At 72.2% G+C, this 56,194-nt stretch carries 52 protein-coding genes (2 of these 52 cut by a window edge); 21 read left to right on the top strand and 31 right to left on the bottom strand.

Features of this window, described 5'->3' with window-relative positions:
• A protein-coding gene (locus Sm713_RS19050; protein WP_212910790.1) for a chitinase crosses the window boundary here: on the top strand, positions 1-1,203 show its 3' portion. The gene continues 327 nt to the left of window position 1, outside the view; the window shows 1,203 of its 1,530 coding nt (coding positions 328-1,530); the start codon falls outside the window, past its left edge; its stop codon occupies positions 1,201-1,203.
• Between the two features lie 331 nt (positions 1,204-1,534).
• Here Sm713_RS19050 and Sm713_RS19045 read toward each other — a convergent pair whose 3' ends face one another.
• The 9 genes from Sm713_RS19045 to uvrC all read right to left on the bottom strand — a co-directional run bounded on the left by Sm713_RS19045 (position 1,535) and on the right by uvrC (position 11,425).
• Positions 1,535-1,870, bottom strand: a complete 336-nt coding sequence (locus tag Sm713_RS19045) for an RNA polymerase-binding protein RbpA (RefSeq protein ID WP_078066843.1) — start codon at positions 1,868-1,870, stop codon at positions 1,535-1,537.
• A gap of 215 nt (positions 1,871-2,085) precedes the next feature.
• A complete protein-coding gene (secG, locus tag Sm713_RS19040; protein WP_212910789.1) occupies positions 2,086-2,310 on the bottom strand; it encodes a preprotein translocase subunit SecG in 225 nt (74 codons plus the stop codon).
• Between the two features lie 163 nt (positions 2,311-2,473).
• Entirely contained in the window at positions 2,474-3,256 is a 783-nt protein-coding gene (gene tpiA / locus Sm713_RS19035; RefSeq protein ID WP_212910788.1) for a triose-phosphate isomerase, read from the bottom strand.
• Positions 3,257-3,264: 8 nt separating this feature from the next.
• On the bottom strand, positions 3,265-4,476 hold the full coding sequence (gene pgk, locus Sm713_RS19030) for a phosphoglycerate kinase (protein ID WP_212910787.1): 1,212 nt from the start codon (positions 4,474-4,476) through the stop codon (positions 3,265-3,267).
• 152 nt (positions 4,477-4,628) lie between these two features.
• Positions 4,629-5,633: a type I glyceraldehyde-3-phosphate dehydrogenase gene (gap, locus tag Sm713_RS19025; RefSeq protein WP_212910786.1), complete on the bottom strand. Its 1,005-nt coding sequence runs from the start codon at positions 5,631-5,633 to the stop codon at positions 4,629-4,631.
• A 539-nt stretch (positions 5,634-6,172) separates the two neighbouring features.
• Positions 6,173-7,162, bottom strand: coding sequence for a DNA-binding protein WhiA (gene whiA / locus Sm713_RS19020; protein ID WP_212910785.1), 990 nt, complete (start codon positions 7,160-7,162; stop codon positions 6,173-6,175).
• A complete protein-coding gene (gene yvcK / locus Sm713_RS19015) occupies positions 7,153-8,229 on the bottom strand; it encodes a uridine diphosphate-N-acetylglucosamine-binding protein YvcK (RefSeq protein WP_212910784.1) in 1,077 nt (358 codons plus the stop codon). The genes whiA and yvcK overlap by 10 nt, the downstream gene beginning before the upstream one ends.
• Complete coding sequence (gene rapZ, locus Sm713_RS19010; RefSeq protein WP_249416381.1) at positions 8,226-9,305, bottom strand: RNase adapter RapZ; 1,080 nt, start codon at positions 9,303-9,305, stop codon at positions 8,226-8,228. The genes yvcK and rapZ overlap by 4 nt, the downstream gene beginning before the upstream one ends.
• Positions 9,302-11,425, bottom strand: a complete 2,124-nt coding sequence (gene uvrC, locus Sm713_RS19005; protein WP_212910783.1) for an excinuclease ABC subunit UvrC — start codon at positions 11,423-11,425, stop codon at positions 9,302-9,304. The genes rapZ and uvrC overlap by 4 nt, the downstream gene beginning before the upstream one ends.
• A gap of 624 nt (positions 11,426-12,049) precedes the next feature.
• Between uvrC and Sm713_RS19000 the strand changes: the two genes are divergently transcribed.
• From Sm713_RS19000 to Sm713_RS18990, 3 genes are all read left to right on the top strand, one after another.
• Positions 12,050-13,000: a hypothetical protein gene (locus Sm713_RS19000; protein WP_212910782.1), complete on the top strand. Its 951-nt coding sequence runs from the start codon at positions 12,050-12,052 to the stop codon at positions 12,998-13,000.
• Positions 13,001-13,199: 199 nt separating this feature from the next.
• A complete protein-coding gene (locus tag Sm713_RS18995; protein ID WP_212910781.1) occupies positions 13,200-14,444 on the top strand; it encodes a LacI family DNA-binding transcriptional regulator in 1,245 nt (414 codons plus the stop codon).
• On the top strand, positions 14,441-15,355 hold the full coding sequence (locus Sm713_RS18990; protein ID WP_212910780.1) for a carbohydrate kinase: 915 nt from the start codon (positions 14,441-14,443) through the stop codon (positions 15,353-15,355). Before Sm713_RS18995 ends, Sm713_RS18990 begins: the two co-directional genes overlap by 4 nt.
• 16 nt (positions 15,356-15,371) lie before the next feature.
• Here Sm713_RS18990 and uvrA read toward each other — a convergent pair whose 3' ends face one another.
• Entirely contained in the window at positions 15,372-18,323 is a 2,952-nt protein-coding gene (uvrA, locus tag Sm713_RS18985) for an excinuclease ABC subunit UvrA (protein ID WP_212910779.1), read from the bottom strand.
• 259 nt (positions 18,324-18,582) lie between these two features.
• On the opposite strand from uvrA, the gene Sm713_RS18980 reads away from it, so the two are divergent.
• From Sm713_RS18980 to Sm713_RS18970, 3 genes are all read left to right on the top strand, one after another.
• Positions 18,583-19,272 (top strand): maleylpyruvate isomerase family mycothiol-dependent enzyme, encoded by a 690-nt coding sequence (locus tag Sm713_RS18980; RefSeq protein WP_212910778.1) that lies wholly within the window; start codon positions 18,583-18,585, stop codon positions 19,270-19,272.
• Between the two features lie 78 nt (positions 19,273-19,350).
• On the top strand, positions 19,351-20,007 hold the full coding sequence (locus tag Sm713_RS18975) for an MBL fold metallo-hydrolase (RefSeq protein WP_212910777.1): 657 nt from the start codon (positions 19,351-19,353) through the stop codon (positions 20,005-20,007).
• 405 nt (positions 20,008-20,412) lie between these two features.
• Positions 20,413-21,540, top strand: a complete 1,128-nt coding sequence (locus Sm713_RS18970; RefSeq protein WP_249416380.1) for an IS110 family transposase — start codon at positions 20,413-20,415, stop codon at positions 21,538-21,540.
• 220 nt (positions 21,541-21,760) lie between these two features.
• Here the strand turns inward: Sm713_RS18970 and aroQ are convergent, their stop codons facing one another.
• Positions 21,761-22,234, bottom strand: coding sequence for a type II 3-dehydroquinate dehydratase (gene aroQ, locus Sm713_RS18965; RefSeq protein ID WP_212910776.1), 474 nt, complete (start codon positions 22,232-22,234; stop codon positions 21,761-21,763).
• Between the two features lie 107 nt (positions 22,235-22,341).
• On the opposite strand from aroQ, the gene Sm713_RS18960 reads away from it, so the two are divergent.
• Positions 22,342-23,400: a S66 peptidase family protein gene (locus Sm713_RS18960; protein WP_212910775.1), complete on the top strand. Its 1,059-nt coding sequence runs from the start codon at positions 22,342-22,344 to the stop codon at positions 23,398-23,400.
• A gap of 154 nt (positions 23,401-23,554) precedes the next feature.
• On the opposite strand, the gene Sm713_RS18955 is transcribed toward Sm713_RS18960, so the two are convergent.
• From Sm713_RS18955 to Sm713_RS18935, 5 genes are all read right to left on the bottom strand, one after another.
• Entirely contained in the window at positions 23,555-24,652 is a 1,098-nt protein-coding gene (locus Sm713_RS18955) for a TerC family protein (RefSeq protein WP_212910774.1), read from the bottom strand.
• Between the two features lie 171 nt (positions 24,653-24,823).
• Positions 24,824-26,941 (bottom strand): TerD family protein, encoded by a 2,118-nt coding sequence (locus Sm713_RS18950; RefSeq protein ID WP_212912113.1) that lies wholly within the window; start codon positions 26,939-26,941, stop codon positions 24,824-24,826.
• A gap of 249 nt (positions 26,942-27,190) precedes the next feature.
• Entirely contained in the window at positions 27,191-27,769 is a 579-nt protein-coding gene (locus Sm713_RS18945) for a TerD family protein (protein WP_212910773.1), read from the bottom strand.
• 213 nt (positions 27,770-27,982) lie between these two features.
• On the bottom strand, positions 27,983-30,172 hold the full coding sequence (gene uvrB, locus Sm713_RS18940) for an excinuclease ABC subunit UvrB (protein WP_249416379.1): 2,190 nt from the start codon (positions 30,170-30,172) through the stop codon (positions 27,983-27,985).
• Positions 30,173-30,211: 39 nt separating this feature from the next.
• Positions 30,212-31,048 (bottom strand): MHYT domain-containing protein, encoded by an 837-nt coding sequence (locus Sm713_RS18935; RefSeq protein ID WP_212910772.1) that lies wholly within the window; start codon positions 31,046-31,048, stop codon positions 30,212-30,214.
• A 356-nt stretch (positions 31,049-31,404) separates the two neighbouring features.
• Between Sm713_RS18935 and Sm713_RS18930 the strand changes: the two genes are divergently transcribed.
• The gene (locus Sm713_RS18930) at positions 31,405-32,292 is read left to right on the top strand and encodes a glycerophosphodiester phosphodiesterase family protein (RefSeq protein WP_212910771.1); all 888 of its coding nucleotides are present in this window, start codon (positions 31,405-31,407) and stop codon (positions 32,290-32,292) included.
• Between the two features lie 195 nt (positions 32,293-32,487).
• Positions 32,488-33,084 (top strand): methylated-DNA--[protein]-cysteine S-methyltransferase, encoded by a 597-nt coding sequence (locus Sm713_RS18925; RefSeq protein WP_212912111.1) that lies wholly within the window; start codon positions 32,488-32,490, stop codon positions 33,082-33,084.
• A gap of 156 nt (positions 33,085-33,240) precedes the next feature.
• On the opposite strand, the gene Sm713_RS18920 is transcribed toward Sm713_RS18925, so the two are convergent.
• Complete coding sequence (locus Sm713_RS18920; RefSeq protein WP_212910770.1) at positions 33,241-33,774, bottom strand: VOC family protein; 534 nt, start codon at positions 33,772-33,774, stop codon at positions 33,241-33,243.
• Between the two features lie 139 nt (positions 33,775-33,913).
• On the opposite strand from Sm713_RS18920, the gene Sm713_RS18915 reads away from it, so the two are divergent.
• The 3 genes from Sm713_RS18915 to corA all read left to right on the top strand — a co-directional run bounded on the left by Sm713_RS18915 (position 33,914) and on the right by corA (position 37,153).
• Positions 33,914-34,876: a pseudouridine-5'-phosphate glycosidase gene (locus Sm713_RS18915; protein WP_212910769.1), complete on the top strand. Its 963-nt coding sequence runs from the start codon at positions 33,914-33,916 to the stop codon at positions 34,874-34,876.
• Positions 34,861-35,829, top strand: a complete 969-nt coding sequence (locus Sm713_RS18910; RefSeq protein WP_212912110.1) for a carbohydrate kinase family protein — start codon at positions 34,861-34,863, stop codon at positions 35,827-35,829. Before Sm713_RS18915 ends, Sm713_RS18910 begins: the two co-directional genes overlap by 16 nt.
• Positions 35,830-36,010: 181 nt before the next feature.
• Positions 36,011-37,153 carry a magnesium/cobalt transporter CorA gene (gene corA / locus Sm713_RS18905; RefSeq protein WP_212912109.1) on the top strand — a complete coding sequence of 381 codons (1,143 nt, stop codon included), beginning with the start codon at positions 36,011-36,013 and terminating at the stop codon, positions 37,151-37,153.
• 67 nt (positions 37,154-37,220) lie between these two features.
• Here the strand turns inward: corA and Sm713_RS18900 are convergent, their stop codons facing one another.
• Entirely contained in the window at positions 37,221-37,643 is a 423-nt protein-coding gene (locus tag Sm713_RS18900; protein WP_212910768.1) for a CBS domain-containing protein, read from the bottom strand.
• A 192-nt stretch (positions 37,644-37,835) separates the two neighbouring features.
• Here Sm713_RS18900 and Sm713_RS18895 point away from each other — a divergent pair, with 192 nt between their 5' ends.
• Both Sm713_RS18895 and Sm713_RS18890 read left to right on the top strand, forming a co-directional pair.
• Entirely contained in the window at positions 37,836-38,468 is a 633-nt protein-coding gene (locus Sm713_RS18895; protein WP_212910767.1) for a uridine kinase, read from the top strand.
• Positions 38,469-38,761: 293 nt separating this feature from the next.
• Positions 38,762-40,249: a glutamate synthase subunit beta gene (locus Sm713_RS18890; RefSeq protein ID WP_212910766.1), complete on the top strand. Its 1,488-nt coding sequence runs from the start codon at positions 38,762-38,764 to the stop codon at positions 40,247-40,249.
• 128 nt (positions 40,250-40,377) lie between these two features.
• On the opposite strand, the gene Sm713_RS18885 is transcribed toward Sm713_RS18890, so the two are convergent.
• The 3 genes from Sm713_RS18885 to Sm713_RS18875 are packed head-to-tail and all read right to left on the bottom strand — an operon-like array spanning position 40,378 to position 42,354.
• The gene (locus Sm713_RS18885) at positions 40,378-41,199 is read right to left on the bottom strand and encodes an SAM-dependent methyltransferase (protein ID WP_212910765.1); all 822 of its coding nucleotides are present in this window, start codon (positions 41,197-41,199) and stop codon (positions 40,378-40,380) included.
• A 51-nt stretch (positions 41,200-41,250) separates the two neighbouring features.
• Entirely contained in the window at positions 41,251-41,493 is a 243-nt protein-coding gene (locus tag Sm713_RS18880; protein WP_212910764.1) for a DUF397 domain-containing protein, read from the bottom strand.
• A complete protein-coding gene (locus Sm713_RS18875; RefSeq protein ID WP_212910763.1) occupies positions 41,494-42,354 on the bottom strand; it encodes a helix-turn-helix transcriptional regulator in 861 nt (286 codons plus the stop codon). It abuts the gene before it with no gap.
• Positions 42,355-42,605: 251 nt separating this feature from the next.
• Between Sm713_RS18875 and Sm713_RS18870 the strand changes: the two genes are divergently transcribed.
• Positions 42,606-43,145, top strand: a complete 540-nt coding sequence (locus Sm713_RS18870; RefSeq protein WP_249416377.1) for an ATP-binding protein — start codon at positions 42,606-42,608, stop codon at positions 43,143-43,145.
• A complete protein-coding gene (locus tag Sm713_RS18865) occupies positions 43,133-43,567 on the top strand; it encodes a hypothetical protein (RefSeq protein ID WP_374196006.1) in 435 nt (144 codons plus the stop codon). Before Sm713_RS18870 ends, Sm713_RS18865 begins: the two co-directional genes overlap by 13 nt.
• A 283-nt stretch (positions 43,568-43,850) precedes the next feature.
• Here Sm713_RS18865 and Sm713_RS18860 read toward each other — a convergent pair whose 3' ends face one another.
• The 3 genes from Sm713_RS18860 to Sm713_RS18850 form a co-directional block, all read right to left on the bottom strand.
• On the bottom strand, positions 43,851-44,684 hold the full coding sequence (locus tag Sm713_RS18860; RefSeq protein ID WP_212910760.1) for a DUF899 domain-containing protein: 834 nt from the start codon (positions 44,682-44,684) through the stop codon (positions 43,851-43,853).
• Between the two features lie 106 nt (positions 44,685-44,790).
• Positions 44,791-46,320 carry an amidohydrolase gene (locus tag Sm713_RS18855; RefSeq protein ID WP_249416376.1) on the bottom strand — a complete coding sequence of 510 codons (1,530 nt, stop codon included), beginning with the start codon at positions 46,318-46,320 and terminating at the stop codon, positions 44,791-44,793.
• A gap of 28 nt (positions 46,321-46,348) precedes the next feature.
• Positions 46,349-47,389: a phosphatidylinositol-specific phospholipase C domain-containing protein gene (locus tag Sm713_RS18850; RefSeq protein ID WP_212910759.1), complete on the bottom strand. Its 1,041-nt coding sequence runs from the start codon at positions 47,387-47,389 to the stop codon at positions 46,349-46,351.
• Positions 47,390-47,708: 319 nt separating this feature from the next.
• Between Sm713_RS18850 and Sm713_RS18845 the strand changes: the two genes are divergently transcribed.
• Positions 47,709-48,590, top strand: coding sequence for a serine protease (locus Sm713_RS18845; protein ID WP_212910758.1), 882 nt, complete (start codon positions 47,709-47,711; stop codon positions 48,588-48,590).
• Positions 48,591-48,849: 259 nt separating this feature from the next.
• Here the strand turns inward: Sm713_RS18845 and Sm713_RS18840 are convergent, their stop codons facing one another.
• From Sm713_RS18840 to Sm713_RS18830, 3 genes are all read right to left on the bottom strand, one after another.
• Positions 48,850-49,614 (bottom strand): nucleotidyltransferase domain-containing protein, encoded by a 765-nt coding sequence (locus Sm713_RS18840; protein WP_212910757.1) that lies wholly within the window; start codon positions 49,612-49,614, stop codon positions 48,850-48,852.
• Positions 49,611-50,126: a hypothetical protein gene (locus Sm713_RS18835; protein WP_249416375.1), complete on the bottom strand. Its 516-nt coding sequence runs from the start codon at positions 50,124-50,126 to the stop codon at positions 49,611-49,613. Before Sm713_RS18835 ends, Sm713_RS18840 begins: the two co-directional genes overlap by 4 nt.
• 131 nt (positions 50,127-50,257) lie before the next feature.
• A complete protein-coding gene (locus tag Sm713_RS18830) occupies positions 50,258-50,995 on the bottom strand; it encodes a uracil-DNA glycosylase (RefSeq protein ID WP_212912106.1) in 738 nt (245 codons plus the stop codon).
• Positions 50,996-51,490: 495 nt separating this feature from the next.
• Here Sm713_RS18830 and Sm713_RS18825 point away from each other — a divergent pair, with 495 nt between their 5' ends.
• Positions 51,491-51,991: an RNA-binding S4 domain-containing protein gene (locus Sm713_RS18825; protein ID WP_212910756.1), complete on the top strand. Its 501-nt coding sequence runs from the start codon at positions 51,491-51,493 to the stop codon at positions 51,989-51,991.
• 88 nt (positions 51,992-52,079) lie between these two features.
• Here Sm713_RS18825 and Sm713_RS18820 read toward each other — a convergent pair whose 3' ends face one another.
• Positions 52,080-52,772 (bottom strand): bifunctional 2-polyprenyl-6-hydroxyphenol methylase/3-demethylubiquinol 3-O-methyltransferase UbiG, encoded by a 693-nt coding sequence (locus tag Sm713_RS18820; protein WP_249416374.1) that lies wholly within the window; start codon positions 52,770-52,772, stop codon positions 52,080-52,082.
• Positions 52,773-52,976: 204 nt separating this feature from the next.
• On the opposite strand from Sm713_RS18820, the gene Sm713_RS18815 reads away from it, so the two are divergent.
• A complete protein-coding gene (locus tag Sm713_RS18815; RefSeq protein WP_212910755.1) occupies positions 52,977-53,246 on the top strand; it encodes a DUF6343 family protein in 270 nt (89 codons plus the stop codon).
• A 75-nt stretch (positions 53,247-53,321) separates the two neighbouring features.
• Here Sm713_RS18815 and Sm713_RS18810 read toward each other — a convergent pair whose 3' ends face one another.
• The 3 genes from Sm713_RS18810 to Sm713_RS18800 all read right to left on the bottom strand — a co-directional run bounded on the left by Sm713_RS18810 (position 53,322) and on the right by Sm713_RS18800 (position 55,575).
• A complete protein-coding gene (locus Sm713_RS18810) occupies positions 53,322-53,702 on the bottom strand; it encodes a M48 family metallopeptidase (RefSeq protein ID WP_212910754.1) in 381 nt (126 codons plus the stop codon).
• Between the two features lie 206 nt (positions 53,703-53,908).
• The gene (gene coaE, locus Sm713_RS18805) at positions 53,909-54,565 is read right to left on the bottom strand and encodes a dephospho-CoA kinase (protein WP_212910753.1); all 657 of its coding nucleotides are present in this window, start codon (positions 54,563-54,565) and stop codon (positions 53,909-53,911) included.
• Between the two features lie 71 nt (positions 54,566-54,636).
• Positions 54,637-55,575, bottom strand: coding sequence for a PAC2 family protein (locus tag Sm713_RS18800; RefSeq protein WP_212910752.1), 939 nt, complete (start codon positions 55,573-55,575; stop codon positions 54,637-54,639).
• Between the two features lie 271 nt (positions 55,576-55,846).
• Between Sm713_RS18800 and Sm713_RS18795 the strand changes: the two genes are divergently transcribed.
• Positions 55,847-56,194, top strand: the beginning of a protein-coding gene (locus Sm713_RS18795; RefSeq protein ID WP_212910751.1) for a right-handed parallel beta-helix repeat-containing protein. It continues 630 nt past the right edge of the window; the window shows 348 of its 978 coding nt (coding positions 1-348); the start codon lies at positions 55,847-55,849; its stop codon lies off the right edge, out of view.

Here is a 56,194-nt window from a genome sequence, read left to right as displayed (position 1 = left end):
GTCATCCCCTCGTTCGGCGGGTACACCGCGGACACCACGGGCACCGAGATGGCCGACAGCTGCACCGACGTCAGCAAGATCGCCGCCGCCTACGAGAAGGTCGTCACGACCTACGACATCGCGCGGCTCGACATGGACATCGAGGTCGACTCGCTCGGCAACACCGCGGGGATCGACCGGCGGAACAAGGCGATCAAGCAGGTCGAGGACTGGGCTGCCGCGAACGGCCGGACGCTCCAGATCTCCTACACCCTGCCGACGACCACCTCGGGGCTCGCCCCCGACGGCCTCGCGGTACTGCGCAACGCCGTGCAGAACGGCACGCGCTTCGACGTCGCGAACATCATGACGTTCGACTACTACGACGGCGCCGACCCGCACGACATGGCCAGGGACACGCAGACGGCGGCCCAGGGGCTGCACGACCAGCTCGCGAACCTCTACCCGGGCAAGGCGGACGCCGATCTGTGGGGCATGGTCGGCGTCACGGAGATGCCGGGCGTCGACGACTACGGCACGGCCGAGACCCTCACCGTCGCGGGAGCCAGGCAGGTCTACGACTGGGCGGTCTCCAAGGGCATCGACACCCTCTCCTTCTGGGCGCTGCAACGCGACAACGGGAGCTGCCCCGGCGGTGGCGCCGCGGACGGCTGCTCCGGTATCGAGCAGGGCACCTGGGACTTCTCGCACGTCTTCGAGCCGTTCACCGGCGGCACCACGACGCCGCCGAGCAACGACTTCTCCCTGAGCCTCACCCCCGCCTCCGCGACGGTGGCCGCGGGCGGCTCGGCCACCGCCAAGGTGAACACCGCGGTGACGGCGGGATCGGCGCAGAGCGTCAGGCTGTCGGTCAGCGGCGCGCCCCCCGGCGTCACCGCCTCCCTCAACCCGACCTCCGTGACGGCCGGCGGCTCCACCACGCTCACCGTCAACACGACCACGGCCGCAGCTTCGGGCACCTACACGCTCACGGTCACCGGCACGGGCGACAAGGCCGGCCACACCGCGACGTACACCCTGAAGGTCACCGGCGGCACCGGCTCGGGGTGCACCGCGCAGCCCTGGGACTCGGGCGCGATCTACGTCGGCGGCGACCAGGTCTCGCACGACGGCCACAACTGGAAGGCCAAGTGGTGGACCACCGGCGAGGAGCCGGGCACCACGGGCGAGTGGGGCGTCTGGCAGGACCTCGGCGCCTGCTGATCCCCCCTCCCCCGATCTCCGGTCCGTGAGCCCCACGCCCTGCACGGCGGGGGGCTCACGGCCGGGTTGCGCTGAGGCGGGGGCGCCCGGTGACACGATCGATCACCGGGCGCGAGGCAGAAAACGAGTACCGCGAGGCACAAACGACCACGCAGTCCCGAAGCCGCGCGGCACCACAAACCCGGGCCGGGCGGCTCTGCGGTGCGTGTGGGGCGCGTCAGAGCCCCGGGCACGCCTCGGGGACCGGGGGTGCTCGGAGGGGTGGGCGCGTTTCGTGGAAGACGCGCGAGGTCCGTGGGGGCAAGGGCGCCCCGACGGACCTCAGGTTCTTCTAGATCTCGCCTCGGAGTTTGGCGAGCGCCTCCGCGAGGATGGCCTCACCGTCGGCGTCGCTGCGCCGCTCCCGCACGTAGGCGAGGTGTGTCTTGTACGGCTCGGTGCGGGGCGGGTCCGGCGGGTTGTCGCGGTCCTGCCCGGCCGGAAAGCCGCACCGTGGACAGTCCCACGTGTCCGGGACCTGCGCGTCACTCGCGAAACTCGGCTGGGTCTCGTGCCCGTTAGAGCACCAGAAGGAGACGCGCAGCCGCGGCGCGGACTCGCCACGCTCGGCCTCGCCCATCGGCCCCGCCCCGACCCGGCTTCCACGGATCGCGTTGCCACTTGCCACGGTCGTAACTCCCTGCGTAATGGTGCCGCGGAGCGAGTCGGCGGTCCGCTCCACTGCGGGCCCTTTAGTCTACGTAAGGCCCAACGCGCGTCCAGTGAGTGGAGTTACCCAGTCCCGAGACGCAAGCCTCATGATAGGCCGCTCTCGCCAACGCGTACCTGACACGAGGACACGGCTACGATACGTGCGCTGTGTGCCGAGGCGGGTGCCGGGGGCTACATCAGGATGCCGAGAACCACGATGCACGCGGTCCACAGCAGACCGAGCACCACGGTGATGCGGTCGAGGTTGCGCTCGGCCACCGACGAACCGCCGACGGACGACTGCATGCCGCCACCGAACATGTCGGAGAGGCCGCCGCCCTTCCCCTTGTGCATCAGCACCAGCAAGATCAGCAGCAGGCTGAAGATGATCAGGGCGATCGAGAACCCCAGAACCACGGCTGGACCAACTTCCTCGGTAACGGATGAGAGACGGGGGCCGGCCCGGCAGCACCTCTGACGCACACTGCCTGGTCGGCCCCACGCAAGGGTACGACGGATCGGTGTCCGCGCATACTCACTGCCGGACGGGGCCCGCAGTGGTACCGATCACGGACGGATACTACTGGTCACGGAAGCGGACGATCTTGACGAACTCCTCCGCGTCCAGCGACGCGCCCCCGACCAGGGCCCCGTCCACATCGGCCTGGGCCATGATCGCGGCGACGTTCCCCGACTTCACGGAGCCGCCGTACTGGATGCGGATCTGATCGGCCACGTCCTGTGAGTACAGCTCGGCCAGCCGCCCCCGGATGGCGCCGCAGACCTCCTGGGCGTCCTCGGGGGTGGCCACCTCGCCGGTGCCGATCGCCCAGACCGGCTCGTAGGCGATGACCAGGGACTCCGCCTGCTCGGCCGGGATGTCCTTGAGGCCCGCGTCGAGCTGGCCCAGCGTGAAGGAGACCTGCTGGCCTGCCTTGCGGACGTCCAGGGCCTCGCCGACGCACAGGATCGGGGTGAGCCCGTGCCGGAAGGCCGCCTTCACCTTGGCGTTGCAGAGCTCGTCGGACTCTGCGTGGTACTGGCGGCGCTCGGAGTGACCGACGACCACGAAGGTGCACTTCAGCTTGGACAGCATCGGGCCGGAGATCTCGCCGGTGTAGGCACCGGAGTCGTGCGCGCAGAGGTCCTGGGCGCCGTACTTGATCCTGAGCTTGTCGCCGTCGACCAGCGTCTGCACCGAGCGCAGGTCGGTGAACGGCGGCAGGACGGCGACCTCGACGGCGTCGTAGTCCTTGTCGGCAAGGGCGAAGGCGAGCTTCTGGACGTGTGCGATGGCCTCAAGGTGGTTGAGGTTCATCTTCCAGTTGCCGGCCATGAGGGGCGTACGGGTGTTGTTCGTCATAGGGGGTGTCAGTTCTCCAGTGCGGCGAGGCCGGGGAGCGTCTTGCCCTCGAGGTACTCGAGGGACGCGCCGCCGCCGGTCGAAATATGGCCGAATGCGTTCTCGTCGAATCCCAGGATGCGGACGGCCGCGGCGGAGTCTCCGCCGCCGACCACCGTGAAGGCCGAGGACTCGATGAGGGCCTGGGCGACCGCCTTGGTGCCCTCGGCGAAGTCAGGGTGCTCGAAGACGCCCATGGGACCGTTCCAGAAGACGGTCGCCGCGTCGGCGAGCTTGGCGGCGTAGAGCTTGCCGCTCTCCGGGCCGATGTCCAGGCCGATCCGGTCGGACGGGATGGCGTCGGCTGCGAAGGTGCCCGGGTTCGCCGGGGCCTTCGTCTTCAGGTCGGGGAACTCGGCCGCCGCCACGACGTCGACGGGCAGCACGAACTCCACACCCCGCTCCTCGGCGCGCCGCAGGTAGTCCTGGACGACCGGGATCTGGTCCTCCTGAAGCAGCGAGGCGCCGATCTCGTACCCCTTGGCCTTCAGGAAGGTGAACACCATGCCACCGCCGACGAGGATGCGGTCGGCCTTCTCCAGCAGGTGGTCGATGACGCCGAGCTTGTCGGAGACCTTGGCACCGCCGAGGACGACGGCGTACGGCCGCTTGACGTCCTCCGTGAGCCGCTTCAGGACGCCCACCTCGGTGGCGATGAGATAGCCCGCGTAGTGCGGCAGCCGCGCCGGCAGGTCGAAGACGGAGGCGTGCCCCCGGTGGACGGCGCCGAAGCCGTCGCCCACGTAGACGTCGGCGAGGGCCGCCAGCCGGTCGGCGAACTCGCCGCGCTCGGTGTCGTCCTTGCTGGTCTCTCCGGGGTTGAAGCGGAGGTTCTCGATCACGGCGACCTGGCCGGGCTGGAGCCCGTCCACCGCGTCGTGGGCTGCGGGGCCGATGGTGTCCTGCGCGAACGCGACGGGCGCGCCGAGCAGTTCACCGAGCCGCTCCGCGGCGGGCAGCAGCGAGAACGCCGGGTCGGACGCCCCCTTGGGGCGGCCGAGGTGGGAGGCGACGACCACCTTGGCGCCGGCCTCGGCCAGCGCCTTGACGGTGGGCAGGACGGCCCGGATGCGGCCGTCGTCGGTGATGGTGGCGCCGGAGAGCGGGACGTTGAGGTCGGCGCGGACGAATACCCGCTTGCCGTCGACCCCCTCGGCGAGCAGTTCGTCGATCGTCTTCATGAGTGGACTCCTAGGAAGGGCTCTGGGCGTGCGCTGCATCCGCGGCTGCACACGGAGCGCACCCCGCACATGTGACAGGGCCCGGGCGGCGCGATGCCGGCGCGCCCGGACCCTGTCCTACACGTCGAGGTGCCTGCCGCACCGGATACGGGTCAGAGCTGGCTGCCGACGAAGACCGTGAGGTCCACGAGGCGGTTGGAGTAGCCCCACTCGTTGTCGTACCAGCCGATGACCTTGGCCTGGGTGCCCTCGGCCATGGTCAGCAGCGAGTCGAAGGTGCAGGAGGCCGGGGAGCTGACGATGTCCGAGGAGACGATCGGGTCGGCGGTGTACTCCAGCAGGCCCTTGAGGTCGCCCTGCGCCGCCTTCTGGAAGGCGGCGTTGATCTCGTCCTTGGTGACCTCGCGCTCCAGGGTGACGACCAGGTCGGTGACCGAGCCGGTCGGCACCGGGACGCGCATGGCCAGACCGTCCAGCTTGCCCTTGAGCTGCGGGAGCACCAGGGCGGTGGCCTTCGCGGCGCCGGTCGTCGTCGGGATGATGTTCTCCGCTGCGGCGCGGGCGCGGCGCAGGTCCTTGTGCGGGAAGTCCAGGATGCGCTGGTCGTTCGTGTAGGCGTGCACCGTCGTCATCAGGCCCTTGACGATGCCGAAGTTCTCGTCGAGGACCTTGGCCAGCGGCGCCACGCAGTTGGTGGTGCAGGAGGCGTTGGAGATGACGTGGTGCTTCGCCGGGTCGTACTGGTCCTGGTTGACACCCATGACGATGGTGATGTCCTCCTCCTTGGCCGGGGCCGAGATGAGGACCTTCTTGGCGCCGCCCGCGAGGTGCTTGGCGGCGTCGTCGCGCTTGGTGAAGATGCCGGTGGACTCGATGACCAGGTCGACGCCCAGCTCGCGCCACGGGATGTCGGCGGGGTTGCGCTCGGAGAGCACCTTGATCGTCTTGCCGTCGACCGTGATGGTGTCGGCGGTGTTCGACACCTCGGCCTTGAGGCGGCCGAGGATGGTGTCGTACTTCAGCAGGTGAGCGGTGGTCGCGGTGTCACCCAGGTCGTTGACAGCCACGATCTCGATGTCTGCACCCTGCTCCAGCAGCGCGCGGAAGTAGTTACGACCGATGCGGCCAAAGCCGTTGATGCCTACGCGGATCGTCACGAACCGATCTCCTCGTTGGTACGCCGGGGTGTTTCGACGCCGGCGAGTTGTATGGGATGTCCCCGACCGCCTACGACCCTACCTCTCCGGTGGCTCCTCAGTGACATCGAACAGGCCTCTGATCCGGGCGGGCCGCCCGGTAGGGCGGGGGTAGCCGGCGTCGATGGTCACCCGGACAGAGGGCGCGCGGAACAGGGGCGCACGCCCCCTACCAGGGGGCTCCGAAGCGACAGAAAGGACCCCTTCGGGAGGGCGGCGACCTGACGGCCCCGTCGCCGATCGCCGGCGCGGTTGCACCGGCCGGTGGCCCGGAGCGACAGAGACTGCCCCCTCAGGACGTTCCCCACTGCGTGAAGGGCGTGGGAGGTACCCCCAGACCTGACGGCGTCGTCGGGGTGCTCGCTCCCCCACTGCCTTGAGGGCGCGGGAGGTATCCCCGTCCCCGCGCCCCTTGGCAGGCCGGGGTGCCCTACACCTCCGGCCAGCCCCGAAACGGGCCCCGGGGCTCCTCAGCGGGCCAGGTCACCCCGGAAGGCGGCTCAGCCCGCCATGTTCTCCGCCATCTCCTCGGTGAGGCTGGACTCGGTGCCGGGGATGCCGAGGTCCTGGGCGCGCTTGTCGGCCATGGCGAGCAGGCGGCGGATGCGGCCCGCGACGGCGTCCTTGGTGAGCGGCGGGTCGGCGAGGGCGCCGAGCTCCTCCAGGGAGGCCTGCTTGTGCTCCATGCGCAGGCGTCCGGCGGCCGCGAGGTGCTCCGGGACCTCGTCGGCGAGGATCTCCAGGGCGCGCTGCACGCGGGCGCCGGCGGCGACGGCGGCGCGGGCGGAGCGGCGGAGGTTGGCGTCGTCGAAGTTGGCCAGGCGGTTGGCGGTGGCGCGCACCTCGCGGCGCATCCGGCGCTCCTCCCAGGCCAGCACCGACTCGTGGGCGCCGAGCCGGGTGAGCAGTGCGCCGATGGCGTCGCCGTCGCGGACGACGACGCGGTCCACGCCGCGCACCTCGCGGGCCTTGGCGGCGATCTGGAGCCGCCGGGCCGCGCCGACCAGCGCGAGGGCGGCCTCCGGGCCGGGGCAGGTCACCTCCAGCGAGGAGGAGCGGCCCGGCTCGGTGAGCGAGCCGTGCGCGAGGAAGGCGCCCCGCCAGGCGGCCTCGGCGTCGCAGGTCGCCCCCGAGACCACCTGCGGCGGCAGGCCCCGGATGGGGCGGCCGCGGCCGTCCACCAGGCCGGTCTGCCGTGCCAGCTGATCGCCGCCCGCAACCACCCGTACGACGTAGCGCGAGCCGCGGCGCAGGCCGCCGGGGGCCATCACGATCAGCTCCGAGGTGTGCCCGAAGATCTCCAGGATGTCCCGTTTGAGCCGGCGCGCCGCCATCGCGGTGTCCAGCTCCGCCTCGATCACGATCCGGCCGCTCACCAGGTGCAGCCCGCCGGCGAACCGCAGGATCGACGAGACCTCTGCCTTTCTGCAGCAGGTCCGGGTGACGGGGAGCCGGGAGATCTCGTCCTTCACCGCTGCCGTCATCGCCATGGGCCGATCCTTCCATGCATCCGAAAAATACGGTCGTACGCGGCGGCCAACAGCTCAGGATCGTGCCTGGGGCTGCCGTCGGGCCGGGCCACGGGGGCCAGCTCGACGGCGGCACCGAACCCGCGCGCCGCCTCGGTGAGGGAGCCGCAGTCGGGCACGGCGGCCTCATCGGCCAGCACCACGTCCAGGGCGAGTTTAGGGGCGTGTCGTCCCAAAACCTCCAAATGACGCTGCGGGGAGAAGCCCTCTGTTTCTCCGGGTTGCGGAGCGAGATTGAGAGAGAGCACCCGGCGCGCCTTCGTCTCGGTCAGCGCTTCCAGCAGATCCGGCACCAGGAGGTGCGGGATCACGGAGGTGAACCAGGAGCCGGGGCCGAGGACGACCCAGTCGGCGTCCATGACCGCCGCCACGGCCTCCGGGACGGCCGGCGGGTCCTGCGGCTCCAGGTGGACGGTCTGCACCTCGCCGGGGGTGAGGGCGACGGTCGCCTGGCCGTGCACCGTGCCCATCTCGTCGGGGCGGTCCGGGTCGTGGCCGCGCACCAGGGCGCGCAGCTCCAGCGGGACGGCGGACATCGGCAGCACCCGGCCGTGCGCGCCGAGCAGCTTGCCGACCAGGTCGAGCGCCTGGACGTGGTCTCCGAGCTGCTCCCAGAGGGCGACGATGAGGAGGTTGCCCACCGCGTGGCCGTGCATCTCGCCGCCTGACTGGAAGCGGTGCTGGATGACCCGGGCCCAGGTCTGGCCCCAGTCGTCGTCGCCGCAGAGCGCGGCCAGCGCCTTGCGCAGGTCGCCCGGCGGCAGGACGCCCAGCTCGTCGCGGAGCCGCCCGCTGGAGCCGCCGTCGTCGGCGACGGTGACGACGGCGGTGAGGTCGCCGGTGATCCGGCGGAGCGCGGCCAGCGATGCGGACAGTCCCATGCCGCCGCCGAGCGCGACGACCTTGGGCTGGGCACTGCGCCGCCCGCGAAGGCCGCGGCCGATCCGCGTGCCCGGACGGGCGGTCTCGCCCTGCGCGGGCAGCACGCTCTGCCGGAGTCTGCCCGGCCGGGGTGAGCGTTTGGTCATTCGCGGCCCATGTCCCGGTGGACGACGACGGTCTCCACGCCCTCGGCGGCGAGGCGGGCGGCGAGCCGCTCCGACATGGCGACGGAACGGTGCTTGCCGCCCGTACAGCCCACCGCGACGGTGACGTAGCGCTTGCCCTCGCGGCGGTAGCCGGCGGCGATCAGCTGGAGCAGCTCCGCGTAGCGGTCGAGGAACTCCTTGGCACCCGGCTGGTTGAAGACGTAGGCGGCGACCTCCTCGTTGAGCCCGGTGTAGGGGCGCAGCTCGGGGACCCAGTGGGGGTTGGGCAGGAAGCGCATGTCGGCCACCAGGTCGGCGTCGACCGGCAGGCCGTACTTGAAGCCGAACGACATCACGGTGGCCCGCAGCTCCGGCTCCTCGTCGCCGGCGAACTGGGCGTCCATCTTGGCGCGCAGCTCGTGGACGTTGAGGCTGGAGGTGTCGATGACCAGGTCGGCGTCGCCGCGCAGCTCGCGCAGCAGCTCCCGCTCGGCGGCGATGCCGTCGGTGATGCGGCCGTCGCCCTGGAGGGGGTGCGGGCGGCGCACCGACTCGAAGCGGCGCACGAGGGCGTCGTCGGAGGACTCCAGGAAGACGATGCGCCGGGTGACGTGCCGGGCCTCCAGGTCCGCGATGGACTCGCGGAGGTTGTCGAAGAAGCGGCGGCCTCGGACGTCGACGACGACGGCGATCCTCGCGACGTTGCCCAGCGAGCGGGCGCCGAGCTCCACCATGGTGGGGATCAGCGCGGGCGGCAGGTTGTCGACGACGAACCAGCCGAGGTCCTCCAGGCACTTGGCCGCGGTGGACCGGCCGGCGCCGGACATCCCGGAGATGATCACCAGCTCGGGGATCGCCGTCTCCCCGGACGCCTCGGCCGCGGCGGGGGCACCCGCGGGCTCGGTGCCGTGCTCCTGCTGGGCGGGGTCGGCGGCGTGCTCGTCGCCGGTCCGGACGGCCTCGTCCGCGCCGGAGCGCCGGGGCCCGTCGTCGGCCTCGGCGGGCCGGGTGCCGTCGTCGTCGGCCTCGGCGGGCCGGGTGCCGCCGTGTCCCCGGGTCTCTTCGTGATCACTCATGACTCTTGCCCCCGTCGATCGTTCGTGGTGCCCATGGAGACGGGCTCCTCGTCTTCAATGATCTCTCCGGTCGCCGTGTTGACGGCGGGGGCGGCGGGAGCCGCCTGCGCGAAGGCCCCGACGATCGTCTCAGCGGTCTTGCGGCCCACGCCCGGAACCTCGCAGATCTGGTCGATTGTCGCGGACCGCAGCCTCTTCACGGAGCCGAAATGCTTGATCAGGGCCTGTTTGCGCGCTTCGCCCAGGCCGGGCACGTCGTCGAGCGGACCAGACCTGAAGCGCTTGGCCCGCTTGGTGCGCTGGTAGGTGATCGCGAAGCGGTGCGCCTCGTCGCGCACTCTCTGAAGAAGGTAGAGCCCCTCGCTGCTGCGCGGGAGCACCACGGGGTCCTCCTCGCCGGGCACCCACACCTCTTCGAGCCGCTTGGCGAGGCCGCAGACCGCGACGTCGTCGATGCCCAGCTCGTCAAGCGCGCTCTGCGCGGCCGCGACCTGCGGCCGGCCGCCGTCGACGACGACCAGCTGCGGGGGGTAGGCGAACCGCTTGGGGCGGCCGTCCTCGTCGGTGAGCCCGTCCGGGCGGTCCGACGGGGTCCGATCCGCTCCGTTTGTCCCGGGCTCGGCCGAGGGGCCACCGGGCGGCCCGCCGGCCGTCTGGTCTGCCGCGGGGACCTCAGAGGGGCTCTCGCTCGCGCCCTCGCCGGCCCACTCGCCCGTGCGCTCCTTCTCGGCGAGGTACCGCTTGAAGCGGCGGGTGATCACCTCGTGCATCGAGCGGACGTCGTCCTGGCCGGCGAAGCCCTTGATCTGGAAGCGGCGGTACTCGCTCTTGCGGGCGAGGCCGTCCTCGAAGACCACCATGGAGGCCACGACGTCGTCGCCCTGGAGGTGGGAGATGTCGTAGCACTCGACGCGCAGCGGCGCGCTGTCCAGGTCGAGGGCCGCGGCGATCTCCTCCAGGGCCCGCGAGCGGGTGGTGAGGTCCGAGGCGCGCTTGGTCTTGTGCAGGACGAGGGCCTGCTGGGCGTTGCGCTGCACCGTCTCCATCAGGGCGCGCTTGTCGCCGCGCTGCGGCACCCGCAGCGACACCTGCGAGCCGCGGCGCCCGGTGAGCCACTCCTGCACCGGCTCGGCGGGCTCGGGCAGCGCGGGGACGAGCACCTCCTTGGGGACCGCGTCCCCGCTCTCCTCGGCGTAGAGCTGCTGGACGGCGGACTCCACGAGGTCGCAGGTGGTGACCTCCTCGACCTTGTCGGTCACCCAGCCGCGCTGGCCGCGCACCCGGCCGCCGCGGACGTGGAAGATCTGGACGGCGGCCTCCAGCTCGTCCTCGGCGAGCGCGATCAGGTCGGCGTCGGTGGCGTCGGCGAGGACGACCGCGTTCTTCTCCATCGCCTTGCGGAGCGCCTCTATGTCGTCGCGCAGCTTGGCCGCTCGCTCGTACTCCATCGCCTCGGAGGCATCCGCCATCTGCCGCTCCAGGCGGCGCAGGTAGGTGCCCGTGCGGCCGGCCATGAAGTCGCAGAACTCCTCGGCGAGTTCCCTGTGCTCCTCCGGCGAGACGCGCTCCACGCAGGGCGCCGAGCACTTGTCGATGTAGCCCAGCAGGCAGGGGCGGCCGGTGCGGGCGGCGTTCTTGAAGACGCCCGCGGAGCAGGTGCGGACCGGGAAGACGCGCAACAGGAGGTCGACCGTGTCCCGGATCGCCCAGGCGTGGCCGTACGGGCCGAAGTAGCGCACGCCCTTGCGCTTGCGGCCGCGCATCACCTGGACGCGCGGGAACTGCTCGTTCAGCGTGACCGCCAGGTACGGATAGCTCTTGTCGTCGCGGTACTTGACGTTGAACCGGGGGTCGTACTCCTTGATCCAGGAGTACTCCAGCTGAAGGGCCTCGACCTCGGTGCCGACGACCGTCCACTCCACGGAGGCGGCCGTGGTGACCATCGTGCGGGTGCGCGGGTGGAGGCCCGCCAGGTCCTGGAAGTAGCTCGCCAGACGCTGGCGCAGGCTCTTCGCCTTGCCGACGTAGATCACCCGGCGGTGCTCGTCGCGGAACCTGTAGACCCCCGGCGAGTCGGGGATCTGTCCCGGCTTGGGGCGGTAACTGGAGGGGTCAGCCATGCCTCACACCCTAACGGCGCCCACCGACAACGCGTCGCCGCCGCGGCCCGTGACGGGCCCGCTCCCGCCGGGCGGTGGCCCGCGGCGTCCGCGGAGGGGGACTTTCGGGACGCGGTGGCCAGGTTCCGGGGCATTGTCGCGCCTTGGTCAACACGATTGAATGCGGGGTGACCGAGGCCGTGGCGCGGCGCCCGGACACGTTTCCGGGCGCCCACCCGGCCGGGCCGGCACCCCCACGGACAGCGCCGCTCCCACCGGCTCGGGCCGAGCCCGCGGGCCGGCCGGACGGTCCCCTTAGGGGTGCTTGCACTATGAGCGTCCGATAGGGCGCGTGGTCTGGTGCTGGGGGCACTCCCCCACAGTCTGAAAGACGTGGGAGGTACCCCCTCCCACGTCTTTCAGACTGTGGGGGAGCATCGCAAGGCGCCGGAGAGCCCTCGATGGGGGTCCCCCCGCTCGAACGAAGCCGAGAGTGGGGGAGGAGCTACCAGGGCTTTCCGGCAACGCCGCGAGGTGCGGTGCCAGACCACGCGACCTGATCGGACGCTCATAGTGCAAGCACCCCTCAGGCCGGCGGGCCCGTGCCGGCCTGGTGGCGCCCACCAGCACAGAGAGGCCCCCTGCATGCGGAACGGCACACACACCGCGGACGCCGCCGCGGCGGAGCTGGCGGCGGCCCTGGGATCGGGCCCGTTCCACGTCGCCCTGCGGGCCGCGATCAGCGTCCGCGGCCTGTCGTTGCAGCGGGTGCAGCATCATCTCGCCCGACGCGGCGTCAACGTCGGCGTGACGAGCCTGAGTTACTGGCAGCAGGGTGCCCGGCGCCCGCAGCGCGACGAGTCCATGAAGGCGGTGCGCGCGCTGGAGGAGATACTCCGGCTCCCCGAGGAGTCCCTGATCCGCCTGCTGAGCCAGCCCCCACCTGAGGACGGCGGCGCCCCGCGCTCCCCCGCCCGCTCGTACCGCGACCGGCTGGCGGCCTCGGGAACGGTGGAGCGGCTGCTGTCCGAGCTTGGCTCACCGGCGGGCGGCGGGCTGCACACCCTGGGTCACCACGAGCGCGTCCACATAGGCGCCCGGCGCGAACTGTGCTGCTGCGACTCCCAGCTCGTGGTGCGCGCGACGGAGCACGGCCGCGACCGCTACGTGGCCGTGCACCACGGCGACCCGGGCTGCGACCCGGAGCGGATGGCGGTGCGCGCCATGGAGAACTGCCGCACCGGGCGGGTCCTGTGGAGTCGCGAAGCGGGGGTCCTGGTGGCCGAGTTGCTCTTCGACACGCACCTGCGGCACGGCGACACCCATGTGTTCCGCTACGCGTTCGAGGACGGCACCGCGGGGCCCTCGCACGAGTACTCCCGCGGTTTCGGGGCCACGAGCGGCCAGTACGTGCTGCAGGTGCGCTTCGCCGAGGGCGCGCTGCCGGTGCGCTGCCGCCGCTTCGCCCGGCACTCCGCCGCGGCGGCGCTCAGCGACCACCAGGACCTCGCCCTCAGCAGCGCCCACCGCTGCGCGCACCTGGTGGAACCGCAGGCCCGGAGCGGGCTGCTGGGGATCGGGTGGGACTGGGAGTAGGACCGGCCCTTTTTGGACGGTGGCTTCCAGCGCGGTCGCCGGGCGGTGGCTACCTGGGCGGTTCACCGGGTGGCGGTCTCCAGGGCGGTTCCTCGGGGCGGTGGTGACCGGGGTACGTAAACGTTTACGCGACCGTCCACCATGCGCTACGTTCGGCCGTCGCGGGGCGGTGGACGGACGGTGGAGGGGGTGGACGGCGATGGCGACGATGGTCGACGTGGCCCGCCGGGCGGGCGTCTCCGTGGCGACCGTGTCGCACGTGCTGAACCGCACCAGGCCGGTGCGGCCTGACACCCGCAGGGCGGTCCTGGAGGCCGTGGAGGAGCTCGGCTACTCCCACAACGCCCTGGCCCGCTCCCTGGTCACCGCGCGGACGCGGTCCGTCGGGCTGGCGGTCTCCGCGATCAGCAACCCGTACTTCACGGAGATCCTCCAGGGCGTGGAGGCCGCTGCCCTGGAGCACGGCTACGGACTGCTCATCGCCGATCCGCACGACGATCCCGTGCACGAGCGCACGGTCGCGCAGCTGCTGCACGAGCGCCGGGTCGACGGCCTGATCGTGGCGCCCTCGGCGCGGCCGGCGGCGCTGGTGGGGTACGTGGCGCGGCACCGGGTGCCGACCGTCTTCCTGGATCGGATGGTCTCCGGCGACGTCGCAGGGACCGCACCCGCGGCGGACGCCGGCGGGGGCGGACGACCGGAGGCCGCCGAGCGCCCCGTCCCCGGCGAGGGCGGCGGCCACCGCTTCGACCAGGTGTGTGCGGACGGCGTGGTGCCCACCGCGTGGCTCACCGGTCATCTCGCGGCCCTGGGCCACCGCAGGATCGGGCTGGTCGCGGGGTTCCCGGGACTGAGCACCAGCGCCGAGCGGATCGCCGGCTACCGCGCCGGCCTGGAGCGTGCCGGGCTACCGGCCGACCCCGCGCTGATCGCCGACGGGCACTCGGAGGCGGAGGGCGCCGAGCGCGCGACGCATGCGCTGCTGTCGACGGCGGCCGCGCCCAGCGCACTGGTCACGGCGAACAACGCCATGACCATCGGTGCGCTGCGCGCCCTTCGGATCCGCGGGCTGAGGGTGCCGGACGACATCGCTCTGGCCTGCTTCGACGACTTCTCCTGGGCCGATCTCTTCGCCCCGCGGCTGACCGCGGTGCGCCAGCCCAGCCGGGAGCTGGGCGCCCGTGCCATGGGGCTGCTCCTGGACCGGCTGGCGGCCCCTGAGCGGCCGTCGCGCACCGTACGGCTGCCGTGCGCCGTCATCCACCGGACGTCCTGCGGGTGCCCGGAGGAGGCCCCTCGAACGGAGCCGGCGGAGCCGGCGCCCACGGCTCCGTGCCCCCATGACCCGCATGGCCCGCACGACCCCCATGACCGCCGCGATCCCCATGACCGCCCTGATCCCCGTGACGTGTGTGCGCAACCCGTGAAAGGACCCGAATCGTGATCGTCGTCGCAGGTGAGGCCCTGATCGATCTGGTGCAGGAGGCGGGCGGCCCGCTGGCCCCGCTGGTGCCCCGGCTGGGCGGGGGCCCCTACAACACGGCGATCGCGCTGGGCCGACTCGGCTCCCCCGCCGCGTTCTGCTCACGGGTGTCGTCCGACGCCTTCGGTGAGGCGCTGCTCGACGGCCTGCGGGTGGCCGGGGTGGATGTGGCCGGGGTGCAGCGGGGCGCGGAGCCGACGACGCTGGCCGTGGCCTCGCTCGGCACGGACGGGTCCGCCCGGTACTCGTTCTACGTGGAGGGCACGGCGGACCGGCTCTTCTCGGAGCCCGATGAGCTGCCGGACGGCACCCGGGCGGTGTCCTTCGGTACCTGTTCGCTGGTGCTCGAACCGGGTGCGAGCGCTTATGAACGGCTGCTGCGCAGTGCGGCCTCACGCGGTGTCTTCACGGCGCTGGACCCGAACATCCGCGCCGTCCTGATCCCCGACCCCGACGCCTACCGCGCCCGTTTCCGCTCCTGGCTGCCGCACACGGCCCTGCTGAAGCTGTCGCAGGAGGACGGCGACTGGCTGGGCGGCACCCCCGCGCAGTGGCTGGCGGCCGGCCCCGCGGCGGTGGTGGTGACCCGCGGCGAGGACGGCCTGACGGTGCTGACCCGCGCCGGGGAGGTGTCGGTGCCGGGCGAGCGGGTCGAGGTCGTGGACACCATCGGCGCGGGAGACACGGTGAACGCCGCGCTGCTGCACCGCCTTGCCGCGTACGACGCGCTCTCGGTCGACGCGGCGGCCGGGCTCGGCGAGGACGCGTGGCGCGACATCCTCCGTTACGCGGCACGCGCCGCCGCCCTCACCTGCTCCCGGCCGGGTGCCCAACCGCCGTTCGCGGCGGAGTTGGAGGCCGGGGGCTGGTGAGGGGCTCGCCCTATGGCTAGCGCTTGGCCGTTGACCGCCTTCCCGTGCCGTTCCGCTTCACGGGCGTCTTCTTCACCGTCGTCTTCTTCACGCGCGCCGTGGCGTCGCTGATCTGCTCCGGGTCGAGGATGTCGCGGAGGAACTTGCCGGTGTGGCTGGCGGGGACCCCCGCGACCTCCTCCGGGGTGCCCTCGGCGATCACCAGGCCGCCGCCGTTGCCGCCCTCGGGGCCCATGTCCACGACCCAGTCGGCGGTCTTGATCACGTCGAGGTTGTGCTCGATGACGATGACCGTGTTGCCCTTGTCGACCAGGCCGGACAGCACCGTGAGCAGCTTGCTGATGTCCTCGAAGTGCAGGCCGGTCGTCGGCTCGTCGAGCACGTAGACCGTGCGGCCCGTGGAGCGCTTCTGCAGCTCGCTGGCGAGCTTCACCCGCTGGGCCTCGCCTCCGGAGAGGGTGGGCGCGGGCTGGCCGAGGCGGACGTAGCCGAGGCCGACGTCGTTGAGCGTGCTCAGGTGGCGGGCGATCGCGGGCACCGCCTCGAAGAACTCGACCGCCTCCTCGATCGGCATGTCGAGCACCTCGGAGATCGACTTGCCCTTGTAGTGCACCTCCAGCGTCTCGCGGTTGTACCGCGCGCCGTGGCAGACCTCGCAGGGCACGTACACGTCCGGGAGGAAGTTCATCTCGATCTTGATGGTGCCGTCGCCGGAGCAGTTCTCGCAGCGGCCGCCCTTCACGTTGAAGGAGAAGCGGCCCGGCTGGTAGCCGCGCACCTTCGCCTCCGTGGTCTCCGCGAAGAGCCGCCGGACGTGGTCGAAGACGCCGGTGTACGTGGCCGGGTTGGAGCGGGGGGTGCGGCCGATGGGCGACTGGTCGACGTGCACGACCTTGTCCACGAGGTCGTCGCCGTCGACTCGCGTGTGCCGGCCGGGGACGTTGCGGGCGCCGTTCAGCTCGCGGGCCAGGTGGGTGTAGAGGATGTCGTTGACCAGCGTGGACTTTCCGGAGCCGGAGACTCCGGTGACGGCGGTGAGCACGCCCAGCGGGAACGCGACGTCGATGTCCTGGAGGTTGTTCTCCCGGGCGCCGCGCACGATGAGCCGGCGGGACGGGTCGAGGGGCCTGCGCACGGCGGGCGTCACGATCGACCGCTGCCGGGACAGGTACGCGCCGGTGATCGACTCCTTGTTGTCCAGCAGCTCCTTCATCGGACCGCTGTGCACGACCTTGCCGCCGTGCTCGCCGGCGCCCGGGCCGATGTCGACCACCCAGTCGGCGACCTTGATCGTGTCCTCGTCGTGCTCGACGACGATGAGGGTGTTGCCCATGTCGCGGAGCCGGACCAGGGTCTCGATCAGGCGGTGGTTGTCGCGCTGGTGCAGGCCGATCGACGGCTCGTCGAGGACGTAGAGCACGCCCACCAGGCCGGAGCCGATCTGGGTGGCCAGCCGGATGCGCTGCGCCTCGCCGCCGGAGAGGGTGCCCGCGGCGCGGTTCAGGGAGAGGTAGTCCAGGCCGACGTCGACGAGGAAGCGCAGCCGCTCGTTGACCTCCTTGAGGACGCGCTCGGCGATCTTCTTGTCGCGGTCGTTGAGGGTGAGCCCGCGGAGGAACTCGGCGCAGTCGCTGATCGACATCGCGGAGATGTCGGCGATGGACTTGTCCATGACGGTGACCGCGAGAACGATCGGCTTGAGGCGCGTGCCGCCGCAGGTGGGGCAGGGCACCTCGCGCATGTAGCCCTCGAAGCGCTCGCGGCTGGCGTCGCTCTCCGCCTCGCTGTAGCGCCGCTTCACGTACGACACCGCGCCCTCGAAGGGGGTCGTGTAGACGCGCTCGCGGCCGTAGCGGTTGCGGTAGCGGACCTCGATCTGGGTCCTGTGCCCGTTCAGCAGGGCCTTCCTCGCCCGCTGCGGGAGGCCTTCCCAGGGGATGTCGGTGCGGAAGCCGAGCGCGTCCGCGAGGGCCCCGACGAGGCGTCCGAAGTACTCCTTGGTGTGGCCGTGCGACCAGGGGTGGATGGCGCCCTCGTCCAGGGACTTCTCCGGGTCCGGGACGATCAGCTCGGGGTCGACCTCCATGCGCGTGCCGATGCCGGTGCAGTCGGGGCAGGCGCCGAACGGGGAGTTGAAGGAGAAGGAGCGGGGCTCCAGCTCCTCGAAGGAGAGGTCGTCGTACGGGCAGTAGAGGTGCTCCGAGTACATCCGCTCGCGCTCGGCGTCGTCCTCGGGGAGGTCGACGAAGTCGAGCACGACCATGCCGCCGGAGAGGCCGAGCGCGGTCTCCACGGAGTCCGTCAGCCGGCGCTTGGCGCTGTCCTTGACGGTGAGGCGGTCGACGACCACCTCGATGGTGTGCTTCTCCTGCTTCTTCAGCTTGGGCGGCTCGGTGAGCTGGATGGTCTCCCCGTCGACCCGGGCACGGCTGAAGCCCTTGGTCTGGAGGTCGGAGAAGAGGTCGACGAACTCGCCCTTGCGCTCGCGCACCAGCGGCGACAGCACCTGGAAGCGGCTGCCCTCGGGCAGTTCCAGCACCTTGTCGACGATCGCCTGCGGCGACTGCCGGGTGATCGGGCGGCCGCAGACCGGGCAGTGCGGCTTGCCGATGCGCGCGAACAGCAGGCGGAGGTAGTCGTAGACCTCGGTGATCGTGCCGACCGTGGAGCGGGGGTTGCGGGAGGTCGACTTCTGGTCGATGGAGACCGCGGGCGACAGGCCCTCGATGAAGTCGACGTCCGGCTTGTCCATCTGCCCGAGGAACTGCCGGGCGTACGAGGACAGTGACTCGACGTAGCGCCGCTGGCCCTCCGCGAAGATCGTGTCGAACGCGAGCGAGGACTTGCCGGAGCCCGACAGACCCGTGAAGACGATGAGGGAGTCACGCGGGAGGTCGAGCGACACGTTCTTCAGATTGTGCTCACGCGCGCCACGGACGATGAGACGGTCGGCCACGCCGGTCCGCACCTTTCTTGAGAGAAACGACAAGGGGCGGGGCCCCCGGTCTTCCACAGACTATGAGGGGCCGCCGTCAGCGAGGGGCGGGGTCGCCTGGTCGGCGGAAGAAGCTGTACATGCCCCCGAGCACCACTCTGCACCACCCGAATGCTGCCCCGGAGTACCAAGCATGCCCGATGCCTCGACCGAGGGTATAGCACGTGCATTCGATTTGCGGAGGCGGTCCACCGGCTTCACCCGAACGTGTGGCGGGGCTATGGTCATTGCCATGATCGATCATGTGCGCGACCTCCAGTCTGTACGTGACGCGACGGACCGGCTGCTCCGCGCAGTCGCCGCGATCGAGCCTCCAGCAGTGGCCGGGCCGTCCCTGCTGCCCGGCTGGACCCGGGGGCACGTGCTCGCCCACCTGGCCAGGAACGCGGACGCTCTGGTGAACGTGCTGGCCGGCCGGCCCATGTACGCGAGCGACGACGCCCGGGCGACCGACCTGGAACGGGACGCTCCGCGCGCCCTCGACGCCCAGGTCGCCGACCTGCGGGCCGCCTCGGACCGCTTCCTGGCGGCGGCCGGGGTCCCGGCGGACTGGTCCCGCACGGTAGAACTGCGGGGCGGCGTCAGAGATTCCGCATCCCGCCTCCCCTTCCGGCGGCTGATCGAGGTCGAGATGCACCACACGGATCTCGGCATCGGCTACACGCTGGAGTCGCTCCCCGAGGACTTCACCGACCGGGCCGTCGACTATCTCGCCCAGCGGTTCTCCGGCCACCCGGAAGTGCCCCCGGCCACGCTGGCCCCCGACGGCGGCCGCACCCGCGAGACCGGCGGCGGCGCCGCGGGCGGCCCGGTACGCGTCACCGGCACCCCCGCCGATCTGCTGGGGTGGCTCAGCGGCCGCCGCGACGGCACCGGGCTGAAGGTCACGGGCGGCGGCCTCCCCGCGCTGCCGCCGCTGTAGGACACTCCGGGGCGGGCCGGCCGTTCGCCGGGCCCGCCGTGCCTTCCCCGCCCGCGGCGCCTGCGTAGGCTGCGTGCCATGACATACACCGGAGAGGTGCGGGTCGGCGGGCCCGCCGACGTGCACGAGTTGCAGGAGCTGATGATCTCCAAGGTGGCCGTCGGCCCCATGGACAACAACGCCTATCTGCTGCGCTGCCGTGCCACGGACGAGCAGCTCCTGATCGACGCGGCGGCGGACGCCGCGACGCTGCTGACGCTGATCGGCGACGACGGCATCGCCTCGGTCGTCACCACCCACCGCCATGGGGACCACTGGGGGGCTCTCGGTGAGGTCGTCGCGGCGACGGGGGCGCGCACCTATGCCGGACGGTACGACGCGGAGGGGATTCCCGTGGCGACCGAGGTGCTCGTCGAGGACGGGGACACCGTGCGGGTCGGCCGGGTGCCGCTCACGGCCCGCCATCTCGTGGGCCACACCCCGGGCTCGATCGCGCTGATCTACGACGACCCGCACGGTCACCCGCACGTCTTCACCGGCGACTGCCTCTTCCCGGGGGGCGTCGGCAACACCCGCAAGGACCCGGCGGCCTTCGCGAGCCTGATCGACGACGTGGAGACCAAGATCTTCGAGCCGCTTCCCGACGAGGCCTGGGTCTATCCCGGGCACGGGAACGACACCACCCTCGGAGCGGAGCGCCCGCACCTGCCGCAGTGGCGCGCTCGCGGCTGGTGAGCCCCGGTGGCCGGACCGCCCCGGCCACCGCCGCCCGCACGCCCGCGCCAGGGCGCCGCGAAACCGGCGCCCGGCGGGCCGCCCGGCAGGCCGCGTCAGGAGCAGGGCCGGCAACAGCGCCGGCAGCAGGACGCCCAGCAGTAAGGTCATGCCCCGATCGTGGCACCCCCCACTGACATTGATGGTGGTACGCAGGTTCCCGTGGTCGTGGCTCTCCCACTGACTGACGTCCTGCTGGACTGTCCTCCGGTTGTTCTGTCCGGCCGCCGGGACCCGTTCTTACGGCTGCAGACCGAGCATCTGGGGTCGATTCAACAAGTCAGGAGCTTGGTCAGAAGCCCCCTCAATGTCCTGTCTGCGCCACCCGGCCGGCGCCTCACCTCCGGCTAGGAAGGCACCTTCAGCATGACATCAGCGGTGGCAGAGGACACCACGGAGAAAGACGTGTTCGGCGGGGTCGACTCCCACGCCGACACGCTCCACGTCGCGGTCATCAGCGACAACGGCGGCCATCTCGCGGACGCGGAGTTCAGCACCACCGCTGCCGGGTACGCCGCGGCCCTGGCCTTCCTGAACGCCCACGGCGACGTGATCACCATCGGCGTGGAAGGCACCGCCTCCTACGGAGCCGGCTTCACCCGCGCCGCCCGCTCCCACGGGCACCGCGTGATCGAGGTCAACCCGCCCGACCGGGCCGAACGCCGCCGCATCGGCAAGTCTGACCCCATCGACGCCTACGCCGCCGCCCGCGCCGCACTGTCCGGACGGGCCCACGCCGCCCCCAAGGACGACACCGTCGCCGGTATACGCGCCCTGCACAACGCCGCCCGTTCCGCCATCAAGGCACGCACCGCCGCACTGAACCAGATAGGCCACATCCTCATCACCGCTCCCGAGACCATTCGGGGCAAGTACGGCCAGCTCAAAGGAACAGACCGCACCGATACCCTGGCCCGGCTGCGTCCGGCCGGGGACGCGGTCCACACCGCGGTCCTCACCGCGCTGAAGAGTCTCGCCCGACGCGTCAAGGAACTGACGGCCGAGCACCAGGCACTGACCAAGATCCTGGACGACGAGGTCACCGCCCACAACCCCGGCCTGCGGTCCGCCTACGGAGTCGGCCCCGACACCGCAGCCCAGCTGCTGGTCACCGCCGGCGGCAACCCCGAACGCATGCGGACCGAGGCTTCCTTCGCCGCACTGTGCGGAGCCGCACCCGTCCCCGCCTCCAGCGGCCGGACCCACCGCCACCGCCTCTCACGCGGCGGCGACCGGCAGGCCAACGCAGCCCTCTACCGCATCACCCTGGTCCGCATGTCCAGCGACTCCCGCACCCGCGAGTACGTGGCACGGCACACGGCTGCCGGCCGCACGAAGAAGGAGATCATCCGACTCCTGAAACGAGCCATCGCCCGGGAGATCTTCCGCTGCCTGACCACTACCGTCACCGTCCCCGCCATCGCCGACCTGCGGCCACTGCGGCAGTCCAAGAACATCACCCTGACCGCCGCCGCCCGCCACTTCGGTCTCTGACCGACCGCCATCTCCACCCTCGAACGCGGCATCCGCCGTGACGACGACCTCGCTCACGCCTACCGCAACTGGCTTCAAGCCGCTTGACAGGCAATAGGAGCATCAATCGGGTCCCGAGCACACCTCAACAGGCCGCTGACCAGGCATTCCTTCCCGGACGGCGCCGCTACGCCGCGGGGCCCCGGCGCTCGGAGCCCCTGGCCCTCGGAGCCCCCGCCGCCTACGCGCGCACGGCCGCCGGCGCCAGCAGAGCCGCGATGCGCTCCACCGCGAACGCGTAGCCCTGCACGCCGCAGCCCGCGATCACCCCGTCGGCGCGGCGCGACACGTACGAGTGGTGCCGGAACTCCTCGCGCTTGTGGATGTTGGAGATGTGGACCTCCAGCACCGGCAGGCCGTCGCAGGCGTGCAGCGCGTCGAGGATGGCGACGGAGGTGTGGGAGTAGGCGCCGGGGTTGATCACGATGCCCGCGTGGTTCTCGCGGGCCTCCTGGATCCAGTCGACGAGCTCGCCCTCGTGGTTGGACTGCCGGGCGTCCACCGTCCCGCCGTGCGCCTTCGCCGTCCGGACACACAGGGCCTCCACGTCGGCGAGCGTCTCGGAGCCGTAGATCTCCGGCTGGCGCTGGCCGAGCAGATTGAGGTTGGGGCCGTTCAGGACCATGATCGGAGCGGTGGCGAGGGTGCGGGGCACGTGATCCTCCGGGCTGTCGGCAGCATTCCCGAGACGGTCTATCACGCCTCGGAGGCCCGGTTTTTATCGTGGTGCGCCGGCCACGCGCCGCCGCCTACCCTCTCGTCATGACCGCTACAGGCGCGTTCGCCCCCCTCACGCCGCCCAAGCCCGTCCCCGGCGACCGGATCGCCGTCGTCTCCCCGTCCGCGGGGCTCCCCGAGATCTTCCCGCGCCCCTACGAGCTGGGACTCGAGCGGCTGCGGACGGAGTTCGGTCTGGAGCCGGTCGAGTACCCCGCGACGCGGAAGATGGGCGCCTCGCCCCAGCAGCGGGCCGACGACCTGCACGCGGCGTTCGCCGACCCGTCGGTCAAGGCGGTCATGGCGAGCATCGGGGGCGACGACCAGATCACCGTGCTGCCGCTGCTGGACCGCGCGCTGCTGCGGGCGAACCCGAAGCCGTTCTTCGGCTACAGCGACAACATCAACCTCCTCGCCTACCTCTTCAACACCGGCATCGTCGGCTACCACGGGGGCACGGTGATGTGCGAGCTGGGCCGCCCCGGCGCGATGGCGCCGCTGACCGCCGAGTCGCTGCGCGCCGCGCTGTTCACCTCCGGCCCCTACGAGCTGCGGCCCGCCGACCGCTTCACCGACGTCAACGGCCCCTGGCAGTCGCCCGAGACCTTCGATTCGGAGCCGGCGACGGAGCCGGGCGGCGGCTGGATCTGGCACCGCCCCGAGCGGGTCGTGACCGGCCGCTCCTGGGGCGGCAATCTGGAGATCCTCTCCTGGCTGCTGGCGGCGGACCGCGAGATCCCCGATCCGGCCGCCCTGGACGGCGGCGTGCTGTTCCTGGAGACCTCCGAGGAGCTGCCCGGCGATGTCGAGGTCTTCCGGACGCTGCGCAACATGGGCGAGCGGGGGCTGCTGCGCCGGTTCTCCGCGCTGCTGATGGCCCGCGCCAAGGCCTGGTCCTTCGAGCGCCCGCAGGACGGCCCCGCGAAGGCCCGTTACACGCGGTTGCAGCGCGAGGCCGTACTGCGCGCGCTCGCGGCGTACGCCCCCGAGACGATGGCCGTCTTCGACGTGGACTTCGGCCACACCGACCCGCAGCTGGTGATCCCGTACGGCGGCGAGGTACGGGTGGACGGCCCGGCTCGGCGGATCACCGTGACGTACTGACCGCGCGTCAGCGCACCGGCGGGCCGTCTCGGCATGGCCCCACCACGGTGGACCAGCCGTCCTGGCACGCGTGCCCGCCCGTGTGCCCGAACGCCCCGAGGGGCGCGTCGGTGTGCGTGCCCGCGCGCGCTGCACCGACGTGCCGAGGCACGCCTCAGCGCGCCTTCCAGGACTCCGAGCTGTCCTCAGGCGCCCTGGTGGCCCCCGAACCGTTCCCGGGCCCGGGGCGCCGCCGGGGCTGCTCCGCCTCGGGTTCCGTCCGGTGCTCCGCGGGTTCACCGGGCTCGGGCGGACGTGCCGGCTCCTCCGCGTCGCCGCGCGCGGAGGCCATCAGGCTGGTGATGGTCGTGACGATCAGCACCGCGCAGATGACGCCCAGCGAGACCGGGGTGGAGATCTCCGGAGCCGGGACGCCGGATTCGTGGAGGGCGTGCAGGATCAGCTTGACGCCGATGAAGCCCAGGATGACCGAGAGCCCGTAGCTGAGGTGCACCAGCCGCCTCAGCAGACCGCCGAGGAGGAAGTAGAGCTGCCTGAGGCCCATCAGGGCGAAGGCGTTGGCGGTGAAGACGATGTACGGATCCTGGGTGAGGCCGAAGATCGCGGGGATGGAGTCGAGCGCGAAGAGCACATCGGTGGTGCCGATGGCCAGCATGACGACCAGCATCGGCGTCATGACGCGCTTGCCGTTCCGGCGGATCCACAGCTTGGTGCCGTGGTAGCGGTCGGCCACGCCGAATCGCCGCTCCAGAGACCGGAGCAGCCGGTTCTCCTCGAACTCCTCGTCGTTGCCGCCCTGGCGGGCCTCCTGGATCAGCTTCCAGGCCGTCCAGACGAGGAAGGCGCCGAAGATGTAGAACACCCAGGCGAAGCTGGCGATGATCGCGGCGCCCGCCGCGATGAAGCCGGCCCTGAGCACCAGGGCGATCAGCACCCCGAGGAGCAGCACCCGCTGCTGGTACCGGGCGGGCACCGAGAACTTCGCCATGATCAGCACGAAGACGAAGAGGTTGTCGACGCTGAGCGACTTCTCGGTGATGTAGCCGGCGGCGAACTGCCCGGCGGGCCCGCCGCCCGCGAACACGGCCAGCCCGGCGCAGAACAGCGCCGCCAGGGCCACCCAGACGGCGGTCCACGCCCCGGCCTCCTTGATGGACACCTCGTGGGGCTTGCGGCCGATGACGAAATCGGCCGCGATCAGCACGGCCAGACCCACGATGGTCAGCACCCAGAGTGTCGGGGAAACGTCCACTGCGCCTCCGGCAGTTCGGCACGTCAGCAAGTCGGCGTTGTCGCTGCTCGGAGGTCCCGCCTGCCCGAAGCCCCCGTAACGTAAAGTCAGGCTACAGTTATTGCCAAGTAATAGTAAAGAGCCAGGTAAAGGCAGTTTCACAGTACCTGGTGCCCCGGGGGTACGCGCTGCTCAGCGGTTCCAGGGGTGACGGGCCGTCGCCATCCGCGCGAGCACCTGCTGGAGCACCTGGCTGCCGGGCGGTACGCGCAGCGGCTCGTAGGTCCACGCGTGACCGACCCAGGGGTCGACGAGGTGGTCGTCGGGCACCGGCGTCAGCCGCAGCAGCGAGCGCCACAGCGGATCGAGCAGCGGCCCGTAGCCGAGGGCGTCCTCACGTGCGCCGATCAGCAGCAGGTGGACGCCGACGGCCGGGCCCTCGTCCGCCAGGTACCGGAGTTGGTGGACGGCGCGGTCGTCGAAGCCATGCGGGAAGTCGTGGACGACGAGCAGATGCTCCGCGGTGCCCACGCCCGGTGGCAGGGCGTCCGCGGCGCCGCCCTGCTCCGCCATCTGGACGAGGTCCACGCGCCGGGTCAGGCCGGTGAGCATGGCCGAGATGGCGGCGGCGCCCGCGGCCGGCGGCTCGCTCAGCACACCGGAGCGCAGCAGCGGGCCAAGCGGCCCGGAGGCCGTCCCCGCGGGGTCGATGATGTGCACGTCGAACGCCCGCGCGGGGTGCACGGCGAGCAGCCGCGCCGCGAGTGCGGCCGCGCTCTCAGCGGCGACCGAGCGCACCTCGTCCGGGCCCATCGGGAGATCGGACCCGCCGTCCGCCTGCCCGCAGTCGATCCACAGGCCACGCGCCAGCGGCAGCCTCACCAGCAGCGGGATGCGCAGACCGGCGCTCTCGGGCAGGTACAGGTCCCCCAGCCGTACGGCCATGGCGGCCTCATCAGGGACCCGGTAGGCGTCCCAGACCGGGTTGTCCCAGCGGGCGTACGCGACGGGCAGCGCGGGCTCGACGACCTCGGACTCGGCGATCAGCTGGGCCAGGTCCCGGTCGAGCGCCTGCCGCGCCTGGTCGACCAGGCTCGCGTGCCGCTCCTCGGCCGCCGCACGGGCGGTGTCGCCGGCTCCGCCCATCCGGTTGCGCGGGTCGGCGAACGCCTTGTCCATCTCCTGGCCCCGGCGGGAGTCGGCGAAGCCGACGGCGCTGCGGTAGGCGGCCGTGCTGCGGGCCAGGTCCTCGAACATGCCCCAGACCTGGTTGTACAGCCGCTCGTCCATGGTCCAGCCGGTGGCGTCGCCCGCGACGGGCGGCGCGGGGCGGTCCGGGGGTGCGGACGGAGAGGGCGTGGGGGACGGAGACGGGGAGGGGACCGGCGGAGCGGAGCCGACGCGCGCGGGGTGCGTGTAGTCGACGGAGCCCGCGCCGTGCGCGCCCGCGGCACTGCCGCCGGCCGACGGCTCACCCGCTGCGTCCGGCCGGGCGGGGCCCTCCGGCCTCACTGGGCCCTCCGGCCCCGCGGGGCTCTCCACTGCGGCGGAACCCTCCGGTCCGGCGGAAGCCGGAGGGACCGCCTCGGGACCCGCCTGGGCCCCTAACGGGGTCAGGGCGGGTGGGGCACCGGCGGTCACCGCGGCATCCCGGCCGGTGCCTGCGGTATCCCGGCCACCCGCCGGGCTGCCCTGTGCGGTCGCCGGTGTCCGGGAGTCCGGCTGAGGGCGGGAGGGTGGCGCGGCGACGGCCCGGGCGAGACCTCGGGCCACCGCTTCGTGGATGTCCGCCGCCCGCCGGGAGGCGTCGTCGAGTCCCTGGTCGGCCAGGAGGTCGGGGAGGCCGCCCGCGTAGCCCTGGCCCACGGCGCGCACCTTCCACGCGCCCTGCCTGCGATAGAGCTCGACGGCAACGACGGCGGACTCGGTGTCCAGGCCGGTGATCGTGTAGGTGGCGAGTTCGGTGCCGTCGAGACCGGTGACCGCGACGAAGGGTGCGGCCACCGCGCCGAACCGGGCCGGGCCGCCGACGCCATGGGGCAGGGCGAGCAGCACGCTGACCCGGTGCACGGTGTCGTTCAAGGCGTCCAGGTCCACTGCCAGACGGTGCACGGCGGCGGCCTGCTGGGACACCTCCAGGCCTGGCAGGGCGGGCGAGCCGGGGTGGACGAGCCGGTCGGGGCCGAGCAGCCTGCCGCGCTCGTCGCCGAGCGCGGCTCCGGCCACGAGCGGGCTGCCGGCCGACACCCGGATCTCCAGCCGGGTCCGGGTGAGGGGGTGGTTCTCTCCCCTGACCAGCTCGGCCGCCATCGTCCTCGCCCCCTGTGTCCGGGCCATGCCCCCGGCGCGCCCCACCCGGCCGGTGGCCGCGGCCGGTGCCGTCGCACCTCATGCCTTCGTGCCTGGTGCCGCATGCCTGACGCCGTCATGCCTGGTGCCGCATGCCTGATCCCGTCGTGCCGGTGCCCGTGCCGTCGCGCCCGTGTCCCTGCCCGTCGCACCCGGCGCCTCGCGCCCGATACCCCTCGCGCCTGACGCGGCCGTTACCGGCCTCCCCCGTCAGAGGTGCGGCAGGATCGCCGGCATCAGGTCCTGGAAGGTGCGGCCGTTGGCCGGGGATCCGAGGGCCGTCATCTGCCAGCCCTGCCCGGAGCGGTGCACCTTGGCCATGATCTGCGCGGTGTACGCACCGCCGCCGTCGAGCGTGTAGCGGGCCAGCTCCTGCCCGTTGGACTCGTCGACGAGGCGGCAGAAGGCGTTCTTGACCTCCTGGAACGTCTGGCCGGTGAAGGAGTTCACCGTGAAGACGATCTGGTCGATGTGGACCGGCACGCGCTGGAGGTCGACGATGATCGACTCGTCGTCGCCACCCTCGCCGACGCCGCCGACCAGGTTGTCGCCGGTGTGCCGCACGGAGCCGTCGTCGCTGACGAGGTGGCGGAAGAAGACCACGTCCACCGGCTGCTTCTCGGCGAAGAGCACGGCCGACGCATCGAGGTCGATGTCCCTGGTGCGGGAGCCGAACAGGCCGCGCCGCGGGGCCGCCTTCCAGCCGAGACCCATGCGCACCGCGGTCAGGGTCCCCCCGTCGTTCTTCTGCAGGCTGATGCCCTGTCCCTTGGACAAGTTGACCGACACGCGCTCGTTCCCCTCTCGCACTGTCCCTGGGCCGCGCTCTGCGCGGTTGTCCGAGAACACTACGCAATAGCACGGAGGCTGCCGCCCTGTGAACAGGACTTTGTGTCGGTCTTGCAACACACCGGGGGCGCCCGGTTGCCCGGGCGGTCGCGCACCGTCGTCCGAGGGGGCGGGAGCGGGGGTCCGCGGGGCCGGGCCGCGGCGCCCCGGTGGTCAGGCCAGCCCCGCCTCCTTCATCTGCCGGAGCTCCTTCTTCATCTCGGAGACCTCGTCGCGCAGCCGTGCCGCGATCTCGAACTGGAGGTCGGCCGCGGCCGCCCGCATCCGCTCGGTCATCTCCTCGATCTGCTCGGCGAGCTCGGCCGCGGGACGATCGGTGGGCACGGTCTCCTTGCCCCGGGCGGCCTTGCCGCCCTTGCCGGCCTTGGCTCCCGCGCCGTTGGCACCGCCGAGGGACGGGACGGCCGCCTTGGCGCCCCGGCCGTCCTTGCCCTGCTTGCGGTAGCCGGTGCCGAGGAGCTGCTCGGTGTCGACCTCCTCGCGGGCGATGGTGGCGACGATGTCGTTGATCCGCTTGCGGAGGGGCTGGGGGTCGACACCCCGCTCCTTGTTGTACGCGAGCTGCTTCTCGCGGCGGCGGTTGGTCTCCTCGATGGCCTTCTGCATCGCCGGGGTGATCTTGTCGGCGTACATGTGGACCTGGCCGGAGACGTTGCGCGCGGCGCGGCCGATCGTCTGGATCAGCGAGGTGCCGGAGCGCAGGAAGCCCTCCTTGTCGGCGTCGAGGATCGACACCAGGGACACCTCGGGAAGGTCCAGGCCCTCACGCAGGAGGTTGATGCCGACCAGGACGTCGAACTCGCCGGAGCGCAGCTCCCGCAGCAGCTCGACCCGGCGCAGCGTGTCGACGTCGCTGTGCAGGTAGCGGACCCGGATGCCGAGCTCCACGAAGTAGTCGGTCAGGTCCTCGGACATCTTCTTGGTGAGGGTGGTGACCAGGACCCGCTCGTCCTTCTCGCTGCGGGTGCGGATCTCGTGCACCAGGTCGTCGATCTGGCCCTCGGTGGGCTTGACCACGACCTCGGGGTCGATGAGGCCGGTGGGGCGGATGATCTGCTCCACCTCGCCGTCGGCACGGGAGAGCTCGTACGTGCCCGGGGTGGCCGAGAGGTAGACCGTCTGGCCGATGCGCTCGGTGAACTCCTCCCACTTCAGCGGGCGGTTGTCCAGCGCGGAGGGCAGGCGGAAGCCGTGCTCGACGAGGGTCCGCTTGCGGGACGCGTCACCCTCGTACATGGCGCCGATCTGCGGCACGGTGACATGCGACTCGTCGATGACCAGGAGGAAGTCGTCCGGGAAGTAGTCCAGGAGGGTGTGCGGCGGGGTGCCGGGGAGGCGGCCGTCGAAGTGCATCGAGTAGTTCTCGACGCCGGCGCAGGAGCCGATCTGGCGGAGCATCTCCAGGTCGTAGGTGGTGCGCATGCGCAGCCGCTGCGCCTCCAGGAGCTTGCCCTGCTTCTCCAGCTCGCTCAGCCGCTCTCCGAGCTCCTTCTCGATGTCGTTGACCGCGCGCTCCATGCGCTCGGGACCGGCGACGTAGTGCGAGGCGGGGAAGATGTGCAGCCGCTCGTCCTCGCTGATCACCTCGCCCGTGATCGGGTGCAGCGTGGAGAGCGCCTCGATCTCGTCACCGAACATCTCGATGCGGACGGCCAGCTCCTCGTAGACCGGGAAGATCTCGATCGTGTCGCCGCGGACCCGGAAGGTGCCCCTGGTGAACGCCGTGTCATTGCGCGCGTACTGGATGTCGACGAAGCGGCGCAGCAGCTCGTCGCGGTCGATCTCGTCGCCGATCTTCAGGGACACCATGCGGTCGACGTACTCCTGGGGGGTGCCCAGGCCGTAGATGCAGGAGACCGAGGCGACCACGACGACGTCACGCCGGGTGAGCAGGGAGTTGGTCGCCGAGTGCCGCAGCCGCTCCACTTCCTCGTTGATCGAGGAGTCCTTCTCGATGTAGGTGTCCGACTGCGGAACGTAGGCCTCTGGCTGGTAGTAGTCGTAGTACGAGACGAAGTACTCGACCGCGTTGTTCGGCAGGAGCTCGCGGAACTCGTTGGCGAGCTGGGCGGCCAGGGTCTTGTTCGGCGCCATGACGAGCGTCGGGCGCTGCAGCTTCTCGATCATCCACGCGGTGGTGGCGGACTTGCCGGTGCCGGTGGCGCCGAGCAGGACGACGTCCTTCTCACCCGCGCGGACGCGCTTCTCCAGGTCGGCGATCGCCGTCGGCTGGTCGCCGCTGGGCTGGTACGGGCTGACGACCTCGAAAGGCCGGGCGCCTTCCTGGCGGAGCTGCTCGATGCTCTCCGGGCTGAGGTGTTCGATCTTGGATACGGGCGGCATGCATCCACGGTACGACTCCGCACTGACAACAGGCTCTGATCAGCGGTTCTGCGGTGTGCGTGACCTGACGCGGGCCGACTCGGGGCCGCCGGAGCGCTGGGTCGGCAGGACCGGCAGGCGGCTCGTGCCGAAGGCTCTGAGCGGCAGCGGCGCCGCCCGTCCGGGGGTGGCCAGCAGGATCACGGCGAGCACCAGCAGAAAGGCCACGGGGCCGATCAGCATCAGGGTCAGCTCCCGCACGGGCGAGCCGGCGGAGGCGCCGGCCGCGGGGGCGTACAGATGCACCCGGACGGCGCTCATGCCGGTGTAGTGCATCCCCAGCATGGCCAGTCCCATCACCAGGCCTGCCGCGGCGTTCCAGCGCGTTCCTCTGCCCTGCCCGACCACCCAGAACGCGCCGGTGGCCGCGACGACGGCGATCAGCACGGAGGCGGCGACGGTGAGGGTGTTGTACTCCAGATGGCCGTCGAGCCGGAGCCCGGCCATGCCCATGTAGTGCGTGGAGGCGATGCCCAGGCCCGTGACCGTGCCGCCGGTGAACACCGCACGGCCGGTCATGCCGCGGTAGGCGGCGATGAAGATCCCGGCGCCCACCATCACGATGGCGACACCGAGGCCGGCGAAGGCCACCAGCAGGTCGTAGTCGAGAGGCGCGTGCGCGACGGCGAACCCCATCATGGCGATGAAATGGGTGATCCAGACGCTCGTGCCGAAGGCCGCGGAGCTCAGCGCGAGCCAGCCGGCGCGGCCGGGCTGGACGGTGCGCAGGGCCCTGGTGAGGCCGCGCAGGCCGAGTGCGCCCCCGGTGCAGGCCGCCACGAACGCCGCCAGCGGTGTCAGGAGACCGTAGCTGAAGCCGTCGACCTTGGCGTACATCTTGGGGCGGTCCTCCTCCTGTCGTGCCCGCGACGCGCGTCCAGGGCCTGTGACGCGCGTCCGGCACGCTGACGCGCGCCGGTGGACCCCTGCCATGAGCCCGTACGCCCCCATGCCTGCGGCCGGCATGCAACCACGGGGTGAGGCGAGAGTACGGCTCACCCCGGAACACATGAACGATTTTCCGGCAAAGAAAACAGGCTGATCATGCGTGCCCTATGTGATGACCCTTTACATACGGCCCTCTCGCGCCGGTAGCCATCCTTTCACTCTCCGGACACCTCTCGCCTGTGTCCCCTCGACGGTCTGCTGTCAGGCTCGAACAGAACGTCATCGCACGATGCAAGGGAGTGTCCGTGTACGCTCGCGCCGCCGCAGCCACGACCGCAGCCCTGGTGGGCACCTGCGCGCTGCTCCTGCCCGCCCAGCACCCTACGGGCGGCGCTCCCCGCCCCGTGGTCGTGGCGCACCGCGGAGCGTCGGGGCACGCCCCCGAGAACACCCTGGAAGCCGTCGACCAGGCCGCCCGGCTCGGTGTCGAGTGGGTAGAGAACGACGTCCAGCGCACCAGGGACGGCGAGCTCGTGGTGATCCACGACAGCGACCTCAGGCGGACCACCGACGTGGAGGACGTCTTCCCCGGTCGCGCGCCCTGGGCGGTCGGCGACTTCACGGCGGCCGAGATAGCCCGGCTGGACGCGGGCGCCTGGAAGGACGCGCGGTACGCGGGCACCCGGATCCCGACCCTTCAGGAGTACCTGGGGCGGGTCGAGTCCCACCGCCAGAGGCTGCTGCTGGAGATCAAGTCGCCGGAGCTGTACCCGGGCATCGAGAAGGAGATCCTGGACGTCCTCGACGGGCGGCACTGGCTGGACGCGGGCCATGTCGCCCACCGGTTGGTCATCCAGAGCTTCAGCGCGGACAGCGTGCGGGCCGTGCACGCCCTGCGGCCGGACGTGAAGACGGGGTTCCTGGGTGCCCCGCCGGTCGGCGAACTCCCCGCGTACGCGGCCTTCGCGGACCAGATCAACCCCGACGAGACCACGCTCTCGGCGGACTATGTGAAGTCCGTGCACGCTCTGCGCGGGGCGCATGGGGCACCCCTGGAGGTCTACGCCTGGACCGTGGACGGCACCGCCGCGGTGCGGCGCGTCGCGGGGTACGGCGTGGACGGGGTCATCACCAACTACCCGGACACCGCCGTGAGCGCGCTCGGCGGCCAGACGGCCATCTGTCCCTCCTGACGGCACGCCGGCCGGTCGGCACGCCTCCCCGACCGCGCGCCAACCGGTCGGGACGGCCGCTCCGGGCCCGATGTCGGTGCCGTCACGTACGGTTCCCGCATGAGTGACGACCAGTACGAGGAGCGGTCCCGGCGGCCCGGGGGAACGCAGGCCGGGGCGGGCGCCGGGGCGCGGTCCGGGCTGCCGGAAGGGGCGATGGCGGGCACGACGGAAGGCGCGGGCACGCCGGAGGGCGCGGGCGCGGCGCCGGAGCCCGCTCCAGGGCGTGTCGTGTGGGCCGTGACGGGCACCGACATCGGCCCCCTCCTGCTGGCGGCCACCGAGCGGGGCCTCGTCCACGTGGTCTTCCACGCCTCGGAAGCGGTGCGGGACACGGCGCTCGGCAGGCTCGCCTCGCGGCTGGGCTCCGAGCCGTCCGAGGACCCCGGCTCCCCGCTGCTCGCCGAGCCGCTCCGCCAGATGGCGGCCTACTTCGCCAATGAGCGGCGGGATTTCGCCCTGCCGCTCGACTGGTCCCTGATCACCGGCTTCCACCGCGAGGTGCTGCGCGAGCTGGCCACCGGCGTCCCCTACGGCACGGTGGTGGGCTACGGCGACCTGGCGCAGCGCGTGGGCCAGCCGGGGGCGGCGCAGGCGGTGGGGCTCGCCATGGGCGCCAACCCGCTCCCGGTGGTCGTGCCCTGCCACCGGGTGGTGGAGAGCGACGGGGGGATCGGCGGCTTCGGCGGCGGCCTGGAGACCAAGCGCAAGCTGCTGGCCCTGGAGGGCGTCCTCCCCCAGCCGCTGTTCTGAGCCCCTGAGCCCGTGTGCCCCTCCCTAAGGGGTCCTTGCACTATGAGCACACGGACCTGCTCAGGGGGCGCCAGGCGCGTGCGGCGGGCCCGTCGTCGCGCCGGCCCGGTCGCCGTACCCGCTCAACCGTCGTGCCTTCTCAGTCGTGGTGCCCGCTCAGTCGTAGTGCCGTGCTTCGAGGACGTTCCCGTCCGGGTCGCGGAAGTAGAAGTTGCGCACGGCCTCGCCGCGGGCCCCGAAGGAGTTCCGGGAGACTTCCGAGACCGGTGCGCCGTGCTCCTGGAGCCGCGAGCGCAGCGCCTCGAAGTCGGCGGAGGGCAGGGCGACGCAGACGTGGTTGACGGGGTGGCCGGCGCCGGGGTCGCCCGGGACCATCGTCATGCGCGGCGCCATGTCCACAGGCATCAGGTCGAAGATCGTCTCGTCGTTGAGCCGGACCGAGGGGAACGAGACCGTCCCGTCGACGAACTCGGCCAGCCGGAGCGGCGGCAGGCCGACCACCGTCGCGTAGAACTCCGCGGACGCCACCGGGTCGCGCACCCACAGCACCACGTGGTCGAGCCGGGCCCCGCCCGGCGATCCCCCGCTCCCCGGACCGTGCGATCCGCCCGTGCCGGCTCCGCTCGTGCGGGCTCCGCCCGTCGCGCGCGATGCGTCTGATGCGTCCGGTCCGTCGGCATGCTCTGTCATGCGCCTAGGCTCCCGCCGTGCGGGGCGGTCGGCAAGGGCACCGCGCGGCGAGCGGTGGCCCGCCACCCGGCCGTGCGCCCGCCGGGGCGGGGTTCGGCTCGCCGAGGCGGGGTTTGCCGCGGTGGATCTGCCGCCGAAGATGTCAGGGGGCGCTTCACGGCGCGCCCAGACGGCTTCGACAGGCGGGAGAACGCTCGTGCTGGTGGTGTCCGAAGAGGTTCAGCAGGCGCTGGCGACCGGGCGGCCGGTCGTCGCGCTGGAGTCCACGATCATCGCCCACGGCCTGCCTCGCCCCCGCAACCTGGAAGTCGCCATGGAACTGGAGGAGGCGGTGCGGGACGAGGGCGCAGTACCGGCCACCATCGCCGTCCTGGACGGGCGGCCCCGCATCGGCCTCGGCACGAAGGAGCTGGAGCGGATAGCGGGCGAGGACGGCATCCGCAAACTCGGCCACCGTGACCTGCCCCTGGCGGTGGCCGCGGGTGCGAGCGGCGCGACCACCGTGTCCGCGACGGCGCTGCTCGCGGCGCGGGCCGGGGTGCGGGTGTTCGCGACGGGCGGCCTCGGCGGGGTGCACCGGGAGTGGACCGTGACCCAGGACGAGTCGGCCGACCTGGGCCTGCTCGCCCGCACCAGGATCACGGTGGTGTGTGCGGGCGTGAAGTCGATCCTGGACGTGCCGGCGACCCTGCAACGCCTGGAAACGCTGGGCGTGGCGGTGGCCGGGTACGGCACCTCGCGCTTCCCCGGCTTCTACCTCGCCGACTCGGGCCATCCGGTGGACTGGACGCTCCGCACGCCGCAGGAGGTCGCGGCGGTCATGAGCGCCCAGGACGCCCTCGCCGCGCCCGACTCCGCGCTGATCGTCGCCCAGCCGGTACCGGAGGCGGAACAGCTCGATCCGGCGCTGCACGCGCGCGTGCTGGCCGACGCGCTGCGGGAGTGCGACGAGCAGGGCGTCACGGGACAGGCCGTCACGCCCTTCCTGCTGGACCACCTGGTCCGCCACACCGACGGCGCCTCCCTGCGTGCCAACCTGGCGGCCGTACGCGGCAACGTCCGGCTGGCGGGGCGCGTCGCGGCGGCCTGGGCGGGGGTGTGAGCACAGGCGGGGGCACGGCCGGGGCGCTGCTGGTCGTGGGGGACGTGGTCACCGATGTCGTGGCTGTGCACCACGCTCCCCTGGAGCGGGGCACGGACACCGAGGCCACCGTGCGGGTGCTGCCGGGCGGTGCGGGCGCCAACGTCGCCTGCTGGGCGGCCCGCTGGGGCTGCCCCGGGGTGCGGCTGCTCGGCTGTGTCGGGGCGGAGTCGGCCGGCTGGCACCGTCGGGCGCTGGAGGCCGCGGGCGTCGTTCCGCGGCTGGTGGTCCACCCGGAGGCGGCGACGGGCACGGTCGTGTGCCTGGTGGACGGGGCGTCAGCCGCGGAGCGCACCTTCCTCACGGACAGCGGGGCCTCCCTGCGGCTCTCCCCCGCCGACTGGCGGCCGTCCGAGCTGGACGGCGCCGGCCATGTGCACGTGTCGGGCTACCTGCTCTGCTCGCCCTCGGGCCGCGACCTGGTGGCAGCGGTGGTCGCGTCGGCACGCGCGCGTGGCGTGCGGGTGAGCGTGGACCCCGCGTCGGTGGGGTTTCTGCGGGAGCTGGGCGCCGGACGCGTCCTGGCGCTGCTCGGCGGAGTGGACGTCCTGCTGCCGAGCCGGGACGAGGCGCGGCTGCTGACCGGGCTGAGCGGGGCCGCGGACGCCGCGGTCGAACTCAGCAGGACGTTCCCGCTGGTGGTGGTGAAGCAGGGCGCGGACGGCGCGCTGGTGGCCCGGGACGGCGAAGTACGGGCCCGGGTGCCGGCCGTCCCGGCGGCTGCGAGGGACACCACGGGAGCGGGCGACGCCTTCACGGGCGCGTTCCTCGCGGCACTGCTGGCCGGTTCGCCGGCCGAGGAGGCGGCACGCGAGGGCTGCCGGGCCGGGGCGGAGGCGGTCGGCGCGCTGGGCGGGCGGCCACCGGCGGGGCGGGACGGTGAGGGACGACCGGGGGCACCGGCGCGGAGTTGACCACCGGCCGGCGCGCGAGGGCCGTCCGCAGCCCAACGCGCGCATCAGCGCCGCGCCGCCGGGCGGGCACGCCGGGGTGGAGCCGGGGAGAACCGGAGTTGTCCACAGGCTGTCACAGGCGCCGGGCAGGCTACTGGCAGACTTGCGCGACAACAGCACAGTCCAGGGCAAGGAGCCGTACATGTCGATGGCCGGCAATCTGCCGAGGGTCCGGGACCTTCGAGCTGTGGGTGGCCTGCGGAAGGTGGCGAGCCTGACCCGCGGCCGTACCCGTGCCCGCACCCGCACCGTCGACCTGAGCCACCACGCCCGCTCGCCGCTGGGCTCGGCGGTGGTGAACTGCGTGACGTACCGCGGCGGCGTCCGGCAGCCGGTCACCCATGGGCTGGTCGAGGCGGTCGAGCAGGTCCGTGCGGCCGGCGAGGGTTTCGTCTGGCTGGGGCTGCACGAGCCGTCCCAGGAGGAGTTCCAGGACGTGGCGAAGCTGTTCGGGCTGCACCCGCTGGCCGTCGAGGACGCCGTGGACGCCCATCAGCGTCCGAAGGTCGACCAGTACGGCGACTTCCTCTTCGCCGTGTTCAAGACCGTCTGCTACGTGGAGCACGCGGAGCTGACCTCGACCAGCGAGGTGGTGGACAGCGGCGAGATCATGGTCTTCGTCGGCAAGGACTTCGTGATCACCGTCCGGCACGGCAAGCACGGCTCGCTGGGCCCCGTGCGCGAGAACCTGGAGGCCGACCCCGAGCAGCTGGCCAAGGGCCCGGCCGCCGTGCTGCACGCGGTGGCCGACCACGTCGTGGACGAGTACGTGGCGGTCACCGACGCCGTGCAGGTCGACATCGACGAGGTGGAGAGCGACGTCTTCGCCGCCGACTCCGGCCGTGCCGACCCCGGCCGGATCTACCAGCTCAAGCGCGAGCTGCTGGAGCTCAAGCGGGCCGTGGTGCCCCTCGGCCGCCCGCTGGAGGTGCTCGCCACCGAGCGAATACGGCTGATCGCACCCGAGATCCGCGCGTACTTCCGCGACGTGGTCGATCACCTCACCAGGGCGGTGGAGCAGACGGCGTCCTTCGACGAGCTGCTGAACTCCATCCTCCAGGCCCACCTGGCCCAGGTGACCGTCAAGCAGAACGAGGACATGCGGAAGATCACGGCCTGGGCGGCGGTGATCGCCGTGCCGACGATGGTCTGCGGTGTCTACGGCATGAACTTCGACAACATGCCGGAACTGCACTGGCGGTTCGGATACCCGCTGGTGTGGGTGGTGATCGCGGCGGCCTGCGGCCTGCTGTACCGGGGGTTCCGGCGCGCCGGATGGCTCTGAACCGGGCGGCTCCCGAGGAGCACGGCCGCCCGGCGGTGTCCCGGGCGGCCGCCCGGCCGGTGACCGCTCAGGACCGTCCGTAGACGGACCCGGCCCACAGGGCGAGCTGGTCCTGGGTGACATTGCCGACGAGGTCGGCCTCGCTGATCATGCCCACGAGACGCTTGTTCTCGTCGATCACCGGCAGGCGCTTGATCCGGTGGCTCTGCATCTCCTGGAGCGCGTCGCTCACGTCGTCGTCGGTCGACACCCAGCGCGGGGTCCCCTGCGCCATGTCGCCCGCGGTCGTCGTCGACGGGTCCTGCCCGCGGGCGACGCAGCCGACCACGATGTCGCGGTCCGTGAGCATGCCGCACATCCGCTCGTTCGCGTCGCTGATGGGCAGCGAGCCCACGTTCATGTTGCGCATCATCTGCGCGGCACGGTCCAGGCTCTCGGTGGCCGGGATGAACTCGGCACCCCGGTGCATGATCTCTCCGGCGGTGGTCATAGGCACCTCCACTTACCGGTCCGGCGGCGCGGCGGCGGGTGCGCACGACCCGGCGCACCCCGCGCCACGCCACGCGGTCGCGTTTGCCAGTCTGCCTTCCCTGCTTGCCGACTCTCCGCGAGACACGACGGCAAACACACCTCGCCGAGGGTTCTGCGTGGCCCTCCGGGCGCGCGAGGCATCATGGGCCGGATGCGATTCGAAGCGATCACGTGGGAGAGGCTCGGCGCGCGGCTCGCCGAGCGGCTGGCCGGCCTGAAACCCGCGGACGGCGGCGCGCGGCCGAGGGTCGCGTTCGACGGTGCGCCCGCGGCCCGCCCGGGGGAGCTGGCCGGACGGGTCGCCGAGGCGCTGCGGATCCTGGGCAGGCCCTCGCTCGTGGTCGCCGCCGAGGGCTTCCTGCGCCCCGCCTCGCTCCGGCTGGAGCACGGGCGCGAGGACGTGGACGCGTACTACGGCTCATGGGTCGACACGGGTGCACTGTGGCGGGAGGTCTTCGGCCCGCTGGAGGCGGACGGCGACGGCCGGGTGCTGCCCGACCTGTGGGACCCGGTCACCGACCGTGCGACCCGCAGCCCGCACGTGACCCTGCCGCCCGGCGGGCTGCTCCTGCTGCACGGGCCCCTCCTGCTGCACCACTGGTTCCCCTTCGACGCGAGCGTCCACGTGCAGCTGTCCGCGGGCGCGCTGCGCCGGCACACTCCCGCAGAGGCGCAGTGGACGCTGCCCGCCTTCGAGCGGTACGAGCAGGAGGCGGATCCGCTCGGCACGGCCGACGTCGTGGTCCGCGCGGACGACCCGCGCCGGCCGGCCTGGACGGGGTGAAACCCCTCGGCACCCCGGCTCCGGCCCCGGCTCCGGCCCCGGCTCCGGCCCCCGGCCCCCGGCCCCCGGCCCCCGGCCAGGAACCCTCGGCCCCGTTGCCGTCCGGAAGCCGGGGCACCTCCCGGAAGCCGGACACCTCCCGGAAGCCGCCCCCCGGGCGCCCCGAAACCGCCTTCCCGCCCGCGTAACCAGGAGCACCCTGGGAAAAAGCACCACAAGACAGACTTAACCGCCCGATTCATTCCTCCAGGCCGTGCGAGCACGCTCGGCGCGGCCCTGGACACGGAGGGGACATGGCCGACCCCGAGGGCTTCATGAACACCCCGCGCGAGGAGTGGCCGCGCCGGCCCGTCGAGGAGCGCGTGCGCGACTGGGACGAGGTGGCCACGCCGGGGGCGCTGCTGCCGATCGTCAGCAAGCAGGCCGGGCGCTGCATGGACTGCGGCATCCCGTTCTGCCACCAGGCCTGCCCGCTGGGGAACCTCATTCCGGAGTGGAACATCCTGGCCGCACGGGGCGACTGGGCCGCCGCGGCGGAGCGGCTGCACGCCACCGACAACTTCCCGGAGTTCACGGGGCTGCTCTGCCCCGCGCCGTGCGAGTCCGGCTGCGTGCTGGCCATCAACCAGCCGGCCGTGACCATCAAGAACGTCGAGGCGGCCATCGCGGAGCGCGCCTGGCAGGACGGCCTGGTCACCGCGCGGCCCCCGGACCGGCTGACCGGTCGGACCGTCGCCGTCGTCGGCTCGGGACCCGCCGGGCTCGCCGCCGCACAGCAGCTGACCAGGGCCGGGCACACGGTCGCCGTGTACGAGCGCGACGACCGGCCGGGCGGGCTGCTGCGGTACGGCATCCCGTCGTTCAAGATGGCGAAGCAGCAGGTGGACAGGCGTATCGAGCAGATGCGCGAGGAGGGCACCAAGTTCCGCACGGGGCTGGAGGTGGGCCGGGACCCGAGGGCCACCGACCTGTGCGAGCGCTACGACGCCGTGGTCCTCGCGGTGGGCGCCACGGCATGGCGCGAACTGCCCGTGCCGGGCCGGGAGCTGGCCGGCGTCCACCAGGCCATGGAGTACCTGCCCCTGGCCAACCGGGTGGAGCAGGGCGACATCCCCGTCTCCCCGCTCTCCGCGGCCGGCCGCAACGTGGTCATCGTCGGCGGCGGCGACACCGGGTCCGACTGCCTGGGCACGGCGATACGCGAGGGCGCCAGGTCGGTGACGCAGCTCGACATCTACCCGCGGCCCGGCACCGAGCGGGACGAGGAGCGCGAGCCCTGGCCGACGCATCCGAAGCTCTACCGGATGTCGGCCGCCCACGAGGAGGCGCGCGAGCTCGGCACCGCGCCCCTGGCGGACGCCGACGCGCGGATGTTCGCGGCCTCCACCCTGCGCCTCTCGGGCGACGCCGGCGGACGCGTACGGAGCGTGCACCTGGTGGAGGTCGACGACGAGCGGCGGCCGAGGTCCGGCACGGAGCGCGAACTCCCCGCCGACCTGGTACTGCTCGCCCTCGGATTCTCCGGGCCCGGCCGCGGCGACGGGATCCTGGACCAGCTGGACCTGAAGCTCGACGACAGCGGCACCCTGGAGCGCGACCGGGACTTCGCCACCTCCGCGCCCGGAGTGTTCGCGGCGGGCGACGCGGCTCGCGGCGCCTCGCTGATCGTCTGGGCCATCGCCGAGGGCCGGTCGGTGGCCTCCGCCGTGGACCGGCATCTGACGGGGAGGACCACGCTGCCCTCGCCCATCGGCGCGTTCGACCGGCCGATGTCCGCGTGAGCGTGAGGGGGCGCAGGCGCGTCCGGACGTGGTGATGGAGCACGGAACGGCGCATGAGGAGACGGGAAGGCGTGTGAGGAGCGGGGACGGATCAGCCGGCGGGCGCCCTCGCGACCGCCGGCCGTCCGTCACGGCTTGCGCGCGACCGCCGCATAGCCGGGGATCGGGCCGTCGTCCTGTCCCGGCACCGGCTCGCCCAGCCCCGGGCGCCACTGCGGTACGACCACCACACCGGGGTCGGCGAGCTCCAGCCCGTCGAAGAACCGGGTGACCTGCTCGCGGCTGCGCAGGGCGAGCGCGACCCCGCGGGCCCTGTAGATGTCACCGGCCTGGCCGGCGGTGTCCGGGGTGAAGTCGGCCGAGGCGTGCGACACCATCAGGAAGCTCCCGGACGGCAGCTCGGACATCAGCCGTTCCACCAGCTCGTACGCCCCGTCCCCGTCCGGGATGAAGTGCAGCAGGGCGACGAGCGAGAGCGCGACGGGCCGGTCGAGGTCGAGGATCTCCCCGGCCTGCCGGACGATGGTGTCCGGGTCGCGCACATCGGCCTGGACGTAGGCCGTGACGCCCTCGGGGGCGCTGCGCAGCAGCGCCTCGGCGTGGGCGAGCACGATGGGGTCGTTGTCGCAGTAGACGATGCGCGAGTCGGGAGCGATCGCCTGGGCGACCTGATGCAGGTTCGGCTCGGTCGGGATCCCCGTTCCGATGTCCAGGAACTGCCGGATGCCCTGATTCGCGAGCCAGCGGGTCGCACGGTGCATGAAGGCTCTGTTGACACGTGCCATCACGGGGAGACGCGGCTCAAGTGCGATGAGCTGTCTGCCCATCTCCTCGTCGATCGGGTAGTTGTCCTTGCCTCCCATATACCAGTCGTACATGCGGGCCGGGTGCGGCTTGCTGGTGTCGATCCCCGGTCTGTCACGGGGGTCGGCGGTGTCGTTCGCGGGCATGGTGAGGGCTCCAGGAGTCTGCGAGGGGTGCCGTGGACGGCCGGGCCCCGGTCAGGAGAGCAGGAAGTCCGCCTTACCGGCCTTGGCGCCGAGGATGAACGCGGTGATCTCGCCCGGGGTGTAGATCAGCGCCGGCCCGTCGGGATCGGCGGACTGCCGGACGGCCACCCTCCCGTCGGCGAGCTTCATGGTCTCGACGCAGTTGCCGCCGTTGCCGCCGCTCCACGGTTTGTGCCAGCCCTCCGAGCCCAGGTCGCTGGAGGGCATTCCGTTGTATATGGGGGGTTGTTGCATTCACAGCTCCTTGCGGAGATCCCGGAGGATCTCCTTCGTGCGATGTGCTGTGGCGGCGTGCGCCGCCATGCGGTCCATGACCTCGAGGTGGGTGGCCACCTCGGCCCGCGCGTCGAGATAGACGGCGCCGGTCAGGTACTCGCTGTAGACCATGTCGGGGAGTTCCGGCATGGCGAATCGGAACAGCACGAAGGGCCCGTAGGTGCCGGGATGCGGTCCGGACGAGAACGGGGCGATCTGAAGGGTCACGTTGGGCAGCTTCGACGCCTTGAGCAGGCGGTCGATCTGGCCGCGCATCAGGTCCGCGTCGCCCACGGGCCTGCGCAGCGCCGTCTCGTCCATGACCACCCACAGCCGTGGGGCGTTCTCGCTGGTGAGCAGCTCCTGGCGCTGCATGCGCAGCGCCACGTGCCGCTCGATGTCCTCCGGACGGGTCTGGCCGATCGCGCCGGACCGCAGGACCGCACGTGCGTAGTCCTCGGTCTGCAACAGGCCGGGGACGAAGTGCGGTTCGTACGACCGGATGAGGCTGGCCGCGCCCTCCAGGCTGACGTACATGGAGAACCAGCCCGGAAGGATGTCGTGGAACCGCTGCCACCAGCCGGGCCTGTTCGCGTCCTCGGCCAGGGCGACGAAGGCGTCCGCCTCCTCCTCGGTGATGCCGTACGACTTCAGCAGCATCTGGAGGTACGGGATCTTGAGGGCCACCTCGGCCATCTCCATGCGGCGGACCGTGGCGGGTGCCACCCGCAGCAGATGCGCGGCCTCCTCCCGCTTGAGGCCCGCACGTTCACGGAGGTCCTGAAGGCGCCGGCCCAGGACGACCTGGCCGACCGTCGGTGCAGACCGCGGTTCACTCACGTCCCACCTCCACCTGGTCAGCGTTGCATTCGTGCGGTCCCCGCCAGGCGCTCGGGCCTTGCGGGGACGGCTCAACGAGCAGAGCCGTAGGGGCCGTACCTCCCGCGCCGCGAACCGGCCGAGCTGGCCGGGGTGCCCGCGGCGGGCTGTTGCGAGCAGTGTGCCACGTGGCCTTCACCGCAACACAGTGCACTCTGCATTTTTCAGAGTGACACTTGCCAAGTGTTCACGGCGGGGAGATAGTGGCAACCGTGACTCCGTCCGTGCCGTTAAGAACGACGGCCACCGAAACCGGTACGGGTAGCGATGCCGCGCCAGCGGTGCTCCCGGTGGAGGCCGTTGTGCGTCGTTTCCGCTTCGAGCTGACCGCTCACCTGGGCTCTGCTGCGCAGGCCCGGCGGATGACGCGTGCATGGCTGACGGCCTGGGCGGTCTGTGAGGACACCTGCGACTCGGCCACGCTCGTCGTGTCCGAGCTGGTCACCAACGCGATCGTGCACACCTCGTCACGGCAGATCATCTGCGAACTGCAGGACGAGGACGGGAAGGTGCGCATAGCGGTGGGTGACGAGGGGCGGGCACATGGTGACCCGAACCCTGCGGCGGGCCGGGACGGTGAGGAGCATGGGAGGGGATTGCTTCTCGTCTCGGCCGTCTGCAGCGCCTGGGGGGCACTTGAGACCGGCCCCGGGCTACAGGTGTGGGCGGAACTGCCCCGGGAGGCGGAAGACCGCCGCCCGGAGCCGGTAGCGGACGTCGTCCGCGGAACGGGGGCGGAATGGGTGTCATGACACCGGCTCTGCTGAGCCTCGACACGCTAGTCGGCCTCACCCGCAGAAAGCAGCCGCGCGCGGCCGCCTGGGCGCGCCTGCCGGTGCCCTCCGGGATGACGGCACCGCTGGGTTGCGACGCCGTGGCCATACCTGCCGCGTACGGTCACCGGGTACTGGACCGGCTGCCGCGGGTGGGGTGCGTGTACGGCGACGGGGCGCACTGGTGGTGGATCGTGCCGTCGGACTCGGACGTGGCCCTGGAGTGGCCGGCGCCCGCCCGCTACACCAGCGGCGCGGTGGTGCCGGACGCGCTCCGTCCGCCGTGCCTGATCCACCGTCCGGACGGCAGCGTGCCGTACACGCCGCCGATTCCTCTCTACTTGGCGCTCTGCCGGATCACGGGAACGGCGCCTGCGTGGACGAACGCGTTCTCGGTGTAGGCGCGGGGTCCCGGTTCTCTCTTCCACCGGGACCGGCGGGTACGGCCGGCGAGAGTCAAGGCCAAGGCCACTGGGGTGGGTGCGGAGACCGCTGAGGTCACCGCGGGTGCCGTCCACCGCCCGGGCGCCGGTGGGGGGCGCCCGGCCGGTGGGCGGCACCGATCGTTCCGGACGGACGGCGGCGGTCGTCCCGGACGGACGGCGGCGGCGGTCGTCCCGGACGGGCTGCGCCAGTCGTCCCGGATGGGCGCCATCGGCCATCCCGTGCGGACGGCAGCGGAGTTCAGCGGGTGCGGCCGGCCCCGGCCGTGCGGTCGCCCCCGTCTGTGCCGACGTCGTAGGTGCGGCCGACCCCGTCCTCGTACTCGTCGTGGTACCGCACGCCCTCGCTGCCCGCCTGTGCCCCGAGGCCGGTCATCCTGCCCTCGGGCTTCTCCCACGGCTCCTGGCGGCCGAGCGCCGTCAGGTCGAGGAGGCTGTTCGTGGAGCCGACGGTGTCGCCGCCCCGGCCGTACGACGAGTACGTATGGAAGACGCGGTCGCCGTCCCTCAGGAAGCAGCTCATCCCGGGCAGCTCGAAGGGCTGCTCCCCCTCGACGTAGTACGAGGTACCCGCCTCGCGGTGCTCCTCCGGTGTCCGGTAGTTGTAGGAAATGGGCATGACGGAGTCGTCCAGCGTCACATGGAAGTCGTAGTTGAAATCGCTACCGAACGACGAGAACCAGGGCAGCGTCCACCCCATCCGGGCCTTGAACGGCGTGATCCTCGCCAGCGGGGCGCGCGAGACGGCGGCCAGGGTGGTGCCGCGGGCGTTGAGGTGGGACAGGTGGCCGATCTGGTCGACGAAGCCGGAGCAGCTCGGGCAGCCCGCGTCCCAGTCGGGGGCGAACATGAAGTGGTAGACGACGAGCTGCACGCGGCCGTCGAAGAGGTCCAGCAGGCTCGCGCTGCCCTCGGGGCCCTCGAAGACGTACTCCTTGTCGACCTCCACCATCGGCAGCCGCCGCCGCTCCGCGTTGAGGTCGTCGCGCGCGCGGGTGGCCGCCTTCTCCTTGGCGAGCAGTTCCTTCCTGGCCAGCAGCCATGCGTCTCGGGTGACGATCTGCGGGAGTGCCATGGTCCGTCCTCCTTCACCGGGTGCGGTCCTCTCCCGGTGCAGACCGGCCGGGGGCGCGGAACTCATCGGTGGGGGCTCTCGCCGGTCCGCGTGCTCCAGGCTCTCGTCAGTCCGCGTGCTCCTTGTACTCCTGGATGCGCTGTCCGTGGCTCCGGTCGGCCAGCGCGGGCAGGCGCTGGTTCAGTTCGGCGACGGTGCCCGCGACGTCGACCGTGCGCAGGACGCGGTCGCGCATCAGGATCCGGCCGTCGACGATCGTCGTGACCACGTCGCAGGAGCGGGCGCTGTGGACCAGGGTGGCGGCGAGGTCGTGGACGGGCTGGGTGCGCGGCCCGCTGAGGTCGGCGAGCACGATGTCGGCCCGCCGGCCCGGTGCGAGGACCCCGATCCGCCCGCCGAGGCCGACGGCCGCCGCGCTCTGGGCCGTGGCGTGGTGCAGGACCTGCCGTGACGTCAGCACGCGGGCATCGCCCTGGGCCTGTTTCTGCATGAGTGCCAGCAGGGACATGGACTCCCAGACGTCCAGGGAGTTGTTGGAGGCGGCGCCGTCGGTGGCCAGGCCGACCGGGATTCCCAGCTCCCGCAGGGCCCTGACCGGGGTGACGGCCGGTTCCCAGGCGAACTTCGCGTAGCCGCGCGGTGCCGTCGCCACCGCGATCCGGCCCGTGGCCCGGCCGAGCACGGCGTGGTCGCGCTCGACGATGCCGGTGCCGTGCGCGATCAGCAGATCGGTGCCGAGCAGCCCGGTGCGCTCCAGGACCTCGATGGGGGTCATCCCGTCCCGGGCGAGGCCGGCCTCGGTCTGCTCGCGGTTCTCGGCGGCGTGCAGGTGGACCGGCAGCGCGTGTTCGTGGGCCAGGTCCGCGGTGGCGGCGAGGTCGGCGTCCGACACCGTGTAGGGGGCGTGCGGGGCGAGGGCGGTGGTGATGCGGTCACCCGCCGCGCCGGCGTACTCCTTGGCGAACTCCAGGGACTCCGTGCGCCCTTCGGGCCCCTGCGAGGAGAAGTAGGTCTGCCCGAGCTGGGCGCGGAGCCCGGTCTCGGCGACCACGCCGGCGATGGCCGCCATGCCGAAGTAGTGGTCGGCGAAGCAGGTCACCCCGCCGCTGATCATCTCGGCGCAGGCGAGCCGGGCGCCCAGGGTGATGTCGCGCGTGGTGAGCCGGCTCTCCACCGGCCAGATCCAGTCGTTGAACCACTCGTGCACCGGAATGTCCTCGGCGATGCCGCGCAGCACCACCATCGGGGAGTGCGTGTGGCAGTTGATCAGCCCGGGCAGTGCGACGAGGCCCCGGCCGTCGATGTGCTCGGCGGCCGGGGGCGGCGCGGAGCCGGCGCCCTGCGGGGCGGGCGGGGCGCCCACGGCGTCTCCGGCTCCGGCTCCGGCTCCGGCTCCGGCTCCGGCTCCGGCTCCGGCTCCGGCTCCGGCTCCGGCTCCGGCTCCGGCTCCGGCTCCGGCTCCGGCTCCGGCTCCGGCTCCGGCGGGATCTTCGGCGGTGACGGACTCGATCAGTCCGTCGCGTACCACGAGGGTGGTGTTCTCCGTGAAGTACACCTCGCCCTGCGGGTCGTGCCGCAGGGCGGTGCAGCCGGTGATGACGAGGTCGGCGGGGTCGGACGCCGGGCGCGTGGTCATCGGCCCACGGTACCGGCGCCCGCGATGGCTAGCCCCGGGGAAGGACGGTCGCCAGCACGTCGGGGAGCGGGTACCAGTCCGACGACACGATGGTGGCGTTGTCCTTCGCCAGGAGTGCGACGCGGTCGAGGGCCTGCTGCCGCGTCGGGTTGGTGCCGTCGATGGCCGGCGGCACGTTCTGGGCGTCCGTCATGACGACGAGGTAGCCGCGGTCCGCGTACCACGCGGTGTCGATGCCGCCGCCCGCGTATGCGGAGGCGTCCCCGTCGAAGAGCACGAACCAGGGGCGGATCGAGGCGTCGTACCGGCGCGTGCGCGGGTCGCCCGCCTCGGCGTTGTGCACGGCGGGGAAGGCGGCGGCGTCACCCAGGCGGCCAGCGGCGGCGAGGTCCCGCAGGTGCGTGGCGTACTCCTTGTCGGTCCACAGCGAGTCGAGCGGGTTCTGCTCCTCGACGGTGCCGGGGATCAGCTCCACGATGAACTTCCCGGCGAGTGCGGAGCGGAGCGGCCAGCCGCCCGCCTGGACCGCCTCGTCGAGGGTGGCGTGCCCGGCGGCCAGGTCGGCGGGGCGGAAGAGGGCGTCGCCCAGCTTGCTGGACAGCAGCGCGTCCAGTTCGACCGGCCCGCGGCCCCGGTTCGCCAGGAAGCCGTCCTTCATCTCCACCTTGAGGATGACGGGCCGGTGGCCGGGGTGCGCGTCATGCCAGGTCCTGATGTCGGAGAGGCAGCCGCCGAGGTCCTGGTTGGTGGCCTTGTCGCGCAGTTCGGCCGGGGTGGTGGCGTTCTCGCAGTTGTTGTCGTTGCCGAGCGGGTTGTCGTGGGCGACCCGGAAGGAGCCGCCGCCGAACTGGTTCGTCCACACGTCGAGTTCGAGCAGCCCGGCACCGGAGTCCAGCGCGTCGGCGAAGTACGGGTACTTGGCCTTGTCGTACGAGTTGTGCACGCCCACACCCGTGGTGGCCGAGTACGGCGACTGCGCGGGCTCCGCCGCCAGGGTGGGACCCGCGCCCAGTACGAGCGGACCCGCCGCCGCCAAGGTCACCACCGCACCCGCGATACGTCTTCTCATCCCCGTTACCTCCTCGCCTGGTTGGTCAAAGTACTTGAAAGATAAGGGAGTTGTGTGACGGGTCGGCAGACGGCGGCTGGCCGGGCGACGACGTCCGGGGCGGAGACGCGCGGGCGGCCACACCGGGAGCGCGCTTCCGCCGCGAACCGCCAGGGGGTGAACGGAGGGGCGTGATGCGGCCGCCGCGAACCGGACGAAGGGGCGCACGCCCGGCTTCCGGCCCGGCAGCCCCTGTTGTCCAAAGGGCCCCGTGCGTCGAGAATGCGCATGACATCAGCGGTCGTTGACCGCATCCACCCACCGAAGAGGAACCCCCCACATGAGAAAACCTCTTGTCGGCGCGTTCTGCACCGTGCTGCTGCTCGGTGCGGGTGCGACCCCCGCCATGGCCACCGGCCTGCCCACGGGTACCGCCGAGGAGACCGCGAGCGCGCACCACTCCGCCCACGCCCACGTCCACGCGATCGACTTCGCGGGCACGGTGGCGCTCAGCAACTGCTCCGGCTCGCTGGTGCGGATGCCCGACTCCAAGCCGGGCGACCCCGGCCTCGTGCTGTCCAACGGGCACTGCCTGGAGACCGGCTTCCCCGCCCCGGGCGAGGTCATCGTCGACCAGCCGTCCACCCGGACGTTCAGCCTGCTCGACGCGGGTGCCAAGTCCGTCGGGACCCTCAAGGCCGACAAGGTCGCGTACTCGACGATGACCGACACGGACATCACGCTCTACGAGCTGAACAGCACGTACGACCAGATCCAGAGCAGCTACGGCATCAAGCCGCTCACCCTCTCCGACCAGCACCCGGTCGCGGGCAAGGCGATCACCGTCGTCTCGGGCTACTGGAAGCAGACCTACAGCTGCAAGATCGACGGTTTCGTCCACCAGCTGAAGGAGGGTGACTGGACCTGGAAGGACTCGGTCCGCTACACCCCCGAGTGCGAGACGATCGGCGGCACCTCCGGCTCGCCGGTCGTCGACGACCAGAGCGGCCAGGTCGTCGCCGTCAACAACACGGGGAACGAGGACGGGCAGCAGTGCACCGTCAACAACCCCTGCGAGGTCGACGAGAACGGCAAGGTCACGGTGCACCAGGGCACCAACTACGCCGAGGAGACCTACATCATCCCGGCCTGCATCGGAACCGGGAACAAGCTCGACCTGAACGCTGAAGGGTGCACGCTGCCCAAGCCCGCCGGCCAGTAGCGGCGCCCGCGCGGCATCGCACGGGTTCCACCACGGCGGGGCCCGTGCGATGCCGCGGCGCGGACACCGGGCCGTTCCGCCTCGCGGGAACCAAGCCGTTCCGCCACGCGAGCGCCACACTCTTACGCCGCGCGGACACCATGCCGTTCGGCCACGCGGGCGCCAAGCCCTTCCGTCACGCGAGCGCCACACTCTTACGCCGCGCGGACACCGGTGGCCCCTGCCGTGCCTGACGCGGCAGGGGCCGCTGTCGTCCGCCCTACTCGCTTTCGACCTGCGCGGCGTGGAAGAGGGCCCGGGCCTCGCCGATCACCCGGCCGAGCGTCTCGGGGTCGTCGTCCAGGGACGCGACCAGTGCGTCCATGCCCCGCAGCCCGGCCCGTTGGAGCAACGTCTTCTCGTTGGTCACCCACTGGCCGCGGGCGGCGAGCTCGGCGTGGGCGCTCTCCAGGGCGGCGGTGGCCAGGGCGCCGGCCACCTCGGTGAGCCGGCCTCGGGGGGCGTGGTTCTGGGCGGCGTACTGGAGGGTGAGGGCGGCCCTGCCGCGCCAGTGGGCGGGTGCGCCGCGGCGCAGCGCCTCGGGATAGCCGCCGGGGTCGGGGATGCGGCCGCGCAGCGCGCGGTTGACGGCCAGTTCGGCGACGACCAGGTAGCTCGGGATGCCGGCCAGGTGGAACATCAACGGTTCCCAGCGGAAACGGCCCCGACTCGCCTCGGCCAGCTCGTGCTCGACGACGTCGAGATCGCGGTAGTGGACGTCCACCCTGCGACCCTCGATGGTCAGCCATGCGCCGCCGTTGAACACGCCGCCGCCCCAGCCGCCCACTTCGGACACGTCACCGGGCCAGCCGAGGGCGCGCAGCGCGTCCGGGTCGAACTCGCCCCGGTAGTAGACGGCGAGGTCCCAGTCGCTGTCGGGCGTGTGGGTGCCCTGGGCGCGCGAGCCGCCGAGAGCGACGGCCGTCACGGCAGGGAGGGCGGCGAGGCGGCCGGCGGCATGGTCGAGGAAGGCGTCGTCGTTCACCGTGGTGTTGTATCACCGGCCTGGGCGGGCGGTGTGCTCCCGTACATAGATCGGACCGAGCCCCCGACGGAGCCCGCCTGCACGACGATCCCGTGCGCCCCGCCGTTGATGGTGTTGTACGTGTTGCCGCCCCGGGAGGTCTCCTCGGGTGGCGTCAGCTCGTCGACGAGGGCGCGGAGTTCGGCGGCGAACGCGGGGTCGGCCCGCAGGGTGCGCCGCAGGCGGCTGCGCCACGCCGCCTGTACGTCGTCCGCCGCGTCGTGGTCGCCCCCGGCGCGTGCGGCGACGAGTTCCTCGCGTGAGAGGTCCAGTTCGCCCCGGACGGTGCGGGCGGTCTCCCCGTCGCCGGTCTCTCCCCCGCTCCCCCGCGAGAAGACCCGTGCGAGCCGGTCCCGTACCTGCGCCCAGCCGTCGCCGACCATCTGCTGCACCAGCGTGGTCGCTCCGGCGGCGGCCAGTGCGGCCAGTTCCGGGTCCATGTGCTCCCCCTGGGTCGTCGTCCGGGCCGTCATCCGCGTCGTCCGGATCGTCGTCCGGCCGGCGAACGCTCCGCGGTGTCCGCCATTCGCCTATTGTGACGGGCTCCATGACCGACCGCAGGGTGTTCTCCCGGGCGGCCGGTGTCCCGGGCCTTCCCGTCCCGTCAGTGCTCGCGTTGCGACTCGCCGGAACCGGGTGCGCCGCTGACGTCGAGCCCCGCTGCCCGGGCCCCGTCGCTGAGGACCTGGCGGAGCATGGCCGGGGTCAGAAGGCGCGTGAACGTGTTGCGCTGGCTGACGTGGAAGCAGCCGAAGACGTCGAGGGGCGGGCCGCCGTCCACCGCGCTGAGGGTGACCCGGGCGCCGTGGCCGAAGGCGGGGCGTGGCCGGGGCACCGTCCAGCCCGCCGCGGCGAGAGCGGGAAACGTCGCCTGCCAGCCGAACCCGCCCAGCACGACCACGGCGCGCAGCGTCGGGCGGAGGATCTCCAGCTCGGCCTCCAGCCAGGTGCGGCAGGTGTCGCGCTCCTGCGGGGTGGGTTTGTTCGCGGGCGGCGCGCAGTGCACGGGGGACGTGAGGCGGACACCGTGCAGCGTGAGGCCGTCGTCAGCGCGCACCGAGATGGGGCTTGAGGCGAGGCCGACCGCGTGCAGTGCGGCGAACAGCACGTCGCCGGAGCTGTCCCCGGTGAACATCCTTCCCGTGCGGTTGCCGCCGTGTGCCGCCGGGGCCAGGCCGACGATCAGCAGGGAGGCGTCCGGAGGGCCGAATCCCGGGACCGGCCGGGCCCAGTACGTCCAGTCCGCGAAGGCGGCACGCTTGGTGCGGGCGACCTCCTCGCGCCAGTCGACCAGCCGCGGGCACGCCCTGCACCCGCTCACGCGCTCGTCCAGGATGTGCAGCGCCTGGGCCGGGTCGGCGGAGCGCTGGGGGTCCGTGGCGTCCCCGGTGTCCCCGGTGTCCCCGGTGCCGGCCGCGGACGTGGCGTCGGCTGCGTCCGCGGCATGCGACGTGTCCGCCGAAGATGCGGTTCCCGTCGTACGGGCGGTGGGGGTGTCCGTCGTACGGGCGGTGGGGGTGTCCGTCGTACGGGCGGTGGGGGTGGCCCGTGCGGTGTCCGCAGCGCGGGTCGGGTTCGTGGAGGTCCGTGCGGGGCCGGCCGTGGGGTCCATGCGTCCACGGTACGGCGGGCGGGGACGCGAGTGCGGCTCGCCCGGAGCGGGGCGACGGCTGGCCAGGGGCCGGGGGGGGGCGTGCAGGCGTGGGGCGGAGGCGCGTGCGTGGGGGCCACACAGCTGGCGCGCCGTCCTACCAGCGGACCGCCCCCGCGGGTCTCTCTCCTTCCAGGGCAGGAAATGCGTTCCGCGCCCGCCGCCACGGGCGACTAAGGTCGAGGCATGGCTTCAGAAGCTTCGAGCGACGCGGCTTCCGGCGGCACGGCACCGTCCCCCGCGAAGGACGCCGCAGCTGCGGCCGAGGCGTCAGGGCCGGTGCGGGTCGACAGCTGGATCTGGTCGGTGCGGCTGGTGAAGTCCCGTTCCATGGCCGCGACCGCCTGCCGTGGCGGGCACGTCCGGGTCAACGGCGAGCGCGTCAAGCCCGCGTACGCGGTGCGCGTCGGTGACGAGGTGCGGCTGCGGCAGGCGGGGCGTGAGCGGATCGTCGTGGTGAAGCGGGTCATCCGCAAGCGCGTGGGAGCGCCGCTGGCCGTGACGTGTTATGTCGACAACAGCCCACCGCCCCCGCCGCGCGAGGCCGTGGCACCCGCGGGAGTCCGCGACCGCGGCGCCGGGCGCCCGACGAAGCGGGACCGCAGGGAGATGGACCGCCTGCGCGGGCTCGCTCGCGGGATGAGCGGCCCCGGCGGCGGTCCGCCGCCGGGAGGGGCCGGGCACTAGGAGCGCGGCGGCGGGCCCACCGCCACCGCCCTTTGCTGCCGGCTTCGGACGTGCGGGGCCCACGTGGGCCCCGCACGTCCGGAGCCCCTCAGTCGACGGGTACCGCCCGCACCCAGATCCTGTCGTCCGTCAGGTAACGATCCACGCGCAGCCCGGCCTCGGCGAGCGCGGTCTCGAACGCCTCCTTGGTGAGGGGGCGGGAGAGGAAGGTCTGGGTCCAGGCGGCGTCGGGGAACGCGTACTCCGCGCGGACGGAGTTCACCCCGTCCCCCACCGGCTCTGCGGAGGCTATGCGGACCGTGAAGCCGCTGGGGTCGACGCGCTCGCGCGGTAGGTCGACGTGGTAGTCCTCGCCCTCGCGCTGGATGAGGACACAGCCGCCCTCCGCGACATGGCGGCGGCAGGTGGCGAGCAGGCCGCGACGGACCTCGACGTCACCGGCGTGCACAAGGAAGGAGGCGAGTATGACGGCGTCGAACGTCTCGCCGAGGTCAAGATGCTCGATGGGTGAGCGGACCGTGCGTGCGCCGCGGACGCGTGCCAGCATCTCGGCCGACTCGTCGACGGCGGTGACCGTGAACCCCCGCTCGACGAGCGGATGCGTCACCCGGCCGACGCCGCTGCCCAGCTCCAGGACCCGGGCGCCCGGCGGAAGGGCCGCCTCGATCACATCCGGCTCGTCGCCCACGGGAAGGCGGGCGTAGAGATCCACCGCGCAGCCGTCGGGAGTGATCGCCCCCGGCCCCGTCCCCGCGTATCCCTGCCGCATACCGGCACTCATCCGCCACCGCCTCCCCCAGCGCCCGGCCTCCGGCCTCCGGCCTCCGGCGAAAGCTCGCCGGCCCGTCCGCCTCTTCAACGGATGATGTCTCCGCGTGGTTCCCGCGGTCGCCGTCCGTGACGGCCCGGTTTGATGCCGTCCGGGCGGGCGCCGCACACTGTGGGCAGAGCACCACGCTCCACGGCCTGGTCCGAGGGAGGAGGGGTGGTCGTGCTACGCACGGGAAACGAACCGATCACCGCACGGAGCCCGCTGCGGCTGCGGTTCTGGCTGAGCATCTGGGGCCTGATCTGGACGAGCGGGGGCACGGCCGCGTTCGCGGCCGCGGGCCTACCGGGATGGTCCATCGCCTGCGCCGTCCTCCTGCTGATCGTCGTGGTGGACCTGGTGATGGTGATCCGGCACATCCGGCAGGGCTCTCGCTTCCAGCCGGGCCCCGACGTCCCGCCGTACGAGCCGCCGGCGCACCGGTGAGGACGCGGGCGTCACACCTCGGGGAGTGACTTCCCCAGCTCGCCCGCCCCGGGCGCCTCAGGGGCCGAAGCGGCCTCAGGAGTCGAAACGGGCTGCCTCCACGTACTGCGGCCGGGGGTCGAGGGCCGCGGCGAGTCTGAAATGCCGCTGGGCCTGCTCCGGGCGCCCCGCACGCTCGAAAGTGCGGGCGAGTGCGAAGTGCGCGAAGGCGTTGTCGGGCTCGCGCTCCAGGACGACGCCGAACTCCAACTCGGCCGACCGCAGCTGGGCGGCGGCGAAGAAGGCCCGCGCACGCAGCAGGCGCGCGGCCGTGTTCTCGGGGTGGGCGGCGATGACGGGGTCCAGGAGCTTCACCGCACCCCGCGGATCACGTGCCGCCAGAAGCTGCTCCGCGGCACGGAAGTCGATGACGTTCGTCTCGGGAGTACGTCCGGTGAATCCGCTGCTCTCGGGCACGGCTGACTCCTTCCCTCAAAAGTAACTTCAACACCGCAACAAGAACACGCTATTCCACGCGCGGCGGCGTACGGCTCCGGCCGGTCCGGCGCCGCCGCGACCGCCTCGTCGGGCGCGTTCCCACGGCCCCATGGGTGTGCCTCCATCCACGGCGCCGTCCCTCTGTTCGGGCTCGGATCCGGCCTCCACCCGGACTCGGATCCGGCCTACTCGCGCTCGGGCCCGGCCCCGTTCCGCTGCCCGGCCACGTCCTCCCCGCGGGCGGCTGTCCGCGCCTGGTGCGCCAGGTCGTTCCAGACCTCGTCGACGCGGGTGCGCAGCACGTCCAGCGGGACGTCGTTGTCGATCACGATGTCCGCGGCGGCGAGGCGGTCCTCGCGGGTGGCCTGTGCGGACATCCGGGCCCTGGCGTCCTCCTCCGTCATGCCCCGCAGCCGTACGAGACGCTCCAGCTGGGTGCCTGGGGAGGCGTCGACGACGATCACCAGGTCGTAGAGCGGCCCGAGGCCGTTCTCGACGAGGAGGGGGACGTCGTGGACGACGACCGCTCCGGCGGGTGCGGCCGCTTCCAGTTCCGCTGAGCGAGCGCGCACCAGCGGGTGGACGATGGCGTTCAGCTCGGCGAGCCGTTCGGCGTCGGAGAAGACGATCGTGCCGAGCCGGGGCCGGTTCAGGGAGCCGTCGGCCGACAGCACCTCCGGGCCGAAGGTCTCGACGACCGCCGCCAGCCCTGCCGTGCCGGGCTCGACGACCTCCCGGGCGATGCGGTCCGAGTCCACCAGCACGGCGCCGTGCTCCACCAGCAGCCGCGACACCTCGCTCTTGCCGGCGCCGATACCGCCGGTCAGGCCCACTCTCAGCATGACCCGAAGCTTAGAGACATGCCCCGGAAGCCTGGACAACGGCACCGGGCTCCTCGCAGCCGGCGGCCCGCTCAGCCGTCTCCTTCGCGCTCCGCGAGGAAGCGCTCGAACTCCTGGCCGATCTCGTCGGCGGACGGGATGTCGACCGGCTCCGCGAGCATGTTGCCGCGGGACTCGGCGCCGGCCGCTGCGTCGAACTGGTGCTCAAGGCCCTGGACCAGGGCGACCAGTTCGTCGTCCCCCTCCTGGATCTGGCGGTCGATCTCGGTCTGGGTGCGGTGCGCGTCGGTACGCAGGGCGTGCGCGATGGCGGGCAGCACCAGGCCGGTGGCCGCGGTGATCGATTCGAGGACGGTGAGGGCGGCGTCGGGGTAGGGGGAGCGCGCGATGTAGTGCGGCACGTGGGCGGCCACGCCGAGCACGTCGTGGCCGGCCTGCGCGAGGCGGTACTCCACGAGGGCCTCCGCGCTGCCCGGGACCTGGGCCTCCTCGAAGGGGCTGCTGTGGCCGGGGACGAGCTCCGTGCGGTTGCCGTGCGGCGTCAGGCCCACCGGGCGGGTGTGGGGAACGCCCATGGGGATGCCGTGGAAGTTCACCGCGAGCCGGACGCCGAGACGCTCCACGATCTGCTCGACGGCGGCCGCGAAACGCTCCCACTCGACATCCGGCTCGGGGCCGGAGAGCAGCAGGAACGGCGCTCCGGTGGCGTCCTGCACCAGCCGCACGTCAAGAGTGGGGTCCTCGTAGTCGGTCCACTGGTCCCGACGGAATGTCAGGAGTGGCCGCCTGGCCCGGTAGTCCACCAGCCGGTCGTGGTCGAAACTGGCCACGATCTGGTTCGGCAGGGAGTCGAGGAGGCGCTCGACGATCTGGGCACCCGTCTCACCCGCATCGATGTAGCCGTCGAAGTGGTACAGCATGACCAGTCCGGCCGATTCCTGGGCGAGGGCCATGTCGACGACGGCCAGGCCCTTCGGCTCCCACGTGTACAAACCCTGTGGATCAAGCACGATGACTGCTCCTCCTCGTATCTGATCTACCGAACGCACGGCACCGCCTGGTCATTCCCGGAAGCGCAGGATGGCCCGACCCCGACCACCCGACCAGGTCCAGACCTTGACGCGGACATGCAACAGCCGTACGGTCACGACCAGGGAGTTCACAAACGCGCCCAATGTACATATACATGAACAGCGGCGCCGGACCGGTCCCGGCTGCCCCATGGGACCCTGCGCCGTCCGATCGACCCCCCATGAGAACGCAGACGGGAAGGCCACTCCTATGCGCACCCGAAAGCTGCTCATCCCGCTCGTCGCGACCGCCGTCGTCGTCGCCACGGCTGCCGGAGCGGGCGCCTCCACCGCCCTCGCCGCGCCGGACCGGTCCGCGGCGACCATCGAGGTCTCCACGGCCGCCGAGCTGAAGGCGGCGCTCGGCGACGCCTCGCCGGGCGACACGATCCACCTGGCGGACGGCACGTACACCGGGAACTTCAAGACCAGCACGGCGGCGACGTCGGCCGCTCCGATCACCCTCACCGGCTCCGCCCGGGCGGTGTTGACCGCGGGCGGCGGCTACGGGCTCCACCTCAACGGCGCCTCGCACTGGACCGTGAAGGGGATCACCGTC

Origin of the sequence: Streptomyces sp. TS71-3 (assembly GCF_018327685.1) — a bacterium.
Lineage (GTDB): Bacteria > Actinomycetota > Actinomycetes > Streptomycetales > Streptomycetaceae > Streptomyces.
The sequence above is the reverse complement of the archived record's forward strand: the minus strand, read 5'-3'. Positions and strand labels throughout refer to the sequence as shown.

What these genes read in the sequence shown, in the direction of transcription:
- Sm713_RS18920 (WP_212910770.1), bottom strand. Translation starts at nt 33,774, where the DNA reads ATGACAGAGCATGCCGACGGACCGGACGCATCAGACGCATCGCGCGCG.
- Sm713_RS18980 (WP_212910778.1), top strand. Translation starts at nt 18,583, where the DNA reads ATGATCGATCATGTGCGCGACCTCCAGTCTGTACGTGACGCGACGGAC.
- yvcK (WP_212910784.1), bottom strand. Translation starts at nt 8,229, where the DNA reads ATGACCAAACGCTCACCCCGGCCGGGCAGACTCCGGCAGAGCGTGCTG.
- corA (WP_212912109.1), top strand. Translation starts at nt 36,011, where the DNA reads ATGTCGATGGCCGGCAATCTGCCGAGGGTCCGGGACCTTCGAGCTGTG.
- pgk (WP_212910787.1), bottom strand. Translation starts at nt 4,476, where the DNA reads ATGAAGACGATCGACGAACTGCTCGCCGAGGGGGTCGACGGCAAGCGG.
- Sm713_RS18915 (WP_212910769.1), top strand. Translation starts at nt 33,914, where the DNA reads ATGTCAGGGGGCGCTTCACGGCGCGCCCAGACGGCTTCGACAGGCGGG.
- Sm713_RS18835 (WP_249416375.1), bottom strand. Translation starts at nt 50,126, where the DNA reads ATGACGGCCCGGACGACGACCCAGGGGGAGCACATGGACCCGGAACTG.
- Sm713_RS19000 (WP_212910782.1), top strand. Translation starts at nt 12,050, where the DNA reads ATGCGGAACGGCACACACACCGCGGACGCCGCCGCGGCGGAGCTGGCG.
- Sm713_RS18950 (WP_212912113.1), bottom strand. Translation starts at nt 26,941, where the DNA reads ATGGCGGCCGAGCTGGTCAGGGGAGAGAACCACCCCCTCACCCGGACC.
- uvrB (WP_249416379.1), bottom strand. Translation starts at nt 30,172, where the DNA reads ATGCCGCCCGTATCCAAGATCGAACACCTCAGCCCGGAGAGCATCGAG.
- Sm713_RS18895 (WP_212910767.1), top strand. Translation starts at nt 37,836, where the DNA reads ATGCGATTCGAAGCGATCACGTGGGAGAGGCTCGGCGCGCGGCTCGCC.
- Sm713_RS18845 (WP_212910758.1), top strand. Translation starts at nt 47,709, where the DNA reads ATGAGAAAACCTCTTGTCGGCGCGTTCTGCACCGTGCTGCTGCTCGGT.
- Sm713_RS18860 (WP_212910760.1), bottom strand. Translation starts at nt 44,684, where the DNA reads ATGGCACTCCCGCAGATCGTCACCCGAGACGCATGGCTGCTGGCCAGG.
- uvrC (WP_212910783.1), bottom strand. Translation starts at nt 11,425, where the DNA reads ATGGCTGACCCCTCCAGTTACCGCCCCAAGCCGGGACAGATCCCCGAC.
- Sm713_RS18855 (WP_249416376.1), bottom strand. Translation starts at nt 46,320, where the DNA reads ATGACCACGCGCCCGGCGTCCGACCCCGCCGACCTCGTCATCACCGGC.
- Sm713_RS18995 (WP_212910781.1), top strand. Translation starts at nt 13,200, where the DNA reads ATGGCGACGATGGTCGACGTGGCCCGCCGGGCGGGCGTCTCCGTGGCG.
- Sm713_RS18825 (WP_212910756.1), top strand. Translation starts at nt 51,491, where the DNA reads ATGGCTTCAGAAGCTTCGAGCGACGCGGCTTCCGGCGGCACGGCACCG.
- Sm713_RS18900 (WP_212910768.1), bottom strand. Translation starts at nt 37,643, where the DNA reads ATGACCACCGCCGGAGAGATCATGCACCGGGGTGCCGAGTTCATCCCG.
- Sm713_RS18970 (WP_249416380.1), top strand. Translation starts at nt 20,413, where the DNA reads ATGACATCAGCGGTGGCAGAGGACACCACGGAGAAAGACGTGTTCGGC.
- Sm713_RS18885 (WP_212910765.1), bottom strand. Translation starts at nt 41,199, where the DNA reads ATGCCCGCGAACGACACCGCCGACCCCCGTGACAGACCGGGGATCGAC.
- Sm713_RS18880 (WP_212910764.1), bottom strand. Translation starts at nt 41,493, where the DNA reads ATGCAACAACCCCCCATATACAACGGAATGCCCTCCAGCGACCTGGGC.
- Sm713_RS18820 (WP_249416374.1), bottom strand. Translation starts at nt 52,772, where the DNA reads ATGAGTGCCGGTATGCGGCAGGGATACGCGGGGACGGGGCCGGGGGCG.
- Sm713_RS18960 (WP_212910775.1), top strand. Translation starts at nt 22,342, where the DNA reads ATGACCGCTACAGGCGCGTTCGCCCCCCTCACGCCGCCCAAGCCCGTC.
- Sm713_RS18890 (WP_212910766.1), top strand. Translation starts at nt 38,762, where the DNA reads ATGGCCGACCCCGAGGGCTTCATGAACACCCCGCGCGAGGAGTGGCCG.
- Sm713_RS18935 (WP_212910772.1), bottom strand. Translation starts at nt 31,048, where the DNA reads ATGTACGCCAAGGTCGACGGCTTCAGCTACGGTCTCCTGACACCGCTG.
- Sm713_RS18925 (WP_212912111.1), top strand. Translation starts at nt 32,488, where the DNA reads ATGGCGGGCACGACGGAAGGCGCGGGCACGCCGGAGGGCGCGGGCGCG.
- Sm713_RS18975 (WP_212910777.1), top strand. Translation starts at nt 19,351, where the DNA reads ATGACATACACCGGAGAGGTGCGGGTCGGCGGGCCCGCCGACGTGCAC.
- Sm713_RS18850 (WP_212910759.1), bottom strand. Translation starts at nt 47,389, where the DNA reads ATGAGAAGACGTATCGCGGGTGCGGTGGTGACCTTGGCGGCGGCGGGT.
- rapZ (WP_249416381.1), bottom strand. Translation starts at nt 9,305, where the DNA reads ATGAGTGATCACGAAGAGACCCGGGGACACGGCGGCACCCGGCCCGCC.
- Sm713_RS18865 (WP_374196006.1), top strand. Translation starts at nt 43,133, where the DNA reads ATGGGTGTCATGACACCGGCTCTGCTGAGCCTCGACACGCTAGTCGGC.
- coaE (WP_212910753.1), bottom strand. Translation starts at nt 54,565, where the DNA reads ATGCTGAGAGTGGGCCTGACCGGCGGTATCGGCGCCGGCAAGAGCGAG.
- tpiA (WP_212910788.1), bottom strand. Translation starts at nt 3,256, where the DNA reads ATGACGAACAACACCCGTACGCCCCTCATGGCCGGCAACTGGAAGATG.
- whiA (WP_212910785.1), bottom strand. Translation starts at nt 7,162, where the DNA reads ATGGCGATGACGGCAGCGGTGAAGGACGAGATCTCCCGGCTCCCCGTC.